The organism is Paenibacillus sp. 01T424 (genome assembly GCF_056398745.1).
Window position 1 is genome coordinate 1 of record NZ_JBFTPZ010000005.1, and the last position, 57,671, is coordinate 57,671.

The 57,671-nt window shown below is 44.5% G+C and carries 52 protein-coding genes (1 of these 52 running past the window's edge); 16 read left to right on the top strand and 36 right to left on the bottom strand.

Annotated elements, in window-relative coordinates; all coding sequences use genetic code 11:
* Positions 1–131: 131 nt before the first annotated feature.
* Positions 132–458 (bottom strand): antibiotic biosynthesis monooxygenase, encoded by a 327-nt coding sequence (locus tag AC1DPK_RS05615; RefSeq protein ID WP_076265747.1) that lies wholly within the window; start codon positions 456–458, stop codon positions 132–134.
* A gap of 230 nt (positions 459–688) precedes the next feature.
* Here AC1DPK_RS05615 and AC1DPK_RS05620 point away from each other — a divergent pair, with 230 nt between their 5' ends.
* A complete protein-coding gene (locus AC1DPK_RS05620) occupies positions 689–1,468 on the top strand; it encodes a hypothetical protein (protein WP_477509604.1) in 780 nt (259 codons plus the stop codon).
* A 172-nt stretch (positions 1,469–1,640) separates the two neighbouring features.
* Entirely contained in the window at positions 1,641–2,408 is a 768-nt protein-coding gene (locus AC1DPK_RS05625; RefSeq protein ID WP_477509605.1) for a methyltransferase domain-containing protein, read from the top strand.
* A gap of 100 nt (positions 2,409–2,508) precedes the next feature.
* Here the strand turns inward: AC1DPK_RS05625 and araA are convergent, their stop codons facing one another.
* Both araA and AC1DPK_RS05635 read right to left on the bottom strand, forming a co-directional pair.
* A complete protein-coding gene (gene araA, locus AC1DPK_RS05630) occupies positions 2,509–3,999 on the bottom strand; it encodes an L-arabinose isomerase (protein ID WP_477509606.1) in 1,491 nt (496 codons plus the stop codon).
* A gap of 308 nt (positions 4,000–4,307) precedes the next feature.
* Positions 4,308–4,493 carry a hypothetical protein gene (locus AC1DPK_RS05635; RefSeq protein ID WP_076265743.1) on the bottom strand — a complete coding sequence of 62 codons (186 nt, stop codon included), beginning with the start codon at positions 4,491–4,493 and terminating at the stop codon, positions 4,308–4,310.
* 241 nt (positions 4,494–4,734) lie between these two features.
* Here AC1DPK_RS05635 and AC1DPK_RS05640 point away from each other — a divergent pair, with 241 nt between their 5' ends.
* Together AC1DPK_RS05640 and AC1DPK_RS05645 are read left to right on the top strand one after the other, a co-directional pair.
* Positions 4,735–5,601: a class I SAM-dependent methyltransferase gene (locus tag AC1DPK_RS05640; protein ID WP_339202809.1), complete on the top strand. Its 867-nt coding sequence runs from the start codon at positions 4,735–4,737 to the stop codon at positions 5,599–5,601.
* The gene (locus tag AC1DPK_RS05645) at positions 5,601–6,314 is read left to right on the top strand and encodes an RluA family pseudouridine synthase (protein WP_477509607.1); all 714 of its coding nucleotides are present in this window, start codon (positions 5,601–5,603) and stop codon (positions 6,312–6,314) included. Before AC1DPK_RS05640 ends, AC1DPK_RS05645 begins: the two co-directional genes overlap by 1 nt.
* A gap of 109 nt (positions 6,315–6,423) precedes the next feature.
* Here AC1DPK_RS05645 and AC1DPK_RS05650 read toward each other — a convergent pair whose 3' ends face one another.
* A complete protein-coding gene (locus AC1DPK_RS05650) occupies positions 6,424–6,585 on the bottom strand; it encodes a hypothetical protein (RefSeq protein ID WP_256710754.1) in 162 nt (53 codons plus the stop codon).
* On the opposite strand from AC1DPK_RS05650, the gene AC1DPK_RS05655 reads away from it, so the two are divergent.
* Positions 6,584–7,582 carry a CapA family protein gene (locus AC1DPK_RS05655; protein ID WP_477509608.1) on the top strand — a complete coding sequence of 333 codons (999 nt, stop codon included), beginning with the start codon at positions 6,584–6,586 and terminating at the stop codon, positions 7,580–7,582. The genes AC1DPK_RS05650 and AC1DPK_RS05655 overlap by 2 nt on opposite strands.
* Before the next feature lie 21 nt (positions 7,583–7,603).
* Here AC1DPK_RS05655 and AC1DPK_RS05660 read toward each other — a convergent pair whose 3' ends face one another.
* Positions 7,604–8,008, bottom strand: coding sequence for a MarR family winged helix-turn-helix transcriptional regulator (locus AC1DPK_RS05660; RefSeq protein ID WP_477509609.1), 405 nt, complete (start codon positions 8,006–8,008; stop codon positions 7,604–7,606).
* A gap of 204 nt (positions 8,009–8,212) precedes the next feature.
* Between AC1DPK_RS05660 and AC1DPK_RS05665 the strand changes: the two genes are divergently transcribed.
* Positions 8,213–8,380, top strand: a complete 168-nt coding sequence (locus AC1DPK_RS05665) for a hypothetical protein (protein ID WP_179089723.1) — start codon at positions 8,213–8,215, stop codon at positions 8,378–8,380.
* Here AC1DPK_RS05665 and gyrA read toward each other — a convergent pair.
* From gyrA to leuC, 14 genes are all read right to left on the bottom strand, one after another.
* Entirely contained in the window at positions 8,361–10,823 is a 2,463-nt protein-coding gene (gyrA, locus tag AC1DPK_RS05670; protein WP_477509610.1) for a DNA gyrase subunit A, read from the bottom strand. The genes AC1DPK_RS05665 and gyrA overlap by 20 nt on opposite strands.
* Before the next feature lie 12 nt (positions 10,824–10,835).
* A complete protein-coding gene (parE, locus tag AC1DPK_RS05675; RefSeq protein WP_076265738.1) occupies positions 10,836–12,806 on the bottom strand; it encodes a DNA topoisomerase IV subunit B in 1,971 nt (656 codons plus the stop codon).
* A 997-nt stretch (positions 12,807–13,803) separates the two neighbouring features.
* Positions 13,804–14,091, bottom strand: coding sequence for a YqkE family protein (locus tag AC1DPK_RS05680; protein ID WP_477509611.1), 288 nt, complete (start codon positions 14,089–14,091; stop codon positions 13,804–13,806).
* 30 nt (positions 14,092–14,121) lie between these two features.
* A complete protein-coding gene (purT, locus tag AC1DPK_RS05685) occupies positions 14,122–15,306 on the bottom strand; it encodes a formate-dependent phosphoribosylglycinamide formyltransferase (protein WP_477509612.1) in 1,185 nt (394 codons plus the stop codon).
* 156 nt (positions 15,307–15,462) lie between these two features.
* Positions 15,463–17,286, bottom strand: a complete 1,824-nt coding sequence (locus AC1DPK_RS05690) for an ABC transporter ATP-binding protein (RefSeq protein WP_441875380.1) — start codon at positions 17,284–17,286, stop codon at positions 15,463–15,465.
* Entirely contained in the window at positions 17,286–19,073 is a 1,788-nt protein-coding gene (locus tag AC1DPK_RS05695; protein ID WP_441875584.1) for an ABC transporter ATP-binding protein, read from the bottom strand. The genes AC1DPK_RS05690 and AC1DPK_RS05695 overlap by 1 nt, the downstream gene beginning before the upstream one ends.
* A gap of 295 nt (positions 19,074–19,368) precedes the next feature.
* Entirely contained in the window at positions 19,369–23,025 is a 3,657-nt protein-coding gene (locus AC1DPK_RS05700) for a dynamin family protein (RefSeq protein ID WP_477509613.1), read from the bottom strand.
* Positions 23,026–23,035: 10 nt separating this feature from the next.
* Positions 23,036–23,308 (bottom strand): NAD/NADP transhydrogenase alpha subunit, encoded by a 273-nt coding sequence (locus AC1DPK_RS05705; RefSeq protein ID WP_076265731.1) that lies wholly within the window; start codon positions 23,306–23,308, stop codon positions 23,036–23,038.
* Positions 23,309–23,313: 5 nt separating this feature from the next.
* Complete coding sequence (gene nth, locus AC1DPK_RS05710; protein ID WP_076265730.1) at positions 23,314–24,009, bottom strand: endonuclease III; 696 nt, start codon at positions 24,007–24,009, stop codon at positions 23,314–23,316.
* A 163-nt stretch (positions 24,010–24,172) separates the two neighbouring features.
* Positions 24,173–26,656 (bottom strand): S-layer homology domain-containing protein, encoded by a 2,484-nt coding sequence (locus AC1DPK_RS05715; protein WP_477509614.1) that lies wholly within the window; start codon positions 26,654–26,656, stop codon positions 24,173–24,175.
* A gap of 96 nt (positions 26,657–26,752) precedes the next feature.
* Positions 26,753–27,298 carry a GerMN domain-containing protein gene (locus AC1DPK_RS05720; protein ID WP_477509615.1) on the bottom strand — a complete coding sequence of 182 codons (546 nt, stop codon included), beginning with the start codon at positions 27,296–27,298 and terminating at the stop codon, positions 26,753–26,755.
* Positions 27,299–27,317: 19 nt separating this feature from the next.
* Positions 27,318–28,733, bottom strand: a complete 1,416-nt coding sequence (locus tag AC1DPK_RS05725) for an N-acetylmuramoyl-L-alanine amidase (RefSeq protein ID WP_477509616.1) — start codon at positions 28,731–28,733, stop codon at positions 27,318–27,320.
* 158 nt (positions 28,734–28,891) lie between these two features.
* Positions 28,892–29,491, bottom strand: coding sequence for a 3-isopropylmalate dehydratase small subunit (gene leuD, locus AC1DPK_RS05730; RefSeq protein ID WP_441961270.1), 600 nt, complete (start codon positions 29,489–29,491; stop codon positions 28,892–28,894).
* A gap of 32 nt (positions 29,492–29,523) precedes the next feature.
* Entirely contained in the window at positions 29,524–30,933 is a 1,410-nt protein-coding gene (gene leuC / locus AC1DPK_RS05735; RefSeq protein ID WP_076265725.1) for a 3-isopropylmalate dehydratase large subunit, read from the bottom strand.
* Between the two features lie 162 nt (positions 30,934–31,095).
* Between leuC and AC1DPK_RS05740 the strand changes: the two genes are divergently transcribed.
* Positions 31,096–31,989 carry a LysR family transcriptional regulator gene (locus tag AC1DPK_RS05740; RefSeq protein WP_477509617.1) on the top strand — a complete coding sequence of 298 codons (894 nt, stop codon included), beginning with the start codon at positions 31,096–31,098 and terminating at the stop codon, positions 31,987–31,989.
* Here AC1DPK_RS05740 and AC1DPK_RS05745 read toward each other — a convergent pair whose 3' ends face one another.
* On the bottom strand, positions 31,990–32,790 hold the full coding sequence (locus AC1DPK_RS05745) for a carbon-nitrogen family hydrolase (protein WP_477509618.1): 801 nt from the start codon (positions 32,788–32,790) through the stop codon (positions 31,990–31,992). It lies immediately after the preceding gene.
* Between the two features lie 122 nt (positions 32,791–32,912).
* Between AC1DPK_RS05745 and AC1DPK_RS05750 the strand changes: the two genes are divergently transcribed.
* From AC1DPK_RS05750 to mtnB, 8 genes are all read left to right on the top strand, one after another.
* On the top strand, positions 32,913–33,377 hold the full coding sequence (locus tag AC1DPK_RS05750) for a hypothetical protein (RefSeq protein ID WP_477509619.1): 465 nt from the start codon (positions 32,913–32,915) through the stop codon (positions 33,375–33,377).
* Between the two features lie 86 nt (positions 33,378–33,463).
* Positions 33,464–34,654, top strand: a complete 1,191-nt coding sequence (locus AC1DPK_RS05755) for an aminotransferase class I/II-fold pyridoxal phosphate-dependent enzyme (protein ID WP_477509620.1) — start codon at positions 33,464–33,466, stop codon at positions 34,652–34,654.
* A 336-nt stretch (positions 34,655–34,990) separates the two neighbouring features.
* Positions 34,991–36,097: a glutamate 5-kinase gene (proB, locus tag AC1DPK_RS05760; protein WP_441875353.1), complete on the top strand. Its 1,107-nt coding sequence runs from the start codon at positions 34,991–34,993 to the stop codon at positions 36,095–36,097.
* A gap of 16 nt (positions 36,098–36,113) precedes the next feature.
* The gene (locus AC1DPK_RS05765; RefSeq protein ID WP_477509621.1) at positions 36,114–37,364 is read left to right on the top strand and encodes a glutamate-5-semialdehyde dehydrogenase; all 1,251 of its coding nucleotides are present in this window, start codon (positions 36,114–36,116) and stop codon (positions 37,362–37,364) included.
* A gap of 47 nt (positions 37,365–37,411) precedes the next feature.
* The gene (proC, locus tag AC1DPK_RS05770; RefSeq protein ID WP_477509622.1) at positions 37,412–38,281 is read left to right on the top strand and encodes a pyrroline-5-carboxylate reductase; all 870 of its coding nucleotides are present in this window, start codon (positions 37,412–37,414) and stop codon (positions 38,279–38,281) included.
* The gene (locus AC1DPK_RS05775) at positions 38,278–39,507 is read left to right on the top strand and encodes a 2,3-diketo-5-methylthiopentyl-1-phosphate enolase (RefSeq protein WP_477509623.1); all 1,230 of its coding nucleotides are present in this window, start codon (positions 38,278–38,280) and stop codon (positions 39,505–39,507) included. Before proC ends, AC1DPK_RS05775 begins: the two co-directional genes overlap by 4 nt.
* An 8-nt stretch (positions 39,508–39,515) precedes the next feature.
* Positions 39,516–40,190 carry a 2-hydroxy-3-keto-5-methylthiopentenyl-1-phosphate phosphatase gene (locus tag AC1DPK_RS05780; protein ID WP_477509819.1) on the top strand — a complete coding sequence of 225 codons (675 nt, stop codon included), beginning with the start codon at positions 39,516–39,518 and terminating at the stop codon, positions 40,188–40,190.
* The gene (mtnB, locus tag AC1DPK_RS05785; protein WP_477509624.1) at positions 40,187–40,840 is read left to right on the top strand and encodes a methylthioribulose 1-phosphate dehydratase; all 654 of its coding nucleotides are present in this window, start codon (positions 40,187–40,189) and stop codon (positions 40,838–40,840) included. Before AC1DPK_RS05780 ends, mtnB begins: the two co-directional genes overlap by 4 nt.
* A gap of 189 nt (positions 40,841–41,029) precedes the next feature.
* Here mtnB and AC1DPK_RS05790 read toward each other — a convergent pair whose 3' ends face one another.
* The gene (locus AC1DPK_RS05790) at positions 41,030–41,404 is read right to left on the bottom strand and encodes a helix-turn-helix domain-containing protein (RefSeq protein WP_477509625.1); all 375 of its coding nucleotides are present in this window, start codon (positions 41,402–41,404) and stop codon (positions 41,030–41,032) included.
* Positions 41,405–41,428: 24 nt separating this feature from the next.
* The gene (locus AC1DPK_RS05795) at positions 41,429–42,073 is read right to left on the bottom strand and encodes a Type 1 glutamine amidotransferase-like domain-containing protein (RefSeq protein WP_441875338.1); all 645 of its coding nucleotides are present in this window, start codon (positions 42,071–42,073) and stop codon (positions 41,429–41,431) included.
* A 246-nt stretch (positions 42,074–42,319) separates the two neighbouring features.
* Here AC1DPK_RS05795 and AC1DPK_RS05800 point away from each other — a divergent pair, with 246 nt between their 5' ends.
* Positions 42,320–43,351, top strand: coding sequence for a MerR family transcriptional regulator (locus tag AC1DPK_RS05800; RefSeq protein ID WP_477509820.1), 1,032 nt, complete (start codon positions 42,320–42,322; stop codon positions 43,349–43,351).
* Between the two features lie 54 nt (positions 43,352–43,405).
* Here AC1DPK_RS05800 and AC1DPK_RS05805 read toward each other — a convergent pair whose 3' ends face one another.
* From AC1DPK_RS05805 to AC1DPK_RS05870, 14 genes are all read right to left on the bottom strand, one after another.
* Positions 43,406–44,086, bottom strand: coding sequence for a DnaD domain protein (locus tag AC1DPK_RS05805; RefSeq protein ID WP_076265712.1), 681 nt, complete (start codon positions 44,084–44,086; stop codon positions 43,406–43,408).
* 21 nt (positions 44,087–44,107) lie between these two features.
* Positions 44,108–45,328 carry an acetate kinase gene (locus AC1DPK_RS05810; RefSeq protein ID WP_339202846.1) on the bottom strand — a complete coding sequence of 407 codons (1,221 nt, stop codon included), beginning with the start codon at positions 45,326–45,328 and terminating at the stop codon, positions 44,108–44,110.
* Positions 45,329–46,264: a 3-hydroxyacyl-CoA dehydrogenase family protein gene (locus tag AC1DPK_RS05815; protein WP_477509626.1), complete on the bottom strand. Its 936-nt coding sequence runs from the start codon at positions 46,262–46,264 to the stop codon at positions 45,329–45,331.
* Positions 46,265–46,351: 87 nt separating this feature from the next.
* A complete protein-coding gene (locus tag AC1DPK_RS05820) occupies positions 46,352–47,845 on the bottom strand; it encodes an AAA family ATPase (RefSeq protein ID WP_477509627.1) in 1,494 nt (497 codons plus the stop codon).
* 1 nt (position 47,846) lies between these two features.
* A complete protein-coding gene (locus AC1DPK_RS05825) occupies positions 47,847–48,377 on the bottom strand; it encodes a hypothetical protein (protein WP_477509628.1) in 531 nt (176 codons plus the stop codon).
* A 114-nt stretch (positions 48,378–48,491) separates the two neighbouring features.
* The gene (locus AC1DPK_RS05830; RefSeq protein ID WP_477509629.1) at positions 48,492–48,989 is read right to left on the bottom strand and encodes a cell wall elongation regulator TseB-like domain-containing protein; all 498 of its coding nucleotides are present in this window, start codon (positions 48,987–48,989) and stop codon (positions 48,492–48,494) included.
* 32 nt (positions 48,990–49,021) lie between these two features.
* Positions 49,022–50,323: an amidohydrolase gene (locus tag AC1DPK_RS05835; RefSeq protein WP_477509630.1), complete on the bottom strand. Its 1,302-nt coding sequence runs from the start codon at positions 50,321–50,323 to the stop codon at positions 49,022–49,024.
* The gene (locus tag AC1DPK_RS05840; RefSeq protein ID WP_076265706.1) at positions 50,304–50,960 is read right to left on the bottom strand and encodes a redox-sensing transcriptional repressor Rex; all 657 of its coding nucleotides are present in this window, start codon (positions 50,958–50,960) and stop codon (positions 50,304–50,306) included. Before AC1DPK_RS05840 ends, AC1DPK_RS05835 begins: the two co-directional genes overlap by 20 nt.
* Positions 50,957–53,863, bottom strand: a complete 2,907-nt coding sequence (gene dinG, locus AC1DPK_RS05845; protein ID WP_477509631.1) for an ATP-dependent DNA helicase DinG — start codon at positions 53,861–53,863, stop codon at positions 50,957–50,959. The genes AC1DPK_RS05840 and dinG overlap by 4 nt, the downstream gene beginning before the upstream one ends.
* A 16-nt stretch (positions 53,864–53,879) precedes the next feature.
* Positions 53,880–54,593, bottom strand: a complete 714-nt coding sequence (locus tag AC1DPK_RS05850) for a hypothetical protein (protein ID WP_477509632.1) — start codon at positions 54,591–54,593, stop codon at positions 53,880–53,882.
* Between the two features lie 122 nt (positions 54,594–54,715).
* Entirely contained in the window at positions 54,716–55,099 is a 384-nt protein-coding gene (gene panD, locus AC1DPK_RS05855) for an aspartate 1-decarboxylase (RefSeq protein ID WP_076265703.1), read from the bottom strand.
* A complete protein-coding gene (panC, locus tag AC1DPK_RS05860) occupies positions 55,026–55,976 on the bottom strand; it encodes a pantoate--beta-alanine ligase (protein WP_477509633.1) in 951 nt (316 codons plus the stop codon). Before panC ends, panD begins: the two co-directional genes overlap by 74 nt.
* Positions 55,973–56,884, bottom strand: coding sequence for a 3-methyl-2-oxobutanoate hydroxymethyltransferase (gene panB, locus AC1DPK_RS05865; RefSeq protein WP_441961192.1), 912 nt, complete (start codon positions 56,882–56,884; stop codon positions 55,973–55,975). Before panB ends, panC begins: the two co-directional genes overlap by 4 nt.
* 256 nt (positions 56,885–57,140) lie before the next feature.
* Positions 57,141–57,671, bottom strand: partial view of a biotin--[acetyl-CoA-carboxylase] ligase gene (locus AC1DPK_RS05870; RefSeq protein ID WP_477509634.1) — the 3' portion only. 444 nt of this gene lie beyond the right edge of the window; 531 of the gene's 975 nt are visible here — the last part of the coding sequence; its start codon lies off the right edge, out of view — the gene reads right to left on this strand; its stop codon occupies positions 57,141–57,143.

Consider the following 57,671-nt stretch of genomic DNA (forward strand, 5'->3'; position numbering starts at 1 on the left):
GAACAGTTATATGGCTATGGGCTTGTCATTACAATCAAACTTAATTTTGGAACCACGGTATCATTCCAGATTCCCTAAAATGAATAAATAAAAAAAGCGACATTGCCCGCCAAGGGTAAGTCGCTTTCTGTTTATTTGCCAAAAGTACCTGGTTTGATTTTTTTTACATCATACATATTTACCGATGAATCAACGATATATGAAGGACGCTGCTCATCTTTTTTGTTCCGATGGCCAGCAATATGGACGGGATCTTTCTCCCAATTTTTCCAAGCTTCATCAGACTCCCAACGGATCATAATAACAACTTCTTCCGTTTCTTTTGCTTTTCTATTCACCATAATATTAATATCGATAAGACCTTCCTTGCCGTCAATATAGCCCTCTTGCCCAAAATTGTCGACAACTTGCTGTGAATTTCCCTTTTCCACTACAATTGATCTCAATTGAATGAACACAGAAATCCCTCCTATATCATTTTAAAAACTACCATTTAACTATATCGATAACGATTCTCATTGTCAAATAAACATTGTTAAAATGTTCCTATTCAGGTGGCTTATTTTTCTCCCCTCCCCTTCTTATTTAAATAAACGACTAAAATTTTATTAATCGTCAGCAAGTAACGACTAACATGTCAAAAAAATGATAAAATAGATGATGATAATACCAAAAAGGCGGAGATTACATGGGACATCCATTCATTATTGAACCGATATCGTACATTAGCTTCGAAAACGAGGCAGAGCAAATAGAAAAATGCAAGGAATGGGGTTTGCTTTCTGAGAAGGCTGCCAAAACAAAAGTATTTTTCTATAAAGGAAACGGCGTGAATCTCGAATGCACTATTATTGGATATGTGGATAAAATGACTGCTGTCATTTCATTTGAAAATGAACAAAAGCATTGTATTCACCCTTCCTACTTAAAGGAAATGCAAGCTTCTAGTTATGGCCAGAAGACTTCCAATGCAGTTGAAGAGATTGCACCTGCACAAGAGATTGAAGCTGATAAAAATGACGTTCTGCTAGAAACATCACAAAATAATGATGCAGCAGTGATTTCGGAGACGATACCAGCGCCTGATTCAGTAGAAGAAGTACATAAAGAACCTAAAACAGCAGCAGCTCCAAAGGAAAAAACAAAAAAAGAAAAGGCGCCAAAACTGCAGCTTCCTGAAGATAAGATCAAGATGGTCGCAACAGTAAAAGAATTTACGACTGTACCTAACAATTTTTCTGACACAGATGACGAGGTTGTTATTTACAACGCAGTAGCCATTCAAGATCCTGCTATGGAGATCGGCGATGCTTGGTCCAGCCATAGTGCTACCCTCAAAAAGCTTGAGCTGGAAATCGGCGATATCCTTCATTTTGAAGGAAAAATAGTCGCTAAAAAGCTTACTAAGCACCCTGTTCCTTACAAAATCAATAACCCTGCGAAAATTCAAAAAGAAAAATCAGAATAAACCCATTCATAGTTGAGGTATACCTTGAGCTTTGCTTCTAACCTACAGGAGTAAAGCTTTTTTCTGATCGAACTTTATAACTTTAAACTATAAAGAAGATAGGAATAATATATTTTACTTATATACAATCTTTGTGTGAGAATAGGGTTACCAATAGTTAGGGGATGATATTATGCCTTCCGGCCAATTTTGGAAAACCGAATTATATGACAACAAACTGGGTTTTGTATCTGAGTACGGGAAGGAAGTTGTTGAATTATTAAGTCCTGCCCCAGGCGAGAAAATATTAGATGTAGGGTGTGGCACCGGAGATTTGGCCTATGAAATATCGAAAACGGGAGCAACAGTTGTAGGCATGGATTTTTCTGCGGAAATGATTGAAAAAGCACGAGTGAAATATCCAACCATTCTTTTTTTCACTGGAAATGGTGAACAGTTTCAGTTAGATGAATCATTTGATGCTGTATTCTCTAATGCGGCATTGCATTGGATGAAAAATGCGAAACAAGTGGTTGAAAATGTGTGGAATGTGCTAAACAGCGGCGGCAGATTTGTTGCTGAGTTTGGCGGCAAAGGAAATGTTAATCGAATAGTAAAAGCAACAACAGCTGTGCTTGATGAGGATTATGCTATTGATGCAGAAAAGTTAAATCCTTGGTTCTTTCCGAGCATTTCAGAATATAGCGCTCTACTTGAACAACAAGGCTTTCGAGTAACTTATGCCGTTCTTTTTGATCGGCCTACGAAGATGGAAGACGGTGAAGAAGGACTAAATCACTGGTTATCTGGTTTCGCAAATCATTTTTTCGCTAATGTATCGGAAGAAGATAAAAAGTTGCTATACGCTAAAATAGCCGCAAGAGTAAGAAATGATTTATTCCATGATGGTACATGGTATGTGGATTATGTGCGGATTAGAGTAAAAGCTATTAAGCCATAACTTTAAAGCCCCTATAAATAGAGAAAAAGACTGCTGCTTAACCTTGTACGGTTTTAAGCAGCAGTCTTCTCTATTAAGAAGCAATCAGATGATAGGATGTTTAACGAATACGATAGCTGAGATCGTTCCAACGAAGCTCGTTGCGAACACTGCGTACCGTTGAATGCTTATCGATTACTACGGTTTCAATGCCAACTTGATCCGCCCAGTCTACAAGCTGCTCAGTCGTTACGACATATGAGAATACGGTGTGATGAGCGCCGCCAGCGTAAATCCAGCTCTCTGCTGCATCTCGAAGCGATGGTTCTGGTTTCCACAACACACGAGCTACTGGAAGCTTCGGCATTTCATGAGTAGGCTTCACTGCATCCACTTGGTTAATGATCAAGCGGAAACGATTGCCTAGATCGATGAGTGAAGCATTAAGCGCAGCACCAGAGCGTCCATCGAATACAATCCGTGCTGGATCCGCTTTGCCGCCGATGCCAAGCGGATGAACTTCGATTTTTGGACGGCTATCCGCGATTGTAGGACATACCTCAAGCATATGTGATCCAAGTACGAGCTCGTTGCCTTCTTCTAGATGATAAGTATAGTCCTCCATAAATGAAGTACCTTTGTTATTGGCAATCAGCTTCATCATGCGAGTAAGTGCAGATGTTTTCCAGTCGCCCTCGCCGCCAAAGCCGTATCCTTGCTCCATCAAGCGCTGAACTGCAAGACCTGGAAGCTGCTTCATGCCATGCAAATCTTCAAATGACGTAGTAAATGCGGAGAAACCGCCCTCTTGTAAAAATGCTTTTAGGCCAAGCTCAATACGAGCCTGCTCGCCAATGGAAGCCCATGAAGCTGCATTGCCGCGTGTCTCGGACGAAATATCGTACTGCTCGTTGTATTCCTCAAGCAGCTGTTTTACTTCTGAATCTGAAACCTCATTCATACGAGCAACAAGATCACCAATGCCATAACCATTAATCGACCAGCCGAATTTGATTTGCGCTTCAACTTTGTCGCCTTCCGTAACCGAAACTTGACGCATATTGTCTCCGAAGCGAGCAACCTTAAGATGACGGCCTTCATTAACTGCAATTGCCGTTCCCATCCAGCTGGCAATGCGGGAACGAGTAACGCCATCCTCCCAGTGACCCGTAACGACTTTGCGCTCAAGGCCTAGTCGGGCGAAAATATGGCCGTATTCTCGGTCGCCATGTGCGGATTGATTCGTATTCATAAAGTCCATATCAATCGTTTCCCAAGGAATATCACGGTTGAATTGAGTATGAAGGTGTAGTAATGGCTTACGCAGCTCAGACAACCCATGAATCCACATTTTTGCCGGTGAGAAGGTATGCATCCAAGTGATGATGCCTGCACAGTTCACATCCGCTTTCGCTTCTAAGCAAAGCTTGTAAATTTCTTCTGGAGTTGTTACTACAGGTTTAAATACAATTTCGGATGAAATAACAGAATCATCATTCAACGCCGCAGCAATAATACGTGAATGCTGTGCAACCTCTTCTAATGTTTCTGGTCCGTACAAGTGCTGGCTGCCGGTAACAAACCAAAATTGATAGGGCTTAACTTGTAACATGGAATGGTTCCTCCTTAAGTTTTGCGAATGCAAAACAGCTTCGTAAGCATCCGCTTTAAGTTTTGCGAATGCAAAACAGCTACGTAAGCATCCGCTTCAAGTTTTGCGAATGCAAAACAGCTATGTAAGCATTCACCGAGTATTAAACGTATTTTTAGAGATAACGCCTCTTCTCAACTTGTACGGACATTAGCGCTAGTTATCACTGGTATGACGATGCACTTGTACATACAACTTGACTCACGTTTATCATACTCCGAACCATAAATGTTTTCAATATGCAGCCCCTATAAAATTTCTAAAGAAAATCAAATTTGTTCCAGTCGGTATGTATAGCCGCAAAACGAACAACGAAATAATACGCTTTTATCGCCTACTTTAATAGTAAGCCTCTCGTCGTCCTCGATTTCAATATACTCTCTGCCCTGCTCGTCCCGATCTCCCGTAGCAAACATTACTGTTTTATTCCCGCACTCGCACTCAAAACTCATCATGATATTGTTGCTCCTCTATTATTGTAGATTTACTAAATTATGCTCTTTTTTACACTGATTTTTGCTCTGTCAGCAACAGCATTTACTTATTTGCTGTAATAAACAGCCATTTTCATAACTTACGAATAAATACCAGCCTCTAAATGCGTCGGTTTCATTGCTTCATTGTGTTAGCTTCGATATAATTATCGTTGACATTATTATATTACAAAAACAAGGTCAAGGAAGGGTTACGAATAACATGTACATAGCAGATAAATGGGTAGACTACGAGGTTATAGATACAGGAGACGGAGATAAGCTCGAACGTTGGGGCAATTATACACTCCGCCGTCCAGATCCACAAATTATTTGGCCGATCACAAATGAAACAGGTCTTTGGAAAAAAGCCGATGGCCATTACCATAGAAGCAATTCCGGTGGCGGTCAATGGTCGATGAGCGAATCATTGCCTGAGCGCTGGACCATTTCTTATGGCGAACTAAACTTCCATATCAAGCCGACAAACTTCAAGCATACAGGATTATTTCCTGAGCAAGCCGTTAACTGGAGCTGGATGATGGACAAAATCCGTAATGCAGGACGTCCTATTCGTGTCTTGAATCTCTTTGCCTATTCGGGCGGTGCCACTGTTGCAGCCGCAGCAGCAGGCGCTGAGGTATGCCACGTTGACGCAGCTAAGGGTATGGTCCAATGGGCAAAAGATAACGCCCAGCTGTCTGGACTTGAGTCCGCTCCAATTCGCTATATTACGGATGACGTGTTCAAATTCGTTCAACGCGAACAACGCCGCGGCAAGCAGTATGATGCGATTATTATGGATCCACCTTCTTATGGACGTGGCACGAATGGTGAAACATGGAAGCTCGAAGAAAATTTGTTTCCATTCTTACAATCCTGTACATCGATTTTGTCTGACAATCCATTGTTCCTACTCATCAACTCCTATACAACTGGATTATCGCAATCTGTTCTGCACAACCTGCTGCATATGACAATGAATGCCAAGTATGGCGGCGAGATCAACTGTGGAGAAATCGGATTGCCGATTACGAAATCCGGCCTTAATTTGCCGTGCGGAATACTGGGACGTTGGGAGTCTAAGTAATGACGATCAAGGTTCTGTTCGAGGACAATCATGTAATAGCTGTCGTTAAGCCGCCTGGCGTCCTCTCACAAGAGGATGACACTGGCGATGCTGATATGCTTACCCTGCTTAAACAGGATATAAAGGAACGATACAACAAGCCGGGAAACGTCTTTCTCGGCCTCGTTCACCGACTTGACCGTATGGTTGGCGGTGTTATGATTTTTGCCAAAACCTCAAAAGCTGCGTCCAGATTATCCGAATCGGTTCGCAGTAGACATTTTGGCAAAACTTATGTTTGTGTTGTACAAGGTACGCCAAAACAACCTCAAGCGCGTTTAACTCATTATATTGTTAAGAACAGCAAACAAAATCAAGTAACCGTCTATAACAAACCCACGAATGAGGCTAAAGAAGCGATTTTGGATTACGAGGTAGCAGCTGTATCTGGCCGTTATTCATTGATAGCGGTGAAGCTGCATACCGGAAGGCCTCATCAAATCCGTGCACAGCTTGCTCATATCGGCTGTCCGCTCGTAGGAGACCTGAAATACGGCGCGAAACCAACAAGCGGCATATCCGAAATTGCGTTATGGTCAACCTCGGTTTCAGCCCCTCATCCTATAACAAAGGAATGGATGAGTTTTCGTTCCGTTCCAACCAGCTCTGATGTTTGGAATTGGTGGACTAGTTCGCAGCTTGAAGACGCCTCCAGTATGCTGAGCAATACGTAACAAGGAAGGACGAAATACTAATGCGCCGTAAAAGGCACCGAAAAACAAATTCTATACTATTATTACTAAGTTTACTTGGCTTACTGGTTATATTTTTAATGCCCTCCATTTACGAGAGGGCTTCTGCACCTGCCAGCTCGCTTCCTACAGCTTCAATTGACCCCACTCCTACTGAGCAAGCAGTCGTAACCCCTTCACCATCTCCTGAACCGACAGCACCACCAGAGCCTGTTTTTGCCGATGCCGTATGGATGGCCGTAGGCGACATCATGATGCATACGCCCCAGCTGCCCGGAGCTTTTGACAAGAAGACGAATCGATATAACTTCAAGCCGTTTTTTGCAGAGGTTAAACCGATTTTGAAGCAAGGAGATTGGGTTATTGCCAACCTAGAAACACCAACTGCTGGTGTTGAATATGGTTATACAGGATATCCAACGTTTAATGCGCCAACCGAACTTGTAGAAGCGATCAAGGATGCTGGATTTAACTTAATAACAAATGCCAACAATCATTCACTTGATAAAGGCGAGTCAGGTGTGCTTCGCACTCTTGAGAATTTAAAGAAGCTTGGTCTTCCAAGCAAGGGAACAGCCGCATCGCAAGAAGAAGCAGACCAAGCTGTCCTATCCGAGAAAAATGGCATCGTTATGGGATTGTTAGCTTACACCTATGGTACAAATGGCATTCCAATTCCAGAAGGCAAACCTTACCTCGTTTCGCTTATTGATGAAGAGAAAATTAAAGCAGACATCATTCGGCTGCGTGAAGCAGGTGCTGACTTTATTACCGTTTCTCTGCATTTCGGAACTGAATATCAGATTATACCGAACGAAGAACAAAAACGTCTCGCACGTTCGCTTGTCGCTGCGGGAGCTGATATTATTGCCGGTTCGCATCCCCATGTTGTCCAGCCATATGAAGTGCTCGAAACAACCGATGAGAATGGTCATGTAAAAAAGGGACTTATTATTTATTCTATGGGAAATTTTATTTCTAATCAGCGGGGCGAATCGAAGGATTACGGAGTTATTTTTAAAGTTAATGTTCGTAAAAATATGACAGAAGGCACAGTTACTATTACTGATGTTGAATCCATTCCGACATGGGTGCATCGCTACAAGCCTGATCGTTCCTTTCGATATCGCATCTTGCCAATCGAAGAAACATTAGCTGCTTCAAATGATACCTTGCTAACGCAAGCCGACTACGAGGTGCTCCAAAAAAATTACGATATGCTGCGCAATCGGCTCGATTCTATGAAATAAGCGTTGAATGGCGAAATCAGATTACGGATTTGCTACTTTACCCAACAAGTAAACCAGCAGTTGCTGGTTATGAGAGGAAATGCGGTCCAGCGATTGTTCGATCATTTGAGTCCGAATCGTTGTACCGCGCTCCGCCTCAGCTTTGCCCTTCTCCGAAACAGATACCCACACAATTCTTCGATCATGATCATCTCTAGTACGTTCAATGAGCTCATTTCTTTCCATTCGATCCAACAGTGTTGTAATTGCAGCAGGCGTAGTCGCTAAATATTGGAGCAGATCAGATGGCTTCATCGGTTGGTGCTGAAGCATCAGCTCTAATACATTCAGCTGCCCTTCTGTCAAAGGAGCAAGCGATTGTTCCAAGTTGTTTTTCCATTCACGCGAAAGCTTCGTCCATAATCGAGTAAATTCTCCAGACACCATACTCCCACACTCGCTCTCTGTCAATTTCCATCTATTTGCTATTTATTATAGCAGTCTTTATTGTCGAATAAAAGATTAACCCAATTAATAATTTGCGCTATTAATCGATATATTGTTGAACATTATGACAGCGTTAGACATACAATAAGGCGAAAGCCCAGCGCTATGTCTATTCATGCTTAAACAGTAAGGAGCGTGCACCCAGTGGAAGAAAGAAAAGCTGTAATCATTCAAAAAATTAAAAATTATGGCATTATAAAAGACCCACAATGGCTGGACCGCCCGGATGAGCTGGTACCATTGTGGGTCATGCTTGAAGCTATTTTGGAAGTCATTGAACGGTTTGATCCGCCTAATCGACCTTTTGATTAGTGTCTGTTATGGAACGTGCAAGCGTGCTCGTAATAACGTCGGTTTTCTCTACTGGGAATATGAGCTTGCCTATCGATTTGCGATCTTCAATTGGTGCTTTCTCCGATGCAGCAGAAAGCTTCGCTCCTGATGAGGTAATCGCTACGATCTCTTTGGCTGCCTTGCAATAATAAGCCCCAATCAGTGACGAACCGTTTGGACGCACTCGTTTGCCTTCTTTAAATTCGAACGTTTGAACACCCTTGCCGCCTCTGCCCTGAATTGGATAATCCAGCAGCAAAGTACGTTTGGCGTAACCGATATCGGTAATGACGAGTAATTCGCCTTCATCCTCAGCAACCCATTCCGCGGTGACAAGCTCGTCTCCATCCTTAAGCTGAATACCTCTTACGCCTGTTGCAACTCTACCCATCGAATTAACTTCGGATTCTGTAAACCGAATACTCATTCCCTGCTTAGTAATAAGCATGATTTGCTTCGAACCATCACTCAAAACAACCCGAATGACTTCGTCGCCCTCTGAAACTTTGCAGGCTGCAACCGCAGTGGATCTTGTAGTTGCGTATTCCTTAAGCTCCGTACGCTTGACTTGGCCACGTTTCGTTACGAAAACAAGTGATGCTGTAGATGCCAAAATATCTTTAATTGGAATGACGCTTACGATCGAATCATCCTTCGGAATAGGTACAACATTCACTATCGCTGTTCCGGTATCCTTCCATTTGAATTCTGGAATTTGATGGACCGGCAGCAAATAATATTGACCTTTGCGTGTAAAGAGCAGCAAATTGTCAATCGTATTGACTTCAAGCAACTCTCGTACGAAGTCACCTTCCTTGACGCCTGCGTTTTGCAGCTCGCCTCCCGATCTCGTAAACGAGAGCATGCTTGTCCGTTTTACATAACCATCCTGGCTTAATGTAACTAGAACATCCTCTGGTGTAACAAGAACTTCGAGGTTAACTTTCAGCTCTTCGATTTCACCGCGCAGAACAGAACGGCGATCAATGCCATATTTGGTTTGAATCTCAAGCAGTTCATCCCTAATAACACCAATCAGCTTCTTCTCGCTAGCCAAGATCGATTTCAAGTAAGCAATCTTCTTCATCGCTTCCTTAAGCTCTTTCTCAAGTGTCGTAATTTCCAAGTTCGTTAAGCGATAAAGCTGCAAAGTAAGGATGGCATCTGCTTGACGAGCGGAGAAATCGAACTTCGCAACCAAGTTGTCTTGTGCATCCCCGCGATTTTTGGATGCTTTGATCGTCGCTATAACTTCGTCTAATATGTTGAGCGCTTTGACAAGTCCTTCTACAACATGAGCGCGATCTTCCGCCTTCTCAAGATCATATTTCGTGCGGAAAGTTACTACTTCCTTCTGATGATCGATATACGCCGATAATATTTGTTTAAGACCAAGCTGCATCGGTGTTTTGTTCACGATTGCGACCATATTGAAGCTATAAGCTACCTGCAGATCCGTTTTCTTGAACAAATAAGCCAATATACCTTGTGCATCGGCATCCTTCTTAAACTCAATGACGATGCGCAGACCATTGCGTCCGCTCTCATCACGCACCTCCGCAATGCCTTCGACCTTTTTCTCTAGCCGAATGTTTTCCATTGCGGTAACCAACCGTGATTTAACGACCTGATATGGAATTTCAGTAATGACAAGCTGCTGCTTACCTCCGCGCATATCCTCGATAGCCGTCTTAGCACGAATGTATATGCGGCCTTTACCTGTAGCATAAGCGTCTCGAATGCCTTCTTCGCCCATAATAATGCCGCCAGTAGGGAAATCCGGACCTTTCACATAGGTCATAAGTTCTTCTTGCGTCAGCTCTGGGCTTCCCATAAGGGCGATACACGCATCAATAACCTCACGCAGGTTATGAGGCGGGATTTCCGTGGCAAAGCCGGCAGAGATGCCGCTGGTCCCGTTTACGAGCAAGTTGGGGTACCGCGACGGCAGCACAACCGGCTCCTTCGTTGTATTATCGAAATTATCCTTGAATTGTACCGTTCTTTTCTCTATGTCACGAAGCAGCTCCATCGCAATTGGCGATAGACGCGCTTCCGTATAACGCATAGCTGCTGCTGGATCATCATCCTGAGAACCCCAGTTTCCGTGTCCATCAACGAGCGGATGTCCCATTTTCCAAGGCTGTGCCATCCGAACCATACCCTCATAAATGGATGAGTCACCATGCGGATGGTAATTACCCATAACGTCACCGACTGTTTTAGCCGATTTGCGGTATTGCTTGTCCGGTGTGTTTCCTGAATCATACATCGCATATAGAATACGACGCTGCACGGGCTTCAAACCATCGCGAACGTCAGGAATGGCACGGTCCTGAATTATATACTTTGAATAGCGTCCGAAGCGGTCGCCTACCACTTCCTCCAAAAACGCCGGTAAAAACTGTTCCAGCATACTCATGCAGAAATCCCCCTATTCCTCATATTCCATAAAATCGACATTCTCAACAATCCAACGTTTACGCGGATCTACCTTATCTCCCATAAGCGTCGATACTCTGCGTTCTGCTTTGGCTGCATCCTCGATTTGTACCTGAAGAAGCGTTCTTTTCTCTGGATCCATCGTCGTTTCCCACAATTGGTCAGGATTCATCTCACCAAGCCCTTTATAACGCTGAAGCTCATAATTTTTACCGTATTCCTTCAAATAGTTTTGAAGCTGCTCATCTGTCCACGCATATCGAATCGTTTCCAGCTTGCCAGATTTACGTGTAATTTTGTAAAGCGGCGGCTGAGCGATATAAACGCGTCCCAAATCGATTAACGGTTTCATATAACGGTAGAAAAAAGTAAGAAGAAGCACTTGGATATGAGCGCCGTCTGTATCCGCATCAGTCATAATAATAATTTTATTATAGTTGCATTCCTCAGCGACAAACTCAGAACCCACACCTGCCCCTATTGCAGAAATGATGGCCTTGTACTCGTCGTTTTTCAAAATATCGATGAGCTTGGCTTTCTCCGGATTCATCGGTTTTCCCTTAAGCGGCAGCAGCGCTTGATATTTCGAGTCACGGCCCTGCTTAGCTGAACCGCCAGCTGAATCCCCTTCCACAATAAACAATTCCGTGCGAGTAATATCTTTTGACTGCGCAGGAGTTAGTTTGCCATTTAGATTAGAGCTCTCGCTCCGCTTCTTGCCGCTGCGGATTTCTTCACGCGCTTTGCGCGCTGCTTCTCTCGCTTTCGAGGCTTGAAGTGATTTTTTTAACAGCATTTGTGCGATTTGAGGGTTTTCCTCAAGAAACACCTGCATCTTCTCCGAAACAATTGCGTCAACAGCGCTTCGCGCAGATGAGCTTCCGAGCTGGTCTTTTGTTTGTCCGACAAACTCAACCTCAGACATTTTGATATTAATAACGACCATCATGCCTTCGCGCAAATCGTTGCCTTCAAGGTTTTTGTCTTTCTCCTTAAGCATCGCTGCTTTACGGGCATAGTCGTTCATGACGCGAGTATAAGCGGTTTTAAAACCGGTTTCATGCGTACCGCCGCCGCGTGTCGGAATGGAATTGACGAAGGAAGCGATCGTCTCCGTGTATCCGTCATTATATTGGAGGGCTACCTCCACCTCAATATCATCGCGCTCACTGGCAAAATGAATAACATCATGCAGTACGGTCTTTTCTTCATTCAAAAACTGAACGAATTGACGAGCGCCGCCTTCATAATGAAACACATCCTGCTTGCCGCTGCGGTCGTCTTTAATTGTTACCTTTAAACCAGAGTTTAGAAAAGCAATCTCTTGCAAACGCTCTGCCAGCGTATCATAACTTAATGTTGTGCCATTCTGGAACACGCGGCCATCCGGCTTAAAAGTAACCTTAGTGCCTGTCCGATTCGTAGTGCCAATAATCTCAAGTCCGCGTACGGGCTCACCAACATGCTCACGTCCCGCTTCATCAATCCAATATTCAAAGCGTTGTCTGTGAATTTTGCCGTCTCGGTAAATATCAACCTCAAGCCATTCTGACAAAGCATTTGTAACGGATGCGCCAACGCCGTGCAGACCGCCGGATTTCTTATATCCGCCGCCGCCAAATTTACCGCCCGCATGCAAAATCGTAAATACGACCTGCGGTGTAGGAATACCGGTCTTATGCATGCCGGTAGGAATACCACGCCCGTTATCGTGTACCGTTACTGCTCCGTTCTTGTGCAGCGTCACTTCAATGGCCGAACAAAATTTAGCCAAATGCTCATCGACTGCATTATCGACAATTTCCCAAACGAGATGATGCAATCCCGAACTGCTTGTACTTCCTATGTACATGCCCGGTCTTTTACGAACTGCTGTTAACCCTTCAAGCACCTGTATATCATCGGCCTCATAATTTCGGTCTGCGGCCGCTGTATTTGCGAAGAGATCTGTTTGCTCAGACATGAGCGTCCCCCTATCTTTAATCACGTTTCCGTATCTTCAAGCTATTTTAATTCAATTTGTCATGTTTCGTAAAGTCTCCAAAAAAAAACGATTAGTGCAATTACACGATCTTCAAGCCTTATTTTGCTAATGGTCATAAGAGATACATATAAGGATAACACACTATCCTTGCTGAACAGAACCTTCCAACGATTAGTTTGGAGGGGTTCTATAGTTTCCTGTCTTGTTTCAACAGCAGCACTACTTATTCATAACCTACAGCTCAGCGTATGTAATAATCGGAATAAGCGCAAGCATAATTAACACAATAACAAAAAAACTTTTTTTGTTCCACAAATTCTACAACTCATTTTCAATAAAACACTTAAAGTTATTCGTGTGTATCCACTGTTTGAGCGTTTCTACCAGCTTCGACCACGAAACATTGCGTTATACGCTTGTCGTACATGTAGAATTTACTGCAATGACATTAGCTTAATCCTTTGAAAATAAAATGGAATGCACATACATCGCTTTAATAACTGTTGTTAGCATGTTTTGCAGAATCATTAGATTTATGTATGCGTGGTAACAATTTGTATTAAAAAAGGCGATTGTGAGGCACAGCCTTGCCTATTTAATCGATTAGGATTGACTTTAATGCTCAACCTTCGTAATATGGTTTACGATTCAAATTCACACCCAAAATCATATTCGAGGTAGCAGAATGAATACGAATGAACGCATTGATTGTTTGAAATGCAAACATTATTTTATTACATGGGAGCCAAGTGCACCTAAAGGCTGTAGAGCTTTTGGATTTAAAACAAGCGTACTGCCGAGCATAATGGTTTTTCGCTCATCTGGCAAACCCTGCATGCATTTTGAAACAAAAGAAAATCATAAAAAATAAGATTATATCAAAAGTTTTGAAATTAGTGTATTTAGGATATTCCGAACAAAAAAAGCACCCTAAGGTGCTTTTTTGAGAACAATGCGAACTGCGACTTTCTTCCTATTACTTATGCTTCGACCAGTTAGGGTCGCTATTCTCAAGCAAATAAGAAAAATCGTTTTCCAAACGCTTTTGCTCCTGCTTCTTCTTTTCTTCTTCCTGTTTGCGAAGCTCTTCTTTACGTGATGCTTCAGCCTGCTTCATATCATCCGCTTGTGCTTTTAGCTTGCCAAGCACCTCATTGCTTAATAAATCCTTGAGCGTCAAGCCGTTTTCCGACTCATTTTTTGGAGCATTTTTTGATGATGATCTAGGAGTTGAAGACGTTATTTTTTTCTGTTTTTTACCCATTGCTGCTGCACCTGCCTTAAAATAAACTTTCTATTCGTTAGTATACGATACGTAAAGAGCTTCTGCAGCTTTACGAGCTAAATCTCGTGCTTGTTCTACATCAGGAGCAGTGCTCAGCGCAACGGCCATTCTTCGTCCAACCTTCGTTTCTGGTTTTCCAAAAACGCGAACCTGTGTATTAGGAACCGACAAAGCTTCTTCAATACCGCCAATGCGGAAATCGGAAGATTCACGGTCTGCTTTCAACGTATGTGATGCACCATGTGACAGCAACCGAATAGTTGGAATTGGAAATCCTAAAATAGCTCTTACATGCAGGGCAAACTCTGAAAGATCCTGAGTCGCCATCGTTACCATGCCTGTATCATGTGGACGCGGCGATACTTCACTAAACAAGACGCCATCCTTTGTAATGAATAGCTCCACACCGTAAATACCAAAACCGCCCAGCTCATCGGTGATGCGTTGCGCTATGGACTCTGCTTGAGCAATTTGGGCCTCAGTCATATGATGCGGCTGCCAGGACTCGATGTAATCGCCATCCTTCTGCACATGTCCAATTGGCGGACAATAGCTTGTACCCGAAACCGATCGTACAGTAAGCAATGTAATTTCAGATTCAAATGTTACAAAGCCCTCCACGATAACACGCTGCTTCTTGGCACGTCCACCTTCCATCGCATAGCTCCAGCATGCTTCAAGCTCCGCTTCAGATCGGCAAACGCTTTGTCCTTTGCCTGAGGAGCTCATAATTGGTTTGATGACACATGGGAAACCAAGCGTTTCGGCCGCAAGAGCAAGCTCTTCAAACGTGTCTGCAAATCGATATGGCGCGGTAGGCAGCTCCAATGTCTCAGCAGCTAAACGGCGAATGCCTTCGCGGTCCATCGTCAACCAAGCCGCGCGTGCTGTAGGAATAACGCGATGTCCTTCCTTCTCAAGCTCAAGCAGCGTTTCTGTAGCTATTGCTTCGATTTCCGGAACAATATAGTCAGGCTGCTCCTTCTCAATAATACGGCGAAGCTCTGCCCCATCCAGCATATCTGTTGTATAACTGCGATGTGCAACCTGCATAGCTGGTGCTTGATCATAGCGATCTACTGCAATGGTCTCGATGCCAAGCCGCTGAGCCTCAAATACAACCTCTTTACCAAGCTCACCAGAGCCTAGCAGGAGCAACTTGCGAGCATTCGTTGTTAAGGGTGATCCATACATAAAGAAAAAGAACCTCCTGGAAGCAAATCGAATCGTCAGCTCTGTCCTAAAGGCAGAGACTAGCGTTTCGGTTCGTTTTTTCTTCCATTGTGGAGGTTCTAAGCTTAAAAATCAACTATTTTATAAGCATTTGCTGAAATGAATTGTGCTCACGTTTTAAAGAAAACGGTACTGTGCTTCGATCAAGCCGTTGTACACGCCGCGCTTTGCAAGCAACGCTTCGTGATTGCCTTGTTCAACGATTTCACCGTGGTCAAGCACGATAATTTCATCCGCGTGACGAATCGTCGACAATCGGTGAGCAATCATAAAGGATGTACGGCCTGCTAGAAGAATTTTAAGAGCTTCTTGAATTTTCAGCTCCGTTTCAGTGTCAATGCTGGCTGTTGCTTCATCCAAGATAAGGATTTGCGGATCAGCTAGCAATGCTCTAGCGAACGATAGCAGCTGACGCTGACCCATGGAAAGTACATTGCCTCGCTCTTCAACTTGCGTATCATAGCCATCTGGCAGCCCCATGATGAAATCATGCGCGTTAACGGCTTGAGCTGCTGTTACGATCTCCGCATCGGTTGCATCCAAGCGTCCATAACGGATATTGTCACGAATCGTGCCTGCAAAAATAAACGTATCCTGGAGCACGATGCCAACCTGTGAGCGCAGGCTTTCAATCGTCACATCACGAATATCGATGCCATCAATGAGGACACGGCCTTCAACCGGATCATAGAAACGGCATAATAGGTTGATGATTGTACTTTTTCCTGAACCAGTATGCCCTACGAGCGCTATCGATTGGCCTGCTTTTACATCGATCGTGATGCCCTTGAGTGCTGGCCTTCCCTTCTCGTATTCGAACACGATATGGTCGAACTTTACGGCGCCAACAATTTTCGGAAGCGGCTTTGCAACCTTTAGTTCCGCTACCGTCGGTTCTTCATCAATAAATTCAAAAATCCGTTCTGATGAAGCCATCGCAATAAGCAGCTGAGAGTACATTTGTCCTAGTCGGTTGATCGGGTCCCAGAAGTTACCGATATAGTTGGCATAACCAACAAGCAATCCAACGGTAATCGCACCTACTTGAATGAGGTGGGAGCCATACCAGAATAGAATAAAAGTACCGATTGCTGAAGTGATCTCGATTACAGGGCCGAACGTTTGGTTAAGCGATGACGCTCGGTTCCATGATTTATTGTTGATTGTATTCATATGATCGAAGAAGCTCATATTGTCTTTCTCTTGCACGTACGCTTGCGTTACCTTCATCCCTTGAATACTCTCATTTAAATGAGAGTTAATACGGGACTGCTTAATGCGCACATCCTGCCATGCAAAACGAATCTTTTTGCGCAGAGTCGTCGATACAATGAACATTAACGGTACGGTTATCATGACCGCAAGGCCAAGCTTAAAGTTCCATACGAGCAAAATAATGACGATACCGAACAATTGCACACAGTCCATCAATAAATTGACGACACCGTTTGTAAACAAATCCTGCAGCGCATTTACGTCATTCGTGACACGAACGAGTACAGAACCTGCTGGGCGCTTGTCGTAAAAACGGAAGCTTAGCTTTTGAATATGCTGGAATAAATGATTTCTGAGATCGTATATTACCTTTTGTCCAATGATATTCGTATATTTGATCCGGTACGTATTGGATGCCCATTGAATAACATATAAGACCAGCATGATGCTTGCGATCGTAATTAACTTCGGTACACTTGTTTCACCTTGCTCAGGAGCAATCGCTTCGTCAATTGCCAGAATGACGAGCGCCGGCACGCCTAGGCGTGTCAACGTACCAAGAATCATCATAACGATGACAGGCATTAATTGTTTTGTGTAAGGCTTCATATATCCGAATAGGCGGCGCAATTGGCCCCAGTTAAAGGGCTTTTCAATCAGCTCATCGTCTTGGTATATGAAACGTTCATTTTTATTGCTAGCTTTTGCTTTGGCACTCGTACTCATTATACGGTACTCCCTTTCCGCTCATTCGCTTGCGCAGCTATAGCAGCATCATCAAGCGGATAGTCAGCATATTGAATGTTGTAGGTGTCGCGGTATGGTCCTTGCTGCTTAATCAGCTCTGCGTGTTTACCACGCTGAACGACATGGCCCTTGTCTAACACGATGATTTCATCGGCATGTCTAAGCGAAGAAATCCGATGTGCAATAATAAAGGTCGTGCGGCCAGCCATCAGCTCCTTGAAGCCCGCTTGAATTTCATGTTCGGTTTCCATATCTACCGCGCTTGTTGCGTCATCCAAAATTAAAATTCTAGGATTTTTTATAAGTGCTCTAGCAATGGCAATCCGTTGTTTTTGTCCACCGGACAAGCCCATTCCTCTTTCGCCGACAATCGTATCGTAGCCTAGCGGCAGCTCCAAAATGAAGTCATGCGCTTTAGCCAGCTTAGCTGCGTGCTCGATTTGCTCTGGTGTTACATCCCGCACGCCATAAGCGATATTATCGCGAATCGATGCCGAGAATAAGAACGTTTCTTGAAACACGGGAGCTATTAATGAACGAAGGCTTGCGACATCCAAATTTTTAATATCGATGCCGTCTAGCGTAATTGAACCTGTTTTTACATTATAGGCTCTCATTAACAATTGAATAATCGTTGATTTGCCTGAGCCTGTCGCACCAAGAAACCCAATGACAGAGCCTGCTGGCGCATCAATGACCAAATCGGTTACCGCCGGCGTTTTGTCAGGATAACTGAACGTAACATGATCGAAGCGTACATGGCCTTTTACGGTATCGCTGCTAACCTCAATCGCGTGCTCAATATTTTTTACATGAACATGTTCATTCAGCAGTCCTAGTACACGCTCTCCTGAAGCTTTGAACTGCGTGTAGTTATTAATATGGAACCCAAGGCCCCACATCGGACCGATAATGTACCAAATCAAGCTGAAAAATGCGACAAATTCACCGAGCTGCAGTGATCCGTTAATGACAAGAATACCGCCTGTTACAAGCAGGATTACTGCGCTTAAGTTCGCTACAAGCTCCATTACAGGGAAAAATTTCGCCCAAATCTTTGCTGCGCCAACCTGATTCGTTTGATAGGCTTCACTGCGTATGGAAAATTTCGATACCTCATGCGATTCACGTGCAAAAGATTTAACCGTGCGTACGCCCGTAATATTCTCTTGAACCGCTGTCGTTAAATTACTCATCGCTTGACGCATTTCGCGGAACGCTGGATGAATATTGCGTTCAAAACGAATGGCTGCGAAGCCTAGCAGCGGTATCGTTACTAATGTAATCAAAGTTAGCTGCCAATGAATAGAGAGCATCATTGCGCCGCCGAACAAGATCATCAACACCATATTCAAGATTTGTGCAAAGCCAAAACCGATAAAGTTGCGAATAGCTTCTAAATCAGCCGTTAAACGTGACATCAAATCGCCTGTTTTTGCTTTGTCATAATATTGAAACGACAGCGTCTGCAGCTTGTCGTACAAAGCATTCCGCATGTGGAATGCCACTTTGTTACCAAGTCGTGCACCAAAAAAACCATGTAAATACTGCATGCATCCTTTAATGATAATGACTCCGACTACTGTAAAAGAAAGCGTTGGCACTAACTCGAATTTTTTTGGAGTAATGACATCATCAATCAAGAATTTCAGTAAATTCGGATAGACAAGTCCGAGCGCCGTAGCGCACATTAAGCAAAATATCGAGGTGAACATAAACTTTCGTTCCGCCCAATAAAATGCTTTCAACTGCCTTAGTACGTCCAAGTAAATCCATCTCCCCGTATCTATTTTGTAAGCATGAATGAATATTATCAGCATCATCAAATGCGAGCAAACAGTATAAATATGCATATACCTGTTATAAACCGCTTATTGACTCGTTATCTAAATTGGAAACGGTTAATACTCCCAATTGGTCGCAAATCATGACAAATATGTGCCTATTACTCAATTTTTGCACAAAAACACACTAAATTAAAAAAAGCTTTTGCAAGCGTTTTACACGCTCGCAAAAGCATTCAGCTGTTAATGCGATAGAACAATCCGTATTCATTGACAATTAGATATGAATCAACTGATTATACAGCTGCTTCAGCTCAGCCGTGTCCGCACTGCCGGACAACGAGATTCGTTTGCCGCTTTCATAGGCAAGCATATCGTCTTGCAGCTGTTTACCAGCTTGATCAGCCGCTTTCTGCCAAATTTGCTCGTAAAGCGATGTCCACAAGAGCGTTTGCTCGGACATCCATCCATTTAATGAAGGAGCAAGCAGCGCTTCAAGCTCTTTGCGAAGAATCGACTTGCCCTCGCCTTCAAAAAATTGACGCGGTGATTTGAAACGGCTCCAAAGCAGCTTCGCATCAACGTTATCCGCTTCCCAAGCGGTCGGCTCATCTGGCGTTGGCAAAGCAGCTGGCGCATAAGGAACAGCACTATATGCGGAAATTGAATTTTCTAAACGCTGCGCAGTATGAATATATTGCTTTTGCAGCTGAGTATGAATGCCTCGTTCCATCCGAAGCGAGGTTGCCAGCATCTCCTGTGACAGCTCCAGTTGGACGAGCCGCTGCAGCTCCAGCCAAGATGTCCAAATGGCTTTGCGCAAGTCACGTCCATCATCCTGCAAGGAGGCCGGATTAAAGGCTAAGTTATAAAACTCACCAAAACGGTATTGGATACGCTGAACGACATAATACAATAGCTCACTAAGCTCCTGCTTTAGCTGCTCTGGTATCGTTCCGGTTTGAAGCGCTGATATATCGATCTTCGCTTCGTTCACCGCTTGCAGCAGTGCTATAAGCTCAGCTTCACGCCCGGCTGCGTCGCCCTCTGCACTTTGAAGCCAGCCTGCAACTGTCGCTGCCGCTCGTTTCAAGTCCTGCTCTGCGGCATCAATAGCTAGCCGTCCGAGATCGTTCTGAATAAAGGAAAGGAATGATTGCTCGAAAGCTTCAATGCCGGAGCGTTGCAGCAGCTCTGCATTTCCATCTAATTTACTATCCAGTGCCTGCAAGCTCGATACAGGAAATAAGCGAGGCGAGCGAATCGCATGCTGCAGCAGATTCGTCTCAACATGCTTTAACACACCTGTAAGCTCCTCCTGATCTGCAGCCAAATCGGCAGCGTTAACAAGGAAAAACATTTTATCAAGCTCAAACTGATCCTTCACCCTGCCAAGCTGCATCAGAAATTGACGATCAGCTTGCGAGAAGGCGTGATTGTAATACGTGACAAACAAAACAGCATCAGCGTTTTTAATATAATTGAAGGCTACGCCCGTATGTCTAGCATTTACAGAATCCGCTCCTGGCGTGTCAACGAGCACGATACCCTGCGCCGTCAACGCGCAGTCATAATGCAGCTCGATTTCACTCACGAAGCACGAACGAGATTCCTCAGCGACGTACTTTTCGTATTCCGCTTGATCGACCGACAGCTGCTGACCGAGCAGCGGTTCATGCTTTGCCCAGCCTGCGCGGGCTGCGCGCAGGAAGCTGAAATGCGGGCGACCGCCAGCTCCGATGGAATCCGGAGATAGGCGATCAATCGCCCGCATGAGAGCAGCGTCATCAGACTGCTGCTCTTTTTCACCGAGGAGCGCTAGGGAATAGCGCACATCATCGATAATGGCAGCGCGCGTCTTCATGACAATGCGCGCTGTACCATGACCGTGCTCCGCCGTAGGGGGCACGAGTCGGTTGATCGCTGCCGTCGTCGGATTAGGAGAAACCGGCAGCACCGGTTCTCCGATCAGCGCGTTCGCAAGCGATGATTTGCCGGCGCTGAAGGCGCCGAATAATGCGATGGTGAAGCGGCTGTCCTGCAGCCGCTTCGCCTTATCGCTCATCGCTTGCGCAGCAGCCGCAAGCGCAGCATGCGGCGCCAGCAGCTCCGCGGCGCTGGCTAAGCGCGCTGCAGCGCTGTGCTGCTGCGCCAAAGCTGCACCGCCAGCTAGGGCGCTTCGCCCCGCTGCCACATGATGCTGCCCCTCTCGCGCGCTTCGCCCGCTCTCGCTCGCAAGCACACCCCGCGCTTCAGCAGCGTCGCCGCCAGCTTGCGCGGAAGTGCCACCGCCAGCCACAGCTATACGCGGTGCTGGCAATGCCGGCCTTGCCGGCGCCTCAGGCAGCGCGGCAGTTAGCCGCGCCTTATGCTCCTCGGCGCGCTTCGCCAGCGCCGTAAGCGCATGTAGTGCACCAGCCTGCGCGCGAAGCGCAGCAAGCTGTGACTCTGCCTCAGCGGCGGCGGCTTCGCCTACCGCCGCTGCATGGTCTGCCAGCGCATCGATGATCTCAAGTGAGCGCTGGCGATAAACCGCCTTCACATCCGCGGCTAGATCGCGGCTAAACGTCATCGTATATTCGTTGCTGATGACGGCGCCGGGTTTCACTCTCGCGATAAGCCACTCCGAATCCGGCAGCCAAGCCAAGTTCCGCGCGAGCTCCGATTCCAGCAGCTCGCCATTATATGATTTACGCTCTGCTTCCGTACGCAGCAGATGCTTCACATGCCAGTCGATCGAAGCGCTGATTAAACTGTTTAATTCCTCGCTGAACGCCAGCAAGCGCCGTTCCTGCTCAGCAGCAGTCTTAGCTGCCGCAAAAAGCAGCCCCGCTTTAAAACCAGGCTTACGGCTCTCCAGAAACGTTTGAGCCAAATCACGCAGTCCCGCTGGCGTAATATTCGCATTATCCAGAAGCGTTTGCAGCTCTTTGCGAAGCTGCGCCCGGTAAACCTCTTTCTGCTCCGAAACATGCCTGATCTTCTGTTTCAGCTGATCCATTTGTGTTGTGACAAGGGCAACAGCCTCAACGCCGCCTGCCTCAGCAAGAAGCCGTTCTCGCTCAGGCTCCGCTAGCTGCTCACTCCATTTCAAATGTCCATCAGCTACATGGCGCAATGACGCATCTACACTGTACACACAAAGCGGCTTGCGGATCGTTTGCAGTTTATCTAGCAGCTCAAGCAGTTGCTCCCACTCTTGATGAGGGTGCTCTGGCTCGCGCAACGACAAATAAACGATCCCCGCCGGCTCCAAGTGCCAAGCGTGAAACGCATCCTCAACGCTTTGACGATAGCTTGCGAAAGAAAGCTCGCGATCACGATGCTTATCAATCTGATTCACAATAAAATATAAGGGCTTTCCCCAATCCTTCAATTGCTTCGCAAAAGAAAAATTGATTTCAGACTGCACATGATTATAATCCATGACATAAAAAACAACGTCTGCAAGATGCAATGCGGATTCGGTTGCCATCCGGTGCGCATCATCAGTTGAATCAATGCCAGGCGTATCGAGGAGCACGGTATGATCTCCTAAAAGCTCGGAAGGATACACGATCGATACAGAAGTAAATTGCTCGCCATCGACACAATAGCGGTCAAGCTGGTCGATTGGAACTTCCGCTTTGGAAGCAACACCATTCTTTACGGTTTCAACAGCTGCATAAGCCCGATCCCCGCCGCGAATAGACACAACGTTCGCGCTTGTTGGAATTGGACTAGAAGGAAGCAGCTTAGTCCCGCATAAACGATTAATGAGAGTTGATTTGCCAGCTGAAAAATGTCCACAAAAAGCGACAGTAAGCCGACCATCGGTCAGCTTACTGTTTAGCTCCTGTGCTTGCTTGGCATGTAATGTATCTCCTGCAGCTGACATTAAACCAGCTGCTTCGGATATAGCTCCTGCTATGCTTTGCACGGTTGTTTCTGTCATTTGCTTCTCCTTAAACGGCTTGCTCTTCTTCAGACGGCAAACAAATTTCAAATACGTTGCCATGTTGCAAGATCATAATGTTGCGCTCTTTATCTCTCATCACAACAACCTCAGGTTTAATGCGCATACGCTCGATGTATTGATCAGGCACGTCGCCTGAGCCGCTAACTGTAATGCCTTCTACAAGGATATCCTCGTGCTCCTCTGGCGGAGACTCAAGCACTTGCTCATAAATATCAGAAAAAAGCTCAAAATTGTTTGTGTACACGGAAATACAGTTCATGTTCATCATCCTTCACTGGCTATTTTAGGTTTTATACTCTTATTTTTGGTTTTAAAACCTGGCTTCATACGTTGTTTACCTTCTTTGCACAAATCAAGCAGCGGACAAATTGGACACTGCGGGCTTTGCGCTTTACAGTGATAGCGGCCGAAAAAGATGAGTCTGTGGTGGGTTAATGTCCACTCCTCGCGCGGAACGAGTTTCATCAGCTTCTTCTCTACCTCTAGGACACTGTCTTCGGCCTTAGCGAATCCCAGTCGCTTCGTTACACGATCCACATGCGTATCGACAGCGATGGCAGGCACACCAAATGCATTAGACATCACGACGTTAGCCGTCTTCCGCCCTACACCTGGCAGCTCGGTCAGACCTTCATGACTTTCAGGCACTTTCCCGTCATATTTATCTATGACAATACGGCAAAGCTTTTGTATATTTGATGCTTTACTTCGAAACAAGCCGATGCGGCGAATGTCCTGCTCTAGTTCTTCCAGCGGTACGCTCAAATAATCCTCGGGGCACTTATACTTTTGAAATAAGTTCACCGTCACCTTATTGACCGTCTCATCCGTACATTGCGCAGACAGCAGTACTGCTATTGTAAGCTCAAACGGATTGCTGTGATTAAGCTCACAGTGTGCATCTGGAAACATGTCCGCAATAATGTCTAGCACATGACGCATTTTTTGTTTCGCAACCATCGTCCTCTCCCCTAATCAAACACTATCGTTCAAAGTGTAGCGAAATTTGTCACGCTTCGCAACCGTAAACAAGCATATTCTATAAAAAAACTGCCCCTAAGGGCAGTTTTTTCACAAAAAATGAATATCTCAGCCTATAATTGATGAAAATTTCGTTAAAAAGCTACTTGACGATTGCAATTGCATAGTTTCTAAAGCCATAGATTGTAATCGTGTCGCCTGACTTGAAAGCTGTAACTGAAACCGAATTTCCATTTAAAATGTATTTGGTCTGGCTGTTTACATTAAAATAATTCCGGTTATCCGCATCTGTTGTTTTTTCCGTCCACACTTGTGATGCAGTCGCATTGAAGTTCGTAAATACGCGGCTCTCGCCAACAGCTACAGTCAGTTGTGTTTTGTTGCCTTCAAGCTTCTGAACCTCAACATAGTCCCCCACAGTAAGCAGGCTCGTTGCTGTTCCTTGCGTGGCTCCTTTTACGATTACGAACCCAGCATCGCCATTATAAGCAACAGTTTGACCTACAAGGTCTACAATAGTGACACTGTTTGCTGAGATGGATTGTACTTTGCCATAAGCAACAGAAATAGTGCGTGCACGAACGGCTTCTTTTCCTAAGTAGTTAACAGTAATAATAGAGCCCGGAGTAATCTGTTCAATCGCAAGCTTCGCTCCTGCTTCATTAACCAATTCTGTACCTAGCACATTTAGATCAAATGCGGATGTCATTGCATTTTTAACACGAATTTTTTTGTTGATTACGTCTACTGACATTACATCATATTGAGCATTTGTGTGGACTCTAATCGTTGCAACACGATCTTGGTTGCTGCTCAAATCAAGCGTAAGTTGATCGCCTGCCTTAAGATCGCTGTAAGTTGCATTTGCTATGGCAGCATGCTCAACGTATGCAGTATTATATGGAAGCGACAACGTAGCGCCGTTCTCCAATTTAATGTTCATCAAGTTGCTTTGTGAATTCATTGATAATAAAGTACCTGTATATTTAGTTAAAAATTGCAGGGATACGATCGAATTTCCTGTATAGCTGATAACAATTTTTCTGTTCACGGTTAGTAAGCTATTAGCAGAAGCTAATGAAATAACGTTGCCGCTGTATTCAATTCGAGTTTTATCCGTAAAATAAAGCGCTTGGGCGTTATTGCCATTTGCATCAAGAATGGTCAACAACTTTTTATCGTAAACAAAAGCGGCAACCTGCGCACCAGCAACGACTTTCACATTGCGGTTAACTACTTTCACTTTTGTTACTTTATCTGCATCATTAAGCGTAAGCTCTACTTGATCTGCTTCTTTAATTAAATCGCCGATTGTTGCTCCATTAATGCCTTCAATTTCAACGGAAACCGTATCTGCCATCAATTTAGATACAAGTGTTGAACCCTCCATGACAGTGATCAAATCACCTGTCGAGCCGTAGAATGTACCTTTAACACTCGTTGCCGACGCCTGCGTCGATGCAATAATTTTTATTGTTGCCGGCGCATCACGGAAGCTGTCTTGTACGATGCTTATTTGGCTGTCTCTCTTAATTGAGGTTAATGCTAGCGGTTTGCCATCCGTATCAACGACTACTACTGAATCATTATAGAAAAATTCAACAGGCTTATTGTTAATCCATACATATAACTTCTTCTCATCTGCGATAACACGATCCAACGTTCCAGACGTCGTTTTAGTGTAAGTCTTATCGCCTTTCACTTCAACGTAAAGCGCCTTTCCATCCTTCGCAATGACCGTTACATCTCCGTATTCTAGAAGCTGCTGTCTCGTAATAGGTGTTTCTGTATTGTAGTGATAAAATAAAGTATCTGAATTAATGCTATAGTTGATTTCCTTCTTGTCGCTGTAAACAGTAATTTGAGTATCTGTTATTTTAGTTGCAATCCCGTTTACTTGACCTTCATATGCAACCGGGAACAGCTTCTCAGCACGGCTGAACATCGTAGCCAGACTCGCACGATCCACATTCGCTTTAGGAACAAATTTGTCTGCCGTTACACCCTTTACGAGCTCAAGCTTGGAAGCGGCATTCACATAACCCTTATAAATAGAAGTGATTTGCGCTGCATCCGCGAAAGTCGAGGCTGTATTTTGCAAACGTACCGCTTCTTCCTCTTGCTGGATTGCACGAACCATAAGCTTCGTTACCCATTCACGGGTAGCTGGCTTAGTCCCCCAGGCGATTTTAGGATCTTTAGCTGCGAGTCCGAACTCTTCCACCTGATCAAGCAGGCCTTCTTGGAAAGCCAAAGTTACATAAGGTTTAAAATAAGTGCTTACGGAAAAAGAATTAGGAAAACCGATAATTGCATCTTTATCTGCCTTTTTATCCAATCCCGCGAATCGAAGAGCCATAAGCACAGCCTCTTGCTGACTCACATTTTCTTTCGGACGGAATATAGCAGCTCCGCTTGATGTCTTATTTCCTTCAATAATTCCTTGCAATGCAAGCTTAGCTATATGCTTCTCTGCCCAATGACCACTGCTTACATCGGTAAATGGTGTTGTATATCCGGAGGCTGCTGAGGCATAGGAAGCAGGTATGATTACACCGCTTCCTGCAACTAGAGAAAACGCTAGCGCTCCAATCAAAATCTTTTTGCTCGCAAATTGCATTGTCATAAGTAGATATTCCCCCTGATTAGTATGTAATAACTCATGCAGAACGGCTTCGCCAACCTATTGCTAGGATGGAACGAAGCCATTCATATTTTTTGCTTATTGCTTGTTCATTGGATATTCGAGCTCGACATGACCCATGAGCGTTTCAACCTTTTGTCCATCGACAAGCAGATCGATTGATTTTACAGCATCGAATTGAAACAATGTTTTTTGAAGCGTCTGAATGACAAACGTCTCGCCTGGCGCACCAAGCCGCGCTTCATCAGGCAAATGAATATCCAGTGTAACAAGCCCGTCTGATAGTTGTACGGATTTAACCTCAATTCGTTTCCATAAAGATAATTTATTCTCGTCAGCATCTTTTTGCAGTTCAGCAATTGCTGCTTTGACCAGATCAAGATCCGTTTCATAGGTTAGCTTGACTGGATGCTCTACTGTTTCAGTTAGCTCAGCATCGGTTAAATAAATAATAGCATCTAGTTCGTTTATAACGGGAGTTGGCTCAGGAGAAGGCGAAGGTGAAATTGTAGGCGATACCGTGCTGCCTGGTTGATTTCCCTGCTTATCCTGAACTCCGCATCCTGCAAGCGCAGCGGATAATATAATGACAGCAAGCAGCCCGCGTGCTTTGAAAGTTTTCATAACACTGAACACCTGCTTTCTATTTTACATTTAAGTACTCTTTGATGCCTGCAACCAGTTCAGCAGCTATTTTGTTTTGTGCCGCATCATCAAATAACATTTTTGCATCGTTTGCGTTGGATAGGAAGCCTGCTTCGATTAGTACGGCTGGCATCGTCGTTTGTTTGATCACTTTATAAGCTTCTTTCTTGACGCCGCGGTCTTTAAGACCGGTTGCCGCAATTAGATGCTTGTGAATAATACTAGCAAACGCTTTACTGTTATCGCGATAATAGTAGGTTTCAGTTCCTGTTGCGGAGCTGATACCGCTATTGGCATGAATAGACATAAATAAATCAGCTTTTATGCTTTCTGCAAACTTGACGCGATCATCTAAAGTCGGGTAAGTATCCCCCGTTCTAGTTAAATGAACTTTAATTTTGCTTTCTTTGTCAAGCAACGCCTTCATCTTAAGTGCGATACTAAGCGTAAATTCTTTCTCCGGTTTCTTCAAAACACTCGCTGCACCCGGATCTGAGCCGCCATGTCCCGCATCAAGAACAACGTTGTAGACTTTGGATGATGGAGGAGTTACTGGATCTGTAATCGGCGGAGTACCAGGAACGTCTGCAGCAGACATTAAGCTAAACTGAATTTTTCCTGCTTCCTCAGTCATCACATAGCCGGTATTATCGCCAATAAGAATGACTAAGCGAGCGGTAGCTGGCGTGTTCGAAAATAAGGAATAACGATAACCTTGCAAATAAGTGCTGTCTGTTACATTAACCTCAACTTGTCCATTCAAAAACTGTGAAGATAAGTTTGATGAATAGTTAGTATTCGGAAAATCGAACACAATGCGCTTTGGGTTCTCGAGCAGCATTGGCTTGTTGGCCTTAACTGTTCCTTCATAATTAAGGGTCATGCTGCTTCCGCCAGAGTAATAAATGTCTGTTATCTGGCCTGCTGCTTCCACAGGAAGATTCGGGTCTGGATCAATAGGTTCTGTCGGATCTGTTGGTTCTTTGTTCTGCTCGTACATATGTACTTCTTTCTCAACAGCTTTCCATTCAAAATCCAATCCAAACTGCTCACCAATAAAGCGAAGTGGAACTAAAGTGTAGCCTTTAATGATAGAAACTGACGTGTCCATTTTAACCTTTTTGTCATTGACTACTGCCATATTGTCATTCAGCTTTAGCTTTATGACATTATTGGCATGTGTTACTGTCGCTGTTTTGGTCGTGTTATCCCAATCAATCAGGTAGCCTAATCCTTCTGATACCGTCCGCACAGGTACAACGGTTGCATTATTAATGATTTGCGGATTAACATCAGATTTCAATTGCTGACCATTCAAGAAAAGCTTGGGTACGACCTCTGCAGCTTGTCCTACTGCGGAGAACATCGTGAAAAAAATCGACATAAACATTAATACGGATACAAATCTTTTCATTTCCCACCTCGATGACTGAAATTGCCCGCATCGAATGAGTGCATTCGACTTTAACAGACGCAAATATAGACGCAGCTTGTCAGAAAAAGTTGCGTTTAAAGGAAAAAAGAGGACGAATCATCCGGAGTGGCTGATTCGTCCTCTTCATTTCGTTTTAATTACACAAGACGAGCAATATGTTTTTGCTCATAAGCTGTAATTTTGTCTTCATGTTGAAGAGTCAAACCGATATCGTCAAGACCTTGCAGCAAAAATTGACGACGGTGCTCATCAAGATCAAATGCGATCGTTAGACCATATTCATCCGAAAGCTGTTTGTTTTCCAAATCAACAGTAAGCTTGTAGCCGTCATGCTTCGCTGTACGCTTAAATAGCTCTTCCACTTGCTCTTCGCTTAGCTTGATAGGCAAAATACCGTTTTTGAAACAGTTGTTATAGAAAATATCCGCATAAGACGGAGCGATAATAACTTTGTATCCATAATCAAGAATTGCCCAAGGAGCATGCTCACGGGATGAGCCGCAGCCAAAGTTAGCACGGGAAACGAGTACAGATGCGCCCTCGTAACGCGGCTTGTTTGGTTCGAAATCAACGTTCACTTCACCATTTTCGTGAAAACGCCATTCGAAGAAAAGAAATTGACCAAAACCGCTGCGCTCAATACGCTTCAAAAATTGTTTCGGTATAATTGCATCAGTGTCGACATTGACCCGGTCGACCGGGGCTACGATGCCTGTAAGTTGTTTAAACGGTTCCATATCTTATATACCCCTCTCGCGTTCAATTCGTTCTACACTACGGATTTAATTTCCCAATCGCGTACATCTGTGAAATGACCTTTTACTGCTGCTGCAACTGCCATCGCAGGCGATACAAGATGCGTGCGTCCGCCGCGGCCTTGACGCCCCTCGAAGTTACGGTTAGACGTTGATGCACAACGCTCGCCCGGTTTCAATACGTCAGGGTTCATTGCAAGACACATCGAGCAGCCAGCATCACGCCATTCAAAGCCAGCTTCAGTGAAGATTTTGTCCAAACCTTCTTTTTCGGCTTGAATTTTTACGCGGCCTGAACCTGGTACGACGATAGCCGTTACACGATCGCTAACTTTGTAGCCTCTGGCGATTTCAGCTGCTGCACGCAAATCTTCGATACGGCCATTTGTACATGAACCGATGAATACATAATCAATTGGGATTTCGTTCATTGGTGTTCCAGGCTTAAGATCCATATATTCAAGTGCTGCTTCAGCAGCTTTACGCTCGTTCTCCGTTGGAAGATCAGCAGGGAAAGGAACTTTAGCTGTGATGTTGGTACCCATGCCTGGGCTAGTTCCCCAAGTCACTTGCGGGATTAGTGCGTCAACGTCGAAGTGAACGACTGTGTCATACTCTGCACCTTCATCCGTAGTAAGCTGTTTCCAAGCTTCAACTGCTTCTTCGTAGTTAGCTGGCGCATATTGACGGCCGCGAAGATAGTTGAATGTTGTTTCATCTGGAGCGATGAGGCCAGCGCGTGCGCCTGCTTCGATTGACATATTACAAACTGTCATCCGCTCTTCCATAGTCAAGCTTGTGATGGCTTCGCCAGTAAACTCAATAACATAACCTGTTGCGAAATCTGTGCCGTATTGAGCAATAACGCCAAGAATCAAATCCTTTGCTGTTACGCCTGGCTTGCGAGTGCCGTTAAAGCGAACCTCAAGCGTTTTTGCTTTCGATTGCTGCAAGCATTGAGTAGCCATAACGTGCTCAACCTCACTTGTACCAATACCGAACGCCAATGCGCCGAAAGCACCGTGAGTAGATGTGTGGCTGTCTCCACAAACGATTGTTTTACCTGGATGCGTTAGACCAAGCTCAGGACCCATTACGTGAACGACACCTTGGTCAATGCTGTCAAGATCAAACAACGTTACGCCGAAGTCTTTACAGTTTTGAGTAAGCGTGTCAATTTGTTGTTTGGAAATTGGATCTGTAATGTTGAAGCGATCTTTCGTTGGTACGTTGTGATCCATCGTTGCGAAAGTAAGATCAGGACGACGCACTTTGCGGCCTGATAGACGCAAGCCTTCAAACGCTTGCGGAGATGTTACTTCGTGTACAAGCTGCAAATCGATATAAATGACGCTTGGCTTGCCTTCTTCTTGATTAATGACGTGATTATCCCAGATCTTTTCAAACATTGTCTTTTTCGTCATTATGTTAACCCCACCGTTTCATTGAATCTTCTGCTTTTCTTAACTGAAACTACTATAACATTTCTTTCTTCATTGATCCAAGATATAATATCTATAACGTCTATAGGTAATAACTATAATAGTAGATTCCTTACATAATAAACAATTGAAAGGAAAATTTATATGGAATTGAGACAATTAAATTATGTTATTCAAATCGCCTCAGAGAAAAACTTTTCAAGAGCAGCGGAAAAGCTTCATATCGCTCAGCCCTCACTAAGTCAGCAGCTCTCCAAGCTTGAGCAAGAAATCGGCGTACTTCTGTTCCGGCGAACAACAAATTCTGTAGAACTAACGCAAGCTGGACAAGTATTCGTTCATAAATCACAAGCAATTCTTGACGCTGTTGAGCAGTTAAAGCAGGAAATGGACGATATGGCGCAAATGCGGCGCGGACGACTTGTTGTCGGTACATTGCCGCTAACTGGCTCACATATACTCCCGCTTGTTTTGCCAGTATTTGGTGAACAATATCCGCAGATTGAAGTCGTTCTAGTTGAAGAAACAACTGCAAAGCTTGAGCAGCTTACTGCGAGCGGCGGTACCGATTTAAGTCTGCTCTCGCTGCCGCTCATTGACAACTCTCTCGCATGGGAACCATTCTTGGAGGAAGAAATCTGCTTAGCCGTCCCTCCACAGCACCCTCTTTCACTAAGAGAAGGCTCAATCTCGATTTCCGAACTTGATAAAGAGCCGTTTATTGGACTTAAGCGCGGACAAGGCTTTCGGCAAATTACAGTCGAACTGTGTGAGCAATCAGGTTTCACTCCGCAAATCGTATTCGAGAGCAGCAATATGGAAACCATTCAATCCTTAGTGGCAGGCGGAATGGGAATAGCCTTTGTCCCGCAAATGCTTACGCGAGTCAAAGGCTCTGATTTTATGCCTGTTTACCTTCCCTTGTCGTCCAAGCCTACAAGAACGTTAGTCGTGGCGAGCCGCAAAGGCAGATATTTATCCAAAGCTGCTGAAGCATTTATCCGTACACTCAATATGACTATAAGCAGCTATCGGTAATCAAGCTTCATAAATAGAAGGTCTGCGATCTTCAAAAACAGGAATTTTTGTGCGTACAGCATCAACTAAATCCAAATCGATGTCTGCGTATATAATCGTTTCCTCTTCGCCCGCTTCCGCTATCGTCTCTCCCCAAGGATCAAGCACGAGCGAGTGACCAAAGAAATTAGTGTCACCGCTCGAGCCCATCCGGTTGCACGCGATGACGAACATTTGGTTTTCAATTGCACGTGCCGTAAGCAAAGTACGCCAATGATGAAGTCTTGGATGCGGCCATTCTGCTGGAACGAATAGCAATTTGGCTCCATCCAGCGCAAGCTTGCGAGCTAGCTCAGGGAAGCGGATGTCATAACAAATCATCATGCCTGCTTTTGTCCCTTCTATCTCAAGCCTGCCAAGCTTATCTCCTGCAGCCAAATATTTTTCTTCATCCATAAGACGGAATAAATGAATTTTTGAATAATCGGATACAACATGGCCTGAACGATCAAATGCATACATTGTATTCAGCACTTTGTCTTCCTTAAGTTCCGCGATTGAACCTCCAATAATATGAACGCTGTGCTTCTTGCTAAAATCAGATAAAAAAGCACGAGTGCGTTCGCCTTCACGATCTGCAATCGTTTTTATTTCAGTTAAAGCGTAACCTGTGTTCCACATTTCCGGAAACATAATGACATCCGGTTTACTCGTTTGGCTCATCGCTTCTTCAAGCATGCTCGCCAGCTTCGTGAAGTTAGCTTCTGGATTTCCTGCTTCTATATGCATTTGCAGCAATGCAAGCCGCAATGGTTTACTCATATGCCGTTCCTCCTGTTGATCCTTTTTTCACCTAATGATACCCTGTCATGGTTCTGTGTCAAGATGGGAAACGTAACAACGAGGGATTTACTACTTTACGAACATAAAGGAGAATGTCTGTTATGCTTCCAAAACGAATAGCTGCAATGCTTCTTGCTTGCTGCTCGATTTTCCTGTTTGCCAACTTCGCTTCTGCTCATCAAGCACTTAGCGGCGCTCCTAACCCAGAAACAGGGCTTAAGCCAGTTCAAGTATTCGATGTAGCCGCCGGTAAAGTAACAAAGACAATCCCAAATGACGCCAAATATCAAGAGATGGCTTCTTCATGGGTTGGTTCCATCACTGGTCTTGCTCCACAAATGACAAATGATTCAAGCTGCAGCTATGTGTATCGTGTTCCTCTTGAGAAGGCCGTGACCATCAAAGCAAATGACGTTTCCGTTACATCCGATGATCTTTTTCTCTTTTATTGTAAGGAAAAGCCTCCTCTCTTGCTCGTGTTTGATGAGAAGCGCAGACCTTTTTTATTCCTGTTCAAAGCAGATATTAAACCCTTTATTGACAGGGTAGGCATTCCGGCTGCATAACCAGCCGCTTCTCATCTCCCGCTATTCATGCTACATTAAAGCTATTGCCTAAATAGATAGCGATTTTGTCATGTGGAGTGTGAGGTATGGAAACACAAATCGGTCAACACTTTATTCAACCTGCGGAACGGATGAATGTACTTCCGACGCAATTTTTTGCCAAGCTGGTCGCCAAAGCAAATGCTCAAACGGCCAAAGGACGCGATGTCATCAATTTGGGACAAGGCAATCCGGATCAACCGACTCCTCCCCATATTGTTGCGAAGCTACAGGAAGCTGCAGCTAATCCGTTGTACCATAAATATCCACCCTTTAGCGGCTACCCTTTTCTAAAGGAAGCCGTGGCGAAGCGGTACAAAGAGGATTATAACGTAGATATAGATCCCACTACTGAAGTCGCTATCCTCTTCGGAGGAAAAACTGGCCTTGTCGAAATTAGCCAATGCCTGCTTAATCCCGGCGATGTCTGTCTCGTGCCGGACCCTGGTTATCCTGACTATTGGTCTGGGGTGGCGCTTGCAGGTGCCGAGATGTCATTTATGCCGTTAACAGAACAAAACAGCTATTTGCCAGACTATAACGCCATAAGTCCAGAAATAGCCGAGCGCGCAAAGCTAATGTTCATGAATTATCCGAACAATCCAACAGGTGCTGTTGCTAATGCGGAATTTTATGCACAAACGGTGGAATACGCAAAAAAGCACGGTATCGTTGTTGCAAGTGATTTCGCCTATGGCGCAATTGGCTTCGATGATAATCAACCGATCAGCTTCTTGCAGACGCCAGGCGCGAAAGAAGTAGGCGTTGAGTTTTATACCCTATCCAAAACTTATAACATGGCTGGCTGGCGTGTTGGCTTTGCGATCGGAAATGCTCAAATCGTCAAGCTAATCAATTTAATCCAAGATCATTATTATTGCAGCCTATTCGGTGGCATTCAGGAAGCAGCCGCACTTGCACTGACGGGGCCACAGCAATGTGTCGCTGAACTTACAGCAATGTACGAAAGCCGTCGCAATGCCCTGTTTACTGCCCTTGACCGAATTGGTTGGAAAGCCGCTCGGCCAGGAGGATCTTTTTTCTGCTGGCTGCCTGTACCTGAAGGCTATACATCTGAATCTTTTGCGGACCTTCTGCTTTATGAGGCTGATGTTGTTGTCGCTCCAGGCGTAGGGTTTGGTACCCATGGTGAAGGCTTTGTTCGGCTTGGTCTTCTTACAAGTGAAGAACGCCTGCAAGAAGCGATTGAACGGATTGGAAAACTAAATTTATTTTAGAATATATCCGCCATTTACCTTGCTTTACAGCAGCATGGGATCGTGATATGCTTGTAGGAATTGAACATGAAACGTGATGACGGGACAATTAAGCAAGATGGGTCGCGATCAGAGAGTAAATTCCATGGGCTGCAAGAATTTACCGAAGGCCGCTTGCTGAACCTACCTCCGAGCGGCCGGCTATGAACCGGACAGCGCCTTCTGTTATAGGCTTAAGCTGGATAATTCTATTTAAGGATTATCAACAAAGGTGGTACCGCGGAAGCAAAGACTTTCGTCCTTTATGGACGAAAGTCTTTTTTGTTGTCACCAAACAAGCATAGGATGGGATTAATGATGACGGAACGTATTGTCGTAAAGATTGGCAGCAGCTCGCTTACCTCGGAAGAAGGGGGTCTAAACCGCGAGCGTATTCAATATTTCGCATCAGAGCTCGCTTCCTTGCATAAAAAAGGAAATGGCGTGATGCTCGTAACTTCAGGTGCTGTTGCAGCTGGCTTTCGTCAAATCGGTTATGCTGCAAAGCCAAAAATCGTTCATGAAAAACAAGCAGCCGCTGCTGTAGGGCAAGCACTGCTTATGCAAGCCTATCAAGAAGCCTTCAACGGTTATGGCATAGTAGCTGCACAAATTTTGCTTACGCGTGCGGATTTCTCCAATCGCCGCCGCATTCAAAATGCACTTATGACAATCGAAGAGCTTCTGCGGCTTGGCATCATACCGATTATTAACGAAAACGATACGGTGGCAACCGACGAGCTTGTTCCTAAATTCGGTGATAACGACAGCTTATCAGCGCTTGTCGCTGCGATGACGAAAGCTTCACAGCTGATCATCATTACCGATATGGACGGCTTATACACAGAGGACCCTCGTAAAAATCCGCAAGCGGTCAAGATCGAGCGCGTCGATCAAATATCTGAAGATATTATGAAGCTCGCAGGCGGAGCTGGCTCTTCCGTCGGAACAGGCGGCATGCGTTCCAAAATCGAAGCAGCACGCATCGCCATGCGCGGCGGCGTACATGCTTTTATCGGTAAGGTGCAGCAAGAAGGCGATCTGAAGCTAGCTGTGGAAGGCAATGGCCGCGGTACATATTTTGATACGAAGCTGAACAGCCTTCCGATGAAGAAGCAATGGCTTGGCTTTCACTCTATGCCGCTAGGCAAGGTTTTTGTAGATGAAGGCGCTGTTCAAGCCTTGCTGGAAGGCGGCAAAAGCCTCCTCCCTGCCGGCGTAAAAGAAATTCAAGGCGATTTCCATTCCGGAGATGTCGTCGAAGTCATTAATCCACAAGGCCAAACCATTGGCAGAGGCGTTGTCAATTATGCAGCATGGCAAATTCAAGCTGTGGCCGGCCTTACTACTGAAGAAGTTAAACGTAGAGTCGATGTATCCCGTATCGAATTTATTCATCGAGACGAATGGATTACATTAAAATAATAAGGGGGATTCCGCTATGATCAGTGAAGTGAGAACAAAAGCAACTTTAGCTCAAGATGCAACTGCCATTATGAATCGTTTGTCCACAGAACAAAAAAATACGGCTCTATCTCGTATGGCTGATGCATTAATCGCCGAGACTAACGCAATTATTACTGCAAATGAGCTTGACCTGCAGCGAGGTCGCGAGCAAGGCACAAGCCCTTCCATGCTCGATCGCCTTGCTTTAAATAAAGATCGTATAGCATCCATTGCTGAGGGACTTAGACAAATTGTTGAGCTTCCGGACCCTGTTGGTGAGCTGCTTGAGCATTTCGATCGTCCTAACGGACTTAAAGTAAATAAGATCAGAGTTCCAATCGGCGTCATTGGCATGATCTATGAAGCTCGTCCCAATGTTACTGTCGATGCGGCTGGCTTATGTTTAAAAACTGGCAACTGCGTCGTGCTTCGCGGCGGATCAGCTGCTATCGAGTCAAATCGTAAAATCGTAGAGGTATTAAAAAATGCACTTTCAGATACGGCAATGCCAGCTGATGCCATTCAGTTAATAGAGGATTCAGATCGTGCCTCGGTTAACGAAATGCTGAAGCTTAATGGCTTGCTTGATGTTGTCATTCCTCGTGGAGGCGCATCGCTTATTCGAAATGTCGTTGAAAATGCCACTGTACCGGTCATCGAAACAGGAGCTGGTATTTGCCATACCTTCATAGATGCCAGCGCTGACTATACGATGGCTGTCGAGATTGCCTTTAACGCCAAAGTACAACGGCCATCGGTTTGCAACTCCATGGAAACCTTGCTCGTTCACGAAGCTTTTGCAGAGCAGCATTTGGCTGCACTTGCTGATCGTTTTGTTCAAGCAGGCGTTGAGCTCCGCGGCTGCGAAAGAACGGCTTCCCTTCTCACAGGCATTAAACCGGCAACTGATGAGGACTATAGTACAGAATACAATGATTATATTATGAATATCCGCGTCGTTTCAGATCTTGACGCCGCGCTTGCGCATATCCGCCGTTTCAGTACAAAACATTCCGAATGTATTGTGACCGAAAACTCCGAAAACGCTGAGCGATTTATTCAAGATGTTGATGCGGCTGCCGTTTATCATAACGCCTCTACTCGCTTTACCGACGGATTTGAATTCGGGTTTGGAGCTGAAATCGGCATTAGTACACAAAAGCTTCATGCACGCGGTCCAATGGGTTTGCCTGCATTGACGTCTACTAAATATCTGGTTTATGGAACTGGACAAATACGGGGCTAACAGGACGAATTCAGTCCAATATCAATGGAACAACGGAGGAATACTTCATGACACAGCTTACACAAACAGCAATTGCCAGTCAGCAAATTTGCTTCTATGGTGCCGGATCGATGGCGGAAGCCATTGCCCGAGGTCTAATTAACAAAAACCTCATTGCACCTAGTAAGATTTCAATGCTCAATCGACAAAATAAAGATCGGCTCTCTGAGCTAAATGAGCTATACGGTATACAAACCATCGTGCAAGGCTCCTCTAATGAAGCTTATTTAAAAGAGGCAGACATTATTTTTCTAGCCATGAAACCTAAGGATGCTGCTGAAGCGATCGCATCCATTAAGCCGTTCATTTCCTCTAAACAGCTTATTATATCGGTCATTGCCGGGTTATCGATCAAAGCAATCGAGCAGCTGCTTGGTGGGCAGGCTTCCGTCGTACGCGCGATGCCGAACACATCCAGCACAATTGGTCTAGGAGCAACTGGAATTAGTTATTCAGATATTGTGACTACTTCGCAAAAAGCACTTACAGAAGCGATTTTCAGCTCTGTTGGCATTAATGCAATCGTAGACGAGTCACTCCAGCAAGCTGTCACAGGCGTGTCTGGCAGCGGCCCAGCTTATGTCTATTACTTTATGGAGTCGATGATCGATACCGCAATCCAACTAGGATTTTCGGAGACAGCAGCAAAGGAGCTTGTCGTTCAGACGGTTCTTGGCGCAGCGGAAATGGTTCGTCATACCGGCGAAGAGCCAGCAGAGCTGCGCCGCAAGGTCACATCGCCAAATGGGACGACGCAGGCAGCTCTTGAGCTGATGGCCGAAAATCATTTTTCAGAAACAATCAAGAAAGCTATCCATCGCTCAGCAGAACGTGCAGGCGAGCTTGGAGAAGCTATCGAGAGGAGCATTAACGAATGATTGGAGTTTGTATCGCAACGTATCGTTCTTATGATGATCGAGCGGATTTCAATAAAAAGGCGCTTTCGATCGCTGTTGGCTTAACCGTCGGCAGCTGGACTGAGCTTCCTGAAGCGCAAAAGGCGAATATGGAAAAGCATCTTGGAAAAGTATTGTCCGTTACTGTCCATGAGCCCGAAAATGCATTGCCCGGTGAGCGCTATGCCGACATTCGAATTGCTTACCCAGACATCAACTTCAGCCGTGACCTCCCTGCTTTGCTAGTAACTGTATTCGGCAAGCTGTCCATGGACGGCAAAATCAAGCTTATGGATCTCGACGTTTCTGAGGATTTTGCATCTGCTTTTCCAGGTCCTAAGTTTGGATTAAACGGTGTTCGCGATTTGCTTGGCGTACATGATCGCCCGCTGCTAATGAGTATTTTCAAATCCGTTGTCGGTTATGATCTAGCCAATCTTCAAGATCAGTTCTATAAGCAAGCGCTTGGCGGTGTGGACTTAATCAAGGATGATGAAATCCTATTTGAGAATCCACTTACCCCTCTGGAGAAACGTGTCGAAGCTTGTATGGATGCAGCGCGTCGCGCTGAAGCAGAGACCGGCCAAAAGCTGCTTTACGCCGTTAACTTGACAGGGCCTACCTCAGCTCTTGCTGCGAATGCTCGAAAAGCGATTGACGCCGGCGCCAACGCGCTTTTATTTAACGTTCTTGCTTATGGCTATGATGTGCTTCATGAGCTTAGCAGTGACAAATCCATTAATATCCCTATAGCAGCTCACCCTGCAATGGCTGGAGCGATGTACCCATCGCCTCATTATGGCATTAGCGCTTCTCTTCTTCTTGGGAAGTTAATGCGTCTTGCTGGTGCCGATCTTGTGCTCTTCCCTTCACCTTACGGCTCGGTTGTTATGCCAAAGGAAGAGAATTTAGCGGTTAAGGAAGCTTTGCTTGCGCCGCTTCACGGGCTGAAAACGAGCTTCCCTGTACCATCGGCGGGCATTCATCCTGGACTGGTGCCTCTCATTCTAAAAGATTTCGGTACCGACGTGGTTGTAAATGCTGGCGGCGGTATTCATGGTCATGCCATGGGAACTGCAGCTGGCGGACAAGCATTCCGTCAAGCGATTACAGCAACATTAAATGGAGTACCTCTTCGCAATGCCGCTGAGCAACCGGGCAATGAAGCGCTGTTGGCAGCAATTGAAGCATGGGGGATCAAAGAATAATGACTGAAATGAATACAACTAAGAAACGCATCGTGTTTTGTGATTTTGATGGAACGATTACCGTTAATGACAACATTATCGCAATTATTAAACATTTTAATCCAGCAGGCTGGGAAAACATTGCAGAGCGAACGATTGCGCAAGAGATTTCAATTATGGATGGCGTTGGACAAATGTTCCGCCTCCTTCCTGCTTCTATCCAGAAAGAAGTTATCGATTTCAGTATTTCCAATGTACGCATTCGTGAAGGATTCGCTGAATTTCTAAACTATTGCAAAGAGCAGCAGATTGATTTTTACGTAACTAGCGGCGGCATTGATTTTTTTGTTTATCCTATTCTTGAAGCTTTCGACATACCAAAAAATCATATTTATTGCAATGGCAGTGATTTCAGCGGTGAGCAAATTGAGATTTTGTGGCCAAATCCGTGTGATGCTCATTGCACCAACAACTGCGGCATGTGTAAAACAACCATTATGCGTCGTTTCCCTGAAGAGCAATTCGAGCGCATCATTATTGGCGACAGCGTAACCGACTTTGAAGGCGCTAAGCTTGCTGATATCGTCTATTCCCGCTCCCACCTTACGGTGAAATGCAAGGAGCTCGGACTGCCGCATCACGAATACGAAACATTCCACGATATTATCAACACTATGAATGATGAAAGGAAGTCAACAAAATGAGTTTTGAGCAAATTGCTTTAGAAGACAAGCAGCGCGCTTTATCTGAACTTCGCGACGTTAAGGAGCTGTTCGCTTCACGCGGCTGGTTCCCTGGCACCAGCGGCAATTTATCGATCCGTGTAGGCGACTATAACCCCGACGAATTTCAATTCGCTATTACGGCAAGCGGTAAGGACAAAACGATTCATACACCAGAGGATTATTTGTTTGTTGATCAAGATGGCAAGCCATGCGAAACAACACGCTTAAAACCATCCGCTGAAACACTGATCCATTGTGAAATTTACAAATTAACTGGGGCTGGCGCTATTTTCCACGTGCATACCGTATTTAACAGCGTAATCTCAGAGTATTTCTGGGATCGCAAGTCTGTGCCGGTAGATGGCGTTGAGCTGATCAAAGGGTTTAACATTTGGGACGAGGAAGCACACATTGATATTCCAATCGTTTCGAACTTTGCACATATCCCTTCTATCGTACCGGAAATAACGGAGCGTATATTGAAAAACATACCTGGCATCGTGCTGCGCAAGCATGGCATTTACGCTTGGGGAGCAAACGCATTTGAGGCAAAACGCCACCTTGAAGCATTTGAATTTATTTTTGAATATGTATATCGTTTGGAATTGCTGCAGCATGGTAAAGCTTAAGCATTTTCCAGCTCGATCATTTCATTTTTTAGAAGGACTTTCTCCCGCTTCAGCACTTTTTATGTATCAAAGCGCTGATTAGCGGGAGATTTTCCAGCTAGATTATAACCCATCTAAAAACATGACCATCAAAATGATAACTCTTCCTGAATGATATGTAATCTTTGCTCTTCCCTTCCCGATCAACTGTTATTGGATAACTGATCCTGCAGCATACTCCCGCCTTTCTCTCGACGTTTCATTAATCCAAACCATTAACTCATTTTTGCTAATATAAAATTTCTCACCAACTTTTATGTAGGGGAACATAACGCCAGAAAAGGACCCTGCTGTAGTCAGCTGAATTTGCTCTGTATGAATGATTTGTTTAATTTCATTTTCCGATAAATGCAAATAATTTGCTGCCTCTTCTATCGTTAGCAAAGGTTTTTCCATGCTTATCGTGATGTCGGACTGTTCTTTATTAGGCACTTCGTTTTTCTCCAAAAACATACAGCCCACTATAAAAGATACTCCGAGAATAAAGCTTGCTGCTATCATTGATTTACCGTTTGAAATAACCATCTTCCTCCTTCGTTGTAAACACACTCACTCTTTTCCATAATAAAAATAAACTTGTCCCGCCGTCTCTGATATCCGTTCGTTTTTAAAATAAATGCCAGAAGCATCATCTATCCCATAACCCGTTGACAAGTTGGTTTTGGAAAGTGCAGCCAATAAGTTCTTTTCTTCATCCCATTTTGAAAAATGCGCACTAATGACGCAATGATTTATTAATCCAAGACCTTTGAGGAAAAGATGCTCATTCGCTCTGTTGTCGATGGGTGGAATTACACATACATTAGGACTGATTAAGGCGCCAGCCGAAAAACCTGCAACTGGCACGCCTTCTGTGTATAATGCTTTTATTATTGTGCCGAGCTTTGTTTCCACGATATAATCTCGATAAAGCTCAGTATCACCACCGCTTATAATCACTCCTGTAGCTGATTGAAGCTGTTCCAATAAATCGGTTGATGGTGATGCATCCAAGGCGAAATACACAAACTGATCAATATCATGAAAACCTATTTGATCGGTATATTTCGTCATGTATTCTTGCCAACCTTCTTGCTCAATAAATAAGATAACTACTTTGCTTAACCCTTTTGATGCCAGAGCTCCAAATTTTTTTGCTAAGCTTTCATTGAACGGCGCTCCACCGCCAAACAAAAATAAATGTTTATCTGACATAAATATCCTCCTTGTAGTTAAAGCTTCAGCGGGATTTAGTCGAATCACTTTTATCGTAACCTAACTATAAACTATTTTTTAAATGTTTTACCATATTTATCTGCTTATATGAGTAAACTCGGAACAATTTGTTGTCTATAACCATCATGTTAAATTCTTCATTTAACATAAAAAACGGAGTCAACTATATTGACTTTAACGTAACGTAAACGTTCATAATGGCAAGAGGAGGTGGCTCTATTGAAGGTGCATGAAGCTGCAAAACAACTCGGTGTCACGCCGCGTACACTTCGTTTTTATGAAGAAAAAGGTCTAATTCATCCATATAAAGCAATAGAGAATAAATATCGCGACTATTCCATTGAGGACGTCATTCGGCTCCGCTGGATCATATCACTAAGAGAATTGGGCTTATCCGTATCTGCAATACAGAATGCTCTTAACGTGATCAATGAACCGGACGCTTTTATTCGAAGTGTGGATGGCGCTCGTGCATTGCTGTATGAGCAATGGATCACAGCAACAAAAGCGCTGCAAGCGCTAGATGAAACGATTTCAGCATGGCACAGAAAAGGAGCAGCTGAATTGACACAAGCAGAGCTTGCTGCTGAGGAAATTAAACAAAATCGGCTATCGCGAGCCTCTTGGAGCGATCAATGGAATTACGATGAGATAGCGATTCAGCACGGATATAAAGCACCTATCATTACACTTAGCGGTATTCTTTCGGAGGAGCAATACAATATGGCACTGCTGCGAACCGTTGAATGGCTTGATCCGCGGTTCGATGAGCTTGGCTTAGAAATAGGAGCAGGTAGCGGTAATCTCTCCAGCATGCTAGCTGCGGCCGGCACGAAGCTTACCGTTGTCGAGCAATCGACTGAAATGCTCTCGATCATAAGAGAAAGGCTCCCTGCCATTGATGCAAAACAAGGCAATTTGCTCGCACTGCCTCTCGCCCCATCCAGTTATTCTTTTATAGGCTGCAGTTTTGCTATGCATCACTTGAATCGTTCACAACAGCTTCTGGCACTAGAAGAAATGGACCGCGTTTTAATAAATGGGGGACGGCTTGTGATTACGGGGTTAATGGATGTGGACTTGGTTGACGATGATAAAATACATTCTGAAGAGATAGAAACAAAGCTTGCCATACCGCCTAACTGGCATCTTTCCTCTGTATCCGAACATCTGAACTGGTTCAACAAACGTGGATATTCCACTGTCATCAACCGGCTTACCCCATATGTTGGTTTACTCTACGCGATCAAACCTTAGCTATATATAATAATGTGACCCTTTTACATAAAAAAAAGAGCTAAGCCGCATGGCTTAGCCTCTTCCTCCACGAAATTTTTGCGCATGTGCGCGAGCCTCATCTGCATTCGTTACTCGATTGCGGCTCCACTCGATAAGTATCCGATCAATATAACGCAAGCTAAGCTTGCCCGCAAAGACGGCTTCTTTTAGAGCAAAACGAATAATTTCGTCTGTATATCGATCATGATCAAGCCAACCTGAAATTGTCTCGCATTCTATTGGAGATAATAAGCGTCCAAACTCTTGCTCGAATACACTGAATAAGTCCGATGATGGCGCGGCTTGCTGCTTGACTGGCTGACGCTCTGCCTTTCGCGATTCACGCTTCTGCTCCGCAGTTAACGCAGCTGCCTTAAGCAGCCAGCCTGTCCAGTTATAACGCTCTGACTGCATTCCTGTAGAACTGTCAACGTACTCGTCAATTGTAAGAAAATCTTCTTTCATCAGCCGGCCAAGGGATTGTCCAACTTCTCTAACACTCAGGCCCATCCGCTCAGCCAATTGCTCTGGCGTCGGGAAATCATTCATGTCCGCTTCCATATAAACCATGATTTGCAGGAGCAGCATCGCTTCTGTATCCGACAATTCCAGCTGGCGGTATGTTCGCAGCAGCATCGCCGATACATAAACGCCGCCTTCCTGCAACGCAGCAGCCATACCATGCGAGTAAGCTTTCCATATCTCGTTGTTCACTGCCAGCTGCCTCCTATACGACTACGCCTGTGCAGACGTATCCTTTTGCTTAACTAAGTTATACGTGTCTCTTGCAATGAGGAGCTCCTCATTCGTAGGAACAACTAAAACTTTAATGCGTGAGCTGTCCGTCGTAATCTCACGAATATCTTTGCGACGCTCTGAGTTGCGCTCTTCATCTAGCTCAATACCCAAGAATGAAATGCCTTCGCATATCGCTTTGCGTAGAGCGACAGAATTTTCTCCTACTCCAGCAGTGAACACAATCGTATCTACACCGTTCATCGCCGCGGCATATGCGCCAATATATTTTCTAACTCGGTAAGCATACATGTCAAAAGCAAGCTTTGCGTTTTTGTCGCCTTCAAGCATCGCCTCTGTTACCTCGCGCATATCGCTGCTAATACCGGAAATAGCAAGCATACCGCTATGTTTGTTCAGCATAGAATTTACTTCATTTAAAGTCAATTCCTCTTTATTCATTACAAATGGCACGATCGCTGGATCAATATCTCCGCTCCGGGTACCCATCATAAGACCTTCAAGTGGAGTCATTCCCATACTTGTATCAAAGGACTTGCCGTTCAAAATGGCTGTACAGCTTGCGCCGTTTCCGATGTGGCAAGTAATCATTTTGATTGATTCCAATGGTTTTTGCAAATACTCTGCTGCATGTGCGCTCACATAGGAATGAGACGTGCCATGAAAACCATATCTGCGAACCTTGTGACGACGGTAAAGCACAGTAGGAATTGGATATAAATACGATGTGTTCGGCATGCTTTGATGGAATGCCGTATCGAATACTACCGCTTGAGGTACATCAGGCAAATTTGTTTCTACCGCCAAAATACCCATCATATGCGCTGGGTTATGAAGCGGCGCCAAATCAAACAATCGACGAATCTCGAGCTTAACCTCTTGCGTTACAAGCACTGAACTGCTAAATGCTTCGCCGCCATGAACGATACGATGGCCAACAGCTTCGATTTCGTTCAGATTAGCGATCGCTCCGAACTCCGGGTTGGTAAGCATATTGATAACCTGCTTAACAGCAGCAACATGATCCAATATTTCACTAACTTTACGAACCTCGGGCTTGTCAACTGGTTCATGAGTAACAATCGAAGAATCCATTCCGATACGTTCCACACGTCCGCTTGCCAGAACTGATTCGTCACGCATGTTGTATAGCTGATATTTTAAAGAGGAGCTTCCTGCATTAATTACGAGTACTTTCATTTAAATCCGATCCCCATCCGTATCATATTTGAAGAAGCCGATTCCTGATTTGGCTCCGAGATGTCCAGCGCGCACCATTTTTTTCAGCACGATCGAAGGACGATATTTCAGCTCGCCATACTCGCGGAACATTCTCTCAAGAGCTGCCAACACGGAATCGAGACCGAAACGGTCACACATCTCGAAAGGTCCATGCTGGAAGGAATAACCGATACGCATTGCGCTGTCAATATCCTCAGCCGACGCGACCCCTTCCTCGAGTACATGCAAGGCTTCGTTAATAAATAAGCAAATGAGTCGTGTAGTTACGAAACCAGGAGATTCAAATACCATAACTCCTTTTTTGTTAATAACCTCTTCCACAAAATGTTTCGTACGTATAAATGTTTCCTCTGACGTCTTCAGACCACGAACAATTTCCACGAGATCAATCTTGGATACTGGATAAATAAAATGCATGCCAATTACGCGGCTCGGCTGCTTCGTAAAGCTTGCTAGCTCAGTTAAGCTTAGAGTAGATGTATTGCTCGCTAAAATAACATTTGGACCGCAAATTTGATCAATTTGTTCAAATACAGCTTTTTTCAATTCCAAATCTTCAGTTATCGTTTCAATAACAAGCTCACAATCCGCTAACTTCTCGTAGCTTGTTGTCGCCTCTATTCTATTCATAATCAGCTTCTTCTCGGAATTCGTGAGCGCCCACTTCTCGATTTGTTTATCCAAGCTTACTTCAATCATTTGTTTACCATAATCTAGGCGATCGTCCGAACGCTCGATAATGATAACATCCAATCCTTTGGAGGCCAGCATTTCCGCGATCCCTTGACCCATCGTGCCTACTCCTACAACTCCAACTGTTTTGATATGCAATGTATTAGCTCCTTTAGTGTGGGGAGAATTCTTCTTAAAACATAATAGAAGTTTTCTCTGCAAAGATAGTTCAATCTTATTATAACGAATTTCATCAAAAAAAGAAGGCGGACGACAACTCCGCCTTCAAATTGTAATATTGTAAACGCTTCATGCTGCTGTATTGGAAGAAAAGAGCTTTCTAAACTCATCTCCGCTCAATGTTTCCTCACGCAGAAGCGTCTGAAGAGACTTGATAAACACTTCTCTATTCGACTCAAGCAGACCTTTTGTTTGCAGCATCAGCTCATCCAAAATGGTTCGATTGATGCTTGCCCATCCATCTTTTGTCATCATCGAAGAATCAATAATGCCAAGATCAGTCAATCCCGATTCCACTAATGTTTTGACTATATTCATCGATTGTTCGAAGTCACCTCTTGATCCAGTGCTCCGATCACCATAAAACATTTCCTCAGCAGCGGCTCCGCCTAATGCAATCATAATTTGACCGTTAAGGAACTGTTTTGTGTACAAATATTGATCCTGCTGCGGATTGTGACGAACATAACCTAACGCTTGACCGCGCGGAGACAAAGCAACCTGTGACACGCTGCCTGGACGCATTAGTTCTGCCATAATTGCATGTCCGAGCTCATGAAGTGCAATCCGTTCACGCTCTTCTTTTGATGCCTCACGATCCGTTTTTTCACCCATCAAAACCTTATCAATAGCCATCGATAAATGCTGTTCAGCGATGGTTTCACTGCTCTCACGCATCGCATAAATCGCCGCTTCATTCATGACGCTCTCTAGCTGTGCACCTGAGAAACCAAAGGATTCACTCGCAATCCGTTCTAAATTCACGCCTGGGCGGATAGGTTTATTTTTCGCATGGATGTTCAAAATATGCAATCTGCCCTTTTTATCAGGAAGCTCAACACCGATGTGCCTGTCAAATCGACCTGGACGGAGCAATGCGCTATCGAGCATTTCCTTACGGTTAGTAGCCGCAATTAACAAAATACGTGGAGATTCATTTGCATAAATACCATCCATCTCGGTTAATAGCTGATTCAAGGTTTGATCATACTCGCGCTGCTGACCGCCATCTCGTTTGCCGCCAATGACTTCAATCTCATCAATAAATATAACAGCGCTGCTTTTTTTCGCTTTATTGGCTTTTGTACGCGCCTCTTTGAATAGGTCGCGAATACGTCCTGCGCCTACACCGACATACATTTCTACAAACTCACTGCCGGATGCAGCCAAATAAATCGAATCAGTATATTGAGCAGCTGCCTTAGCAAGCAGCGTCTTTCCTGTTCCTGGAGGGCCAGACAGCAAGATGCCTTTTAATGGCCGAATACCAAGCTTAGCAATTTGTTCTTGATGAACGAGAAAATCAAGCGCCTCTACAAGCTCCTGCTTGGCACGCTCCTGACCTCCGATTTCCTCAAAGGTGAGTGGTGTCATTTTCTCCTCAGAACGCCGCTTCTGGCTAGACAACGCGGTCAGCTTGCCTCTACCTCGTGCTGCATAAACTACGGCAAAGCCTAACACACCCAGCAATACGATGGGAACAACATTTTGTCCAATATATATAAAAAAAGCAATAAGAACAGGAAGTGAGCCTATCGCAATTTCTTTACCATATTTCATCATATTACCATGCCTCCAATTGGTTTGGCGTGCGTGGCAGGACGATATATTTCACCGCTTCATTATTTTTAATCGTAATATACACATTCGTATCATCCATTTCAGTCGTCACGGTGACATCTTTCATGGATTTTGCTGCTTCTTTCATCGCATCTGGAATATGAGAGTAGGTTTTGCGCTCCATCGCCTCTGCAACTTCAAACATGGAAGCATACCACAGATCTTCAAGCTGCTTATTCGATTTTTCTTCTATATTAAGCTCAAGCTTACGGTCGCCAACTACATCTTTTCCGTTAGCCGCAATACTTTCATAGATGTCCCGGAGATTCGCATCCGGCGTTAATTCAAGAGAAATAGCTACTTTATTGCGATCCATAACTGGTTTTTCTGAAGAAACAATACCTTTAATGCCTTTTGTAACTTTCTCTAATGGAGCTGCTACAGCCACTTGATTATATACAGCCCAGCCTCCGAACAAAACGGAAGCGGAAATTGCAGCAGTAATCACGATTGGTATTACACGTGGTCTCATCATTATGAAAATCCCTCCTGCAATAAATTTATGAACACTCCGTATATCAACACCGCTATACGAAAGTATATCATGAAATTATGCAAGAATCGTCCATCAATAAAAGGAAACGGAGCCTTATGGCCCCGTTTTTGCTGGTAACGTATAAGAATCAATAAATGCACCATCATCAAAACGGTAGAAATCATATCGGTAATGATCAGGCTTTTCACCGTCATTATAATAGATCTCCCACACCGTTTTGTCATCAAGCAGACCCGGCTGAATTCTCTTTATTTCTGCCAATGGCCTCTTGCTGATGAAATCATCTTTGAGTGACTTCTCAGAAATGCCTTCCGTCGCTCTCATGATAACTGGTTGTTGCTTCTCAGTCAGCCATACGTATACATGTTCATCCTGTTGATTAATACCTTCAACGACCCAACTGTTTTTTTGCCATATATGATGATGTACCTTTTCTATCTCGATAAGATCAGCTGCTTTAGTCGCTTGTTCCTTCGCCGCATTAATTGCTGTCCACTCAGGGGACTGAACTTCACGGAAATAGATAAAGGAAACGGTTAGAAGCAGCAAGAGGAATGCTGTAATTAACAACAACCATCGCTTAAGTGTCATAAACGGCTTTCGTTTCCTTGCTGTTGCTCGCATTAAGCTTGCAGCAAGCGATCAAAGCTCGCTTGTGCCTCGTAACGAATTTTCTCCTCATCAAGCCAAGTGCATTCGCCGTTTTTCAATACTTGTCTTCCATCAATCCATACATGCCGCACATCGCGGCCTGAACCTGAGTAGACCAAATGTGATACGATATCCGTCTGAGGGTAGAAATGCGGCTGTTCAATATCAATAGCGATGAAATCTGCCTTCATGCCTACTTTTAGACTACCAAGGCTCTTCTCTTGCCAAATGGATTTTGCCCCATTCACTGTACCAAGCTTCAATGCTTCCAAAGCAGGGATAGCAGTAGGATCTCCAGATACACCTTTATGAAGCAAAGCCGCGAATCGAATTTCCTCAAATAAATCAAGATTGTTGTTGCTTGCCACACTATCTGTTCCAAGCGATACCTTAACACCTGCGCGAATCAAATCAGGAACACGTGCAATGCCGCTAGCAAGCTTAAGATTGCTTACAGGATTATGTGAAACCGCAACTCCTTTAGCAGCAAGCAGCTCGATCTCAGCATCATTCAGATGTACGGCATGCGCAACAAGTGCAGGACGTGAGAAAAAGCCTAATCGATCCAAATGTTCGACCGGACGAAGTCCATAATCACGCACGTTTTGCTCAACTTCCGCTATCGTTTCCGACATATGCGTGTGCAAAGGCAAATCAAAGTCATGAGCTGCTTGTACAAAACGTTCAATATATGCTGGTGGACATGTATAAGGCGCGTGTGGAGAAATCATCGTGGTTATGCGTCCATCGGCTTTCCCGTTCCAATCACGGGCAAAAGCAATTGCCTCAGCAAGCTTAGCTTCCTGTACATCTGGTGGACATAGTCCGATAACGCCTCTTGTCAAAACACCGCGGATACCGCTTTGCTCAACCATTTGAGCAACTTGATCCATGCGATCATACATATCAACAAAAGCTGTTGTACCTGATTTCAGCATTTCTACGATCGCTAGAGAACTTCCTGCACGTGTATCTTGATCAACATATTTGCCTTCCATTGGCCACATTTTCTGTTCCAGCCAAACCTGCAAATTCTGATCATCGGAATATCCGCGAAGCAAGCTCATCGCCGCATGTCCGTGAGTATTAATAAGTCCTGGCATAAAAGCCAGCTTGCTGCCGTCTATTTTTTGCACCGTTTCAGAAAGCTGTTCAGGAACAGCCGTACCTATATAACTAATCCGATCATCGGATACAACCATATGTCCTCTAAATGATGGATTTTCGTCATCCATCGTTATAAACAAACCATTTTCAATCCAAATCTGACTCATCCTGCGTCTCTCCCTCTTTGGCTAAATAATAGGCTAAGCTAAGCAATTCCCTTGTGAAATCAGCATTATGTATTCGCATTTCATCCGGTACTCGTAGAATAGCAGGGGCAAAATTCAATATTCCTTCTATGCCTGCTTCGACAAATTGATTAGCTACATTTTGTGCTTCAAATGCTGGAACGGTAATGATGCCGATCCGAATATTTTGCTCTGCAACCGTTGCAGCAAGCTCGCTCATCGGCATTACAATCAAATTATTAATGCTCGTTCCAATTTTGCTCGGATGTACATCGAACACGGCGGTAATCTGCATATTATCCTTGGAGTATTTATTGTAATTGCATAAGGCATGACCTAGATTGCCGGCTCCAACCAACGCAACCTTTATCGTCTGATCAACCTTCAAAATTTGACGTATCTTCTCAATTAAATATACAACATCGTAGCCTACGCCCTTCCGTCCAAACTCTCCGAAATAAGCGAGATCTTTACGAATTTGAGCAGGATTTAAATCAAGCTTTGTGCCTAAATCCTGCGAAGAAATGGTCTGAATCTCACGATTAAGCATTTCATTTAGTACTTGCAAATAAACGGGAAGCCTTCTGACGACAGCCTCCGATATTTTCGTTTGCTTCATCGTTTTTCCTCCTCTTCGCTAGACACAGCTTGATTTTCCTGCGGCAATGCTGCATTTTCATCCGTTAACCATTCTCTCATTCGCACGACCATTTGATCCATATGCATCGTTTCGATTTTTGGTCCTGGCAGTGAATATAAGAAGTGTTTACCGTAGTAAGTGTCGATTATTCTAGTATCATATATGATTACGATCCCTTTGTCTTGTGAAGTCCTTACTAGACGCCCAAAGCCTTGTTTAAAGCGAATGACGGCTTGGGGAATCGACAATTTCATAAAAGGATTTTGTTTCTGCCGCTGCAGCATCTCAGCTTTTGCTTCCACTAAGGGATGGTTAGGCGGTTGGAATGGCAAACGAACGATGGCAAGGCAAATCAGAGCTTCTCCGGGTATATCTACACCTTCCCAGAAGCTGCTCGTGCCAAGTAAAACGGACTCTGGCGTTTGACGGAAACGTCTTGTAAGCTTCGTGCGATTGCCGCTGTCTATTCCTTGTCCTAGTACTTGAATTCCTGCAACGCTTAAAAGCTCTTTAAGCGGCTCGTAGACCTGCCTCAGCATGCGATAGGACGTGAACAGCACTAGCATTCTGCCCTTCGTTTCCTTTGCAGCATCAGAAAGCGATTTTACAAGCATATCCAAATAGGTGTCATCTACAGCTGCTCCCTTGAGTACTGGGAAGTTGCGTGGAATGACAACTAATGCCTGCTCCCGGTAATTAAACGGAGAAGGCAATTGAACGGTTTTAAGCCTGCCCTGCTGTTCATATCCAGTTAACCCAAGCTGCTCCTCCGCGTATTGAAAAGATTTTTGCACAGATAACGTTGCAGAGGTTAATACGATACTTTCTTTGACATCAAAAAAATATTTTTGCAGCTGAGCGCTTACATCTACTGGCACACCGTATAGCTGCACAGATCTGTAGCGGTATACGCTGCTTGCTTCAATCCAAAACACAGAGTCCACAAGCTCTAAGGTGATAAACGTTCTAAGCTCATCCTTAAGTCGAGACAAATCACGTACCGCGCCATTTAAATCCGTTATTATCGCTTGAACACCGGAATCGTCAACACGGTCTTTAATATCGGTAACCATTTTATCGACGGTTCGAATGACTCGGTTAAGTTCAGTGTGGATATTTCCTTCAACCGTAACACCGTCCTCCCAGCCTGCTGGAAGCTCGTTTTTCTTAAGGCGGCATACCGACTGACCATTCTCAGTTGGTCCATCCGATGAAGTTGAAGTAAAGCTATAAAACATTTCAAACAGCTTATCCCAGTGCTCCTTAATTTCTTGGAAAATAGGAATAACGGTATCAATCGTCTCTAACCAGGAAGCTTGATGTGCGTCATCCTCATACATAAGCTTCTGGCGAAGCCCAGGCAATAATCCAGAGCGCGCATCTTTATAAAGCCGAAGAACAGCCTGCGTCAAAGAGAAGTAGTTAATTTGCATACCTAGATGCTTGCCTGCAACCTCTTCCACATGATGTGCTTCATCAATAATGAGATGAGTATAGGAAGGCAATAAACGATGATCTGCTTGAACATCCGTAAATAACATTGAATGATTCGTTATCGTAACATCAGCAATGTTTGCTTCATGCTTCGCGCGATGATAAAAACATCTTTTGAACCAAGGACAAGCTCGATTTAGGCATGAATCCGTATCGCTCGCTACCGTAGACCAAAACTCAGCACCCTTGTTGCCGAAGTTAAGCTCTTCCTGATCGCCAGTTTCCGTTTCTCCAAGCCATACGACCATTTGAGCAGCTGTAACCGTATCCTCAATCGGCGATACAAGATCTTTTGTGTTGATTTTACCTTCAAATTTGCGCAAGCATAAATAATTCCCTCTGCCTTTAAAGATCGAAGCTCTAAACTCAAATGGCAGTATTTCCTCAAGCAATGGCAAATCGCGTTGACGAAGCTGCTCCTGCAAATTGATTGTATGCGTACTAACGACAACTTTTTTGCCGTTCTGAATGCCATAATAAAGCGCAGGAATTAAATAACCAAGCGACTTCCCTGTTCCTGTCCCTGCTTCTATAAGTAAATGCTGATTCTGATTTAGAGCGCTGTGCACCTCTTGAAACATGGCTACCTGCGCTTCTCTTTCCTCATAATTCTCAAATTTCTGTTCGAAGCGTTGTCTTACATCAGCTAAATAATTGTCAAATGAAACATCTGTTAATGGCAGCACACTTGTGCCGCCTGAACGCGGAGGCTGTTCATCGCTCCATTCGCGAACCTTCAATGCAAATTGATTAAAATAGTCATATTCATTCGATTCGAATACAGTACTATATTCCATCTGCTGCCCAGTATGCTTAATAAACCAGCTCAAATCGCTGCCGTCATCTACAAGCGTGGAAAGCCGCTGCAAAGTAAGCAGCGGCAATTTGCGAAGCTTTTTTACCGTTTCAATTAGCAATAGCGCAGTTGCATTTGCATCGCTGTCCGCGCGGTGATGTTGATCATGTGGTATTCCAAAGAGCTCAGAAACAGCTCCAAGCTGATACGTATTAATTGTAGGATATAAAATTCGTAATAATTCAATGGTATCCAGCCTGCGTCCTGCAAAAGGACGCCGACCGCATCGTGCTAATGCTTGGTTTAAAAAACCGGCGTCAAAGCCAACGTTATGAGCGACCAAAACGGCATCATCCAATAACGGAACCAGCCCTGCAATAACCTCTTTGAGAGTTGGGGCATCCGCAACGACCGTTTCATCTATGCCTGTTAATTGTGTAATGAAGGCCGGTATCGGGATATTAGGTCGAACAAAGGAGCTATACGTATCGATAATTTCAAGCTCCTCTGAAACGATGACTAGCCCAACCTGCAAAATATCATCATCCGAGCTGTGTCCCGTCGTTTCTAAATCCAATACTGCAAATTTCATTTATTCCCCGATCCTCTCACAAACAGCACAGCTCCGTGCTTCCGAAATATAACGATAAGTGCTTGGGTGTTTCTTGACATGATTTCAAATTGTTTAACGGATCCTTGAAGCTGGGACAGACCTCATAAGCTTTCATAAATAATTGCTCTGCTTGTGCCAAATTCATTTGCACCGCTTGAATGCATCCTAGCGCATTATAGCCCATTGCAAGCCATTTGGGGAAGTCCGTCAATACAATCAGCAATTGAAAATGCCGCTGAGCTTCACTCCAGTTCTGGAGGTGCATCTGAGTCATGCCCAAAAACAGTCTAGCCAAATTACATTCCGGCGATTGTAGAATAGCCGCTTGAAATTGCACTGCTGCTTGCGAAAACATAAATAGCTTGTAGTAGCCCTGCCCTTTGGAGATGACCGCAGCAAGCTCGTCCGAGATTTCAAAATCTGAAGTTGGACTGCTGACTGCGATACTTACAGGTACACTTGATTGAACCGCCCCTTCTGGGGCTTGTTCCTGAACTTGCGATACTGCTGCTTGATCGCCTTGCTGCTCCTTGAACTCAGAAAACTTCTCTTCAAATTCAAGCCATTGTTCAATAAATGTGTCACTTACTTTTTTGAGCTCAAGCATTTGCTGTTCGAACTGCTGCTTTTCACTTGCACCTGCACCATCGTACTGTTCAATAATTTGATCAAGCATTTCGTTCATGGATGAAAACATATGCTGGAACATACCGCATCCCGCCTTCGCCAAAGAATTAAGGAGTGTTATGTTCATTTTTTGTCTCAACGCCGCTTTTCATACAGCATCCCATTCGTTACATAATACAGGGACTAACGTAGTGAAAGATCAAATTACAGGATTGTCGCGTGCAGCTCTTCGTTTAAAATGGTCAAGGGACGATTGTTCGCATCCAAAATCGTTACAATCGGTTTGTGTGCTTTAGCATCAGCGTCAGTCATCATCGCATAAGAAATGATAATCACTTGGTCGCCTGGCTGAACTTGTCTAGCGGCTGCGCCATTCAAGCAAATTACGCCAGATCCGCGTTCACCTGTTATGACATAAGTCTCAAAGCGAGCACCATTATTATTGTTAACGATTTGAACCTTTTCATTTTCCCATATGTTAGCTGCATCCATCAAATCTTCATCTATTGTAATGCTACCGACATAATTCAGGTTCGCTTCCGTTACTGTTGCCCGGTGCAACTTGGATTTCATCATCGTTCTGAACATGCTGGTTCACCTCCGCTATCTGTAATATCCGATTATCTATAAGCCTTGTTGCGCCAAACTTTACAGCTAATGCCAAAATTAACGGTTGCTGAATCGTATTTAATAAAACTTTTGCATCTAGCACCTGCAGGGATGGATAGTGAAGCAGCTCCACATAATCAATTACAGCTTCACTCGCTTTCACCAATTGCAGCTTCACTTTAGCCTCCAGCCGCTCAGCGGTCATATCAGGCTCATTCATCCAGTCAGAAGCCTGCTGCAGCGTTTTGGACAAAACGACTGCCTGCTCACGCTGCTCCGCATTAAGAAATACGTTTCTTGAGCTTAAAGCAAGACCATCCGGTTCTCGAACGATTGGACTTGGCACTATTTCCACTGGAAAATTAAGATCTCCAACCATTTGCTGAATGACAGCAACCTGCTGAGCATCCTTCATGCCAAAATAAGCACGATCAGGAGCAACCAAATGAAACAGCTTGCTAACTACCGTTCCCACTCCGTCAAAATGTCCAGGTCTGGAAGCGCCGCATAAACGATCCGTTACCTGATTGACAATGACCATTGTCAGCGGCTTATTCGGATACATTTCTTGAACGGAAGGAATAAACACGATGTCGATCCCGCATTCTTCTGCAAGCGCAAAATCACGCTTCTCATCTCGTGGATACCGATCCAAATCTTCATTAGGTCCAAATTGCAGTGGATTAACAAATATGCTAAGCACAGCGGTATCATTTTCGGCATGTGCTTGGCGCATTAAGGAAGCATGACCTTCATGCAAATAACCCATAGTTGGCACAAAACCAATGCTTTTATTTCCCTTGCGCACAGCAGTTAACTGCTGCTTTAGTTCAGCTTTCGTGCGGCAAATGATCATTTCAATTTGACCTCCTTATTCGCGAGGTCCTTATTTTCAGTTATGTTAAGATTGCTGCTCTCAGAGGAGCCACCATACAAAGAAGGAATATGGGCAGGTTGTGCATTAAATACATGCTCTTCTTCAGGAAACTGGCCTGTTTTCACATCGTCTACATAAGATTGGATCGCATTTCTAATGGTTGTTCCAATATCTGCATAGGTTTTTACGAATTTTTTCTCAAAATAAGGAGATGAGTATTGCAAAATATCATGATATACAAGCACTTGGCCATCGCAGCCGCGACCTGCGCCAATTCCGATAATCGGAATGGAAAGCATTTCGCTGATCATTGTAGCGATTGGTTCAGTTACTAGTTCAAGAACGATACTGAAAGCACCTGCTTCTTCCAGCGCCTTCGCATCTTTCACTAGCTGCTCCACTTCGGCATCTAATTTACCTTGCACTTTGTACCCGCCAAGCTGATGAACCGATTGTGGCGTCAGGCCGATATGCCCCATAACAGGTATGCCTGCTTTGACAAGCGCGGATACATCAGATGCAATTTCAACGCCACCCTCCAGCTTTACAGCCTGAGCACCGCCTTCTTGCATAATTTTCGCAGCATTGCGCAGTGTTGCTTCACGTCCAATGCCATAAGTCATGAAGGGCATATCAGCAACGATAAACGTTTGCTGGGCACCCCTAGCAACTGCTCTTGTATGATAAACAATGTCATCAATGGTTACCGGGATGGTAGTCTCATATCCAAGTACAACGTTCCCGAGTGAATCTCCAACCAAAATGACATCAATTCCAGCTTCTTCAGCAAGCTTGGCTGAAGGATAATCGTAAGCTGTCAAAACGGAAATCGCATTGCGGTCCTGCTTCATCTTCTTAATTTTTGTAATCGTCAGTCGTTTCCTCATCAGCTTTCATCCTCCCGTTCAATGATAGGATAAACACAAAAAAACCTTTTAGCCGCTGCCAAAAAGGTCCCCAAACTGAAAAGGAAACGTTTGCTTGTTGTGCTTCCTTCTGTCTCGGTCCCTACGGCTCAGAGCAGAGTGTGCATTCCCAACCATTTACATCGTATTTTTTATCATCAGTGCAGCTTCCTTAGAATACCGCCTGATGACTTTAGTTTACCAAACTTTCTTCATTACGTAAACGACTTGTAATGCGTTATAGAGGTTCGCCCATCTCTGCAGAGAAAACAGGCTTAATGGAGCCGTCCTCCAGTTGAATGCGAATAGCTCCGCTCTCTTCTAGTCCAATCGGAACTCCAACCAATTCGCCTTGTGGGGTTGTAAGGCGCACCGTTTTGCCCAAAGATACGGACAAAGCTTCCCATAACGTTACAATCGGGCTAAAGCCTTGCTCCTGATAGAGGAAATACAACTGCTCCCATTCCTTCAGAAAATCAGCAATAACTTCTTCTCTTGACCATTTTTGCTGACCGCTGATGCGAAGTGATGTTGCTTTCTCCAGCAATTCCACTGGGTAATCAGCTTCTTCTAGATTTACGCTAATACCTATCCCTGCAATAACATATCGAAGTCTTTCGTCTTCTGCTGCTGATTCAAGCAAAATACCGCTAATTTTTTTACCTTCAATTAGCAAATCATTGGGCCATTTAATTCCAATTGGCAGCCCAGTTAAACGCTTCAGGCTGCGGCATAACGCTACCGCTGTCAATAAGGTAAGCTGCGGTGC

Bases quoted from the DNA above. Each gene is read 5' to 3' on its own strand.
- AC1DPK_RS05620 (WP_477509604.1), top strand. From the start codon at position 689: ATGGGACATCCATTCATTATTGAACCGATATCGTACATTAGCTTCGAA.
- AC1DPK_RS05625 (WP_477509605.1), top strand. From the start codon at position 1,641: ATGCCTTCCGGCCAATTTTGGAAAACCGAATTATATGACAACAAACTG.
- araA (WP_477509606.1), bottom strand. From the start codon at position 3,999: ATGTTACAAGTTAAGCCCTATCAATTTTGGTTTGTTACCGGCAGCCAG.
- AC1DPK_RS05635 (WP_076265743.1), bottom strand. From the start codon at position 4,493: ATGATGAGTTTTGAGTGCGAGTGCGGGAATAAAACAGTAATGTTTGCT.
- AC1DPK_RS05640 (WP_339202809.1), top strand. From the start codon at position 4,735: ATGTACATAGCAGATAAATGGGTAGACTACGAGGTTATAGATACAGGA.
- AC1DPK_RS05645 (WP_477509607.1), top strand. From the start codon at position 5,601: ATGACGATCAAGGTTCTGTTCGAGGACAATCATGTAATAGCTGTCGTT.
- AC1DPK_RS05655 (WP_477509608.1), top strand. From the start codon at position 6,584: ATGATGCATACGCCCCAGCTGCCCGGAGCTTTTGACAAGAAGACGAAT.
- AC1DPK_RS05650 (WP_256710754.1), bottom strand. From the start codon at position 6,585: ATGATGTCGCCTACGGCCATCCATACGGCATCGGCAAAAACAGGCTCT.
- AC1DPK_RS05660 (WP_477509609.1), bottom strand. From the start codon at position 8,008: ATGGTGTCTGGAGAATTTACTCGATTATGGACGAAGCTTTCGCGTGAA.
- gyrA (WP_477509610.1), bottom strand. From the start codon at position 10,823: ATGAGTATGCTGGAACAGTTTTTACCGGCGTTTTTGGAGGAAGTGGTA.
- parE (WP_076265738.1), bottom strand. From the start codon at position 12,806: ATGTCTGAGCAAACAGATCTCTTCGCAAATACAGCGGCCGCAGACCGA.
- AC1DPK_RS05680 (WP_477509611.1), bottom strand. From the start codon at position 14,091: ATGGGTAAAAAACAGAAAAAAATAACGTCTTCAACTCCTAGATCATCA.
- purT (WP_477509612.1), bottom strand. From the start codon at position 15,306: ATGTATGGATCACCCTTAACAACGAATGCTCGCAAGTTGCTCCTGCTA.
- AC1DPK_RS05690 (WP_441875380.1), bottom strand. From the start codon at position 17,286: ATGAGTACGAGTGCCAAAGCAAAAGCTAGCAATAAAAATGAACGTTTC.
- AC1DPK_RS05700 (WP_477509613.1), bottom strand. From the start codon at position 23,025: ATGACAGAAACAACCGTGCAAAGCATAGCAGGAGCTATATCCGAAGCA.
- AC1DPK_RS05705 (WP_076265731.1), bottom strand. From the start codon at position 23,308: ATGAACTGTATTTCCGTGTACACAAACAATTTTGAGCTTTTTTCTGAT.
- nth (WP_076265730.1), bottom strand. From the start codon at position 24,009: ATGGTTGCGAAACAAAAAATGCGTCATGTGCTAGACATTATTGCGGAC.
- AC1DPK_RS05715 (WP_477509614.1), bottom strand. From the start codon at position 26,656: ATGACAATGCAATTTGCGAGCAAAAAGATTTTGATTGGAGCGCTAGCG.
- AC1DPK_RS05720 (WP_477509615.1), bottom strand. From the start codon at position 27,298: ATGAAAACTTTCAAAGCACGCGGGCTGCTTGCTGTCATTATATTATCC.
- AC1DPK_RS05725 (WP_477509616.1), bottom strand. From the start codon at position 28,733: ATGAAAAGATTTGTATCCGTATTAATGTTTATGTCGATTTTTTTCACG.
- leuD (WP_441961270.1), bottom strand. From the start codon at position 29,491: ATGGAACCGTTTAAACAACTTACAGGCATCGTAGCCCCGGTCGACCGG.
- leuC (WP_076265725.1), bottom strand. From the start codon at position 30,933: ATGACGAAAAAGACAATGTTTGAAAAGATCTGGGATAATCACGTCATT.
- AC1DPK_RS05740 (WP_477509617.1), top strand. From the start codon at position 31,096: ATGGAATTGAGACAATTAAATTATGTTATTCAAATCGCCTCAGAGAAA.
- AC1DPK_RS05745 (WP_477509618.1), bottom strand. From the start codon at position 32,790: ATGAGTAAACCATTGCGGCTTGCATTGCTGCAAATGCATATAGAAGCA.
- AC1DPK_RS05750 (WP_477509619.1), top strand. From the start codon at position 32,913: ATGCTTCCAAAACGAATAGCTGCAATGCTTCTTGCTTGCTGCTCGATT.
- AC1DPK_RS05755 (WP_477509620.1), top strand. From the start codon at position 33,464: ATGGAAACACAAATCGGTCAACACTTTATTCAACCTGCGGAACGGATG.
- proB (WP_441875353.1), top strand. From the start codon at position 34,991: ATGACGGAACGTATTGTCGTAAAGATTGGCAGCAGCTCGCTTACCTCG.
- AC1DPK_RS05765 (WP_477509621.1), top strand. From the start codon at position 36,114: ATGATCAGTGAAGTGAGAACAAAAGCAACTTTAGCTCAAGATGCAACT.
- proC (WP_477509622.1), top strand. From the start codon at position 37,412: ATGACACAGCTTACACAAACAGCAATTGCCAGTCAGCAAATTTGCTTC.
- AC1DPK_RS05775 (WP_477509623.1), top strand. From the start codon at position 38,278: ATGATTGGAGTTTGTATCGCAACGTATCGTTCTTATGATGATCGAGCG.
- AC1DPK_RS05780 (WP_477509819.1), top strand. From the start codon at position 39,516: ATGAATACAACTAAGAAACGCATCGTGTTTTGTGATTTTGATGGAACG.
- mtnB (WP_477509624.1), top strand. From the start codon at position 40,187: ATGAGTTTTGAGCAAATTGCTTTAGAAGACAAGCAGCGCGCTTTATCT.
- AC1DPK_RS05790 (WP_477509625.1), bottom strand. From the start codon at position 41,404: ATGGTTATTTCAAACGGTAAATCAATGATAGCAGCAAGCTTTATTCTC.
- AC1DPK_RS05795 (WP_441875338.1), bottom strand. From the start codon at position 42,073: ATGTCAGATAAACATTTATTTTTGTTTGGCGGTGGAGCGCCGTTCAAT.
- AC1DPK_RS05810 (WP_339202846.1), bottom strand. From the start codon at position 45,328: ATGAAAGTACTCGTAATTAATGCAGGAAGCTCCTCTTTAAAATATCAG.
- AC1DPK_RS05820 (WP_477509627.1), bottom strand. From the start codon at position 47,845: ATGATGAAATATGGTAAAGAAATTGCGATAGGCTCACTTCCTGTTCTT.
- AC1DPK_RS05825 (WP_477509628.1), bottom strand. From the start codon at position 48,377: ATGATGAGACCACGTGTAATACCAATCGTGATTACTGCTGCAATTTCC.
- AC1DPK_RS05830 (WP_477509629.1), bottom strand. From the start codon at position 48,989: ATGACACTTAAGCGATGGTTGTTGTTAATTACAGCATTCCTCTTGCTG.
- AC1DPK_RS05835 (WP_477509630.1), bottom strand. From the start codon at position 50,323: ATGAGTCAGATTTGGATTGAAAATGGTTTGTTTATAACGATGGATGAC.
- AC1DPK_RS05840 (WP_076265706.1), bottom strand. From the start codon at position 50,960: ATGAAGCAAACGAAAATATCGGAGGCTGTCGTCAGAAGGCTTCCCGTT.
- dinG (WP_477509631.1), bottom strand. From the start codon at position 53,863: ATGAAATTTGCAGTATTGGATTTAGAAACGACGGGACACAGCTCGGAT.
- AC1DPK_RS05850 (WP_477509632.1), bottom strand. From the start codon at position 54,593: ATGTTCCAGCATATGTTTTCATCCATGAACGAAATGCTTGATCAAATT.
- panD (WP_076265703.1), bottom strand. From the start codon at position 55,099: ATGTTCAGAACGATGATGAAATCCAAGTTGCACCGGGCAACAGTAACG.
- panC (WP_477509633.1), bottom strand. From the start codon at position 55,976: ATGATCATTTGCCGCACGAAAGCTGAACTAAAGCAGCAGTTAACTGCT.
- panB (WP_441961192.1), bottom strand. From the start codon at position 56,884: ATGAGGAAACGACTGACGATTACAAAAATTAAGAAGATGAAGCAGGAC.